Raw genomic sequence first — 57,082 nt, forward strand, 5'->3', positions numbered from 1 at the left:
AAAAACTGCAGCTGCAGCAGATTTCTCAACTTCGTTGCGGAATGACAACAAAAAAACTGCAGCAACAGCAGATTCCTCCACTTCGTTACGGAATGACAATAAAAAAACTGCAGCTGCAGCAGATTTCTCAACTTCGTTGCGGAATGACAGCAAAAAAGATAACTGCAGCTGCGGATTTCTGAGGAATGATGGCAAAAGGACGATATTTGCTGGCTAACGGCTGGTGGCGCAAAGGCACCCAAACTGGGGTAGCCTTGAGGGATGGCAAAGTCAGCGAAGAAGCGAATTGGTGTGCATGTCGGGACGGCGGGTGGGACGTGGACCGCGGTAGAGCGGGCAGTGGCGGCGGGGGCGAATACGTTTCAGATTTTTTCTTCGAGTCCGCGGCAGTGGAAGGCGGCGGCGGTGAAGCCGGAGGACGCGAAGAAGATGAGGGATCTTCGCGCGAAGCATGATGTGGGGCCTGTGTCGGTGCATGCGAGCTATTTGATTAACCTTTGCAGCCAGACGGATAGCGTGCGGGTGAATGGCGTGGCGGCGTTTCGTGGAGAGGTGGAGCGGGCGCTGGCGCTAGGAGCGGAGTATCTGGTGCTGCATCCGGGAAGCTGGAAGGGGCTGACGCGCGAAGAGGGGCTGCGGCTGGCGGCGGAGTCGATTGAGAAGGCGATCGATGGGGTGCCGTGGCAGGGAAAGGATTTCAAGATTCTGATCGAGAATACGGCGGGAGCGGAGTTTTCGCTGGGGGGAAAACTGGAGCAGGTGGCGGAGCTTGTGGAGCGACTGAAGCCTTGTGCGCCGGTGGGGGTGTGTCTGGATACGTGCCATGTGCATGTCTCGGGATACGATCTGGTTTCGCCGGATGGGTATGTGGAGACGATGCTGCTGGTGAAAGATACGGTGGGGTTCGATGCGGTGAAGGTGTGGCACTGCAATGATGCGAAGGCGGCGATGGGGTCGAAGCTGGATCGGCATGAGCATATCGGCGAAGGGACGATTGGCGCGGAGGTATTTCGGCGGTTGCTGCATGATGAGCGGTTTGCGCATGCGGCGTTCATTGCGGAGACGCCGGTGGACGCTCCGGGAGACGAGGCTCGGAATGTTGGAGTGCTGCGGACGCTGGCGGCAGGGTGATTTTCTTGCGCGCTTTGTGTATAGCTAGGTGCCGTAGATGTTGGTGTCGATGAACTGGTTGCGGAACTTGCCCTGGGGGTCGTACTGCTTGATGAGGGCTTGGTAGTCGGGCATCTTGGCGTAGAGCTGGTTGAGGCGCGACGAGGGTATGGTGAAGAGCTTGGCCCAGTGGGGGCGAGCGTCGAAGGGGGCGAGCTTTTCTTCGATGAGGGGTAGGATGGTTTGGACTTCGGGCCACTCGGGCTTCCAGGTGAAGTGGATGGCCATGGAGGGGCGCTGGTAGGCCATGCTGAGCCAGAGGTTGTCGGCAGCGATGGTGCGGAGTTCGGTGATGAAGAGGTGTGGGGTGATGCGGTCGCGGAGTTGCTCGACGGCGAGAATGGCTTCGTAGGCGCGGTCGCGGGGGACGAAGTACTCGGTTTGGAGTTCGGCGCCGCTGCTGGGGGTGAAGTTGAGCTTGAAGTGGGGAAGGCGCTCGTACCAAGGGCCGGGGACGCCGAGCTGGTCGGTGCAGGCTTCGGCGTTGTGATCGACGATGGGGTGGAGCTTGCGGGTGGCGGCTTTGGCGCCGAAGAACTCGGGGGCGAAGTTCGCGGAGGTGGCGCCGGGTCCGAGGCGGCGTTTGACCCAGACCTCGGAGATGTTGTGGTTTTGCCAGTCGGTGAAGAGGCTGACGCTGTAGCCGCTGAGGAAGATCTCGTCGAGGTGTTTTTCGAGTTGGGAGATGGAGAGGTTTTCGTAGACGACCTGCGCGACCTGGAAGGTTGGGACGAGATCGAGGGTGGTCTTGATGACTATGCCGATGTCGCCGAGGGCGACGACTGCGCCTAAAAATTTGTCTCCGTCTTTTGCGCGGGAGAGTGTGTGGAGGGAGCCGTCGGCGGTGACGAATTCGATGGCGGAGACAGCGGTGGAGAGGTTGCCGTTTTTACTGCCGGAGCCGTGGGTGGCGGTGGCGCAGGCTCCGATGACGGAGACGTGAGGGAGTGAGGCGAGGTTGTGGACGGCGAAGCCGCGCGCGTCGATGACGGGGGCGAGTTTGCCGTAGGTTACGCCTGCTCCGACGGTGACGGTGTGGGCTTTTTCGTCGATGTCGATGGCGTCGAGCTGCTTGAGGGAGATCTGGTTGGTGGTGCTGTCGGCGATGCCGTTGAAGGAGTGGCCACGGCCGAGGGCGCGGAGCTTGGGGCAGGTGGTGACGAGATGCTGAACTTCGGCGACGGTCTTAGGTTCGTAGAGGTGCTCGGCGTGGAAGGTGTAGTTGCCGGCCCAGTTGGTGCGTGGGGTAGTCGATTGCTGGGCTGCCTGTTCTGCTGAGACGAATCGGGAGAGCATGCTTCCAGTCAGGATAGAGCAGGAGCCTTTGAGGAACTGTCGTTTATCCATTTCACCTTCTTGTGTCGGCTGAATTCGTGGAGAGGGCAGCGCTCGGGCCTCTTTTCCGCGCGAACCATGTATAGAGGCTTGTGATAAGCAATGCAAGCGGCCGGCTGCTTTGCGAGTTTTCGAGGGAAGTATGCGGACGGGTACAATCGAAGGAGTATGTCTGAGATAACTGCGAGCGAAATCGGCGGGAAAACCGCGAGTATTGACGAGAATTCTTCTGTTGCGGAAGCGACCCAGCCGCAGCGATATAGCCCGGCTGAGATTGAGCCGAAGTGGCAGGCCGTGTGGGATGCAGATGCGTCGCTCTACGCTGCCGAGGGACATGATTCGGGGAAACCGAAGTACTACTGCCTCGAGATGCTGCCGTATCCGAGCGGCGCGCTGCATATAGGACACGTGCGGAACTATGCGATCGGTGACGCGCTGGCCCGGCATATGTGGATGCGTGGGTTCAATGTGCTGCACCCGATGGGGTGGGATGCGTTTGGGCTACCGGCGGAGAATGCGGCGCTGAAGAATGGAGTGCCGCCGCGGGACTGGACGTTCGCGAATATCGCGGCGATGAAGAAGCAGTTCCAACGGCTTGGGATGGGCTTCGACTGGTCGACGGAAGTTACGACGTGCATGCCGGACTACTACCGATGGAATCAGTGGTTCTTTTTGAAGATGTATGAGAAGGGGCTGGCTTACCGGAAGAAGAGCAAGGTGAACTGGTGCCCGGAGTGTTGCACGGTGTTGGCCAATGAGCAGGTGATCGGCGGACGCTGCTGGCGGCATGAGGATACTGTCGTCGAGTTGCGGGATCTGACGCAGTGGTTTTTGCGGATCACGAAGTATGCGGATGAGTTGCTCGCGGGATTGGACAAGCTGGAAGGATGGCCTGAGAAGGTTCGGACCATGCAGCGGAATTGGATTGGCCGTAGTGAGGGGGCACATGTAGATTTTGCTGTTGCGGATGGCGACGCAAAGATCACGGTGTTTACTACGCGGGTGGATACGATCTTTGGGGCTACCTCAGTCCAGCTTGCGCCGGAGCATGCGGTGTCGAAGGCGTTTGCGCTGGAAGATGATGCGCTGCGTGTGCAGATCGAGGAGTTGCTGGAGCAGCAGAAGGTGGCTCGTGAGAGCGACGCGCTGGGTGCGATTGAGAAGCACGGCGTGTTTACTGGCCGGTTTGCGGTGAATCCGTTCAATGGGGAACGGGTGCCGATCTGGGTGGCGAACTATATTCTGGCGGACTACGGGACGGGCGCGATTATGAGCGTGCCAGCGCATGATGAGCGGGACTTTGAATTTGCGCAGAAGTATGGGTTGCCGCTGCGTCGGGTAATTGCTCCGAATGTAGATACAAATGATCTGGCGCTGCCTTATACGGGAGAGGATGAGGCGGTTCTGATTGATTCAGGGGAGTGGACTGGGGAGAACTGCCTGGAGGCGCAGGAGAAGATGGCTGCGTTTGCCAAGGCAAAGGGATTTGGCACGCCTACGGTTACATATCGATTGAAGGATTGGGGCGTGAGTCGGCAGAGGTATTGGGGTACGCCGATTCCTATGGTGTATTGCGATAAATGTTCGCCGGATGAGCCGATGCCGGTGGCTGAGAGCGAGCTGCCGATCCTGTTGCCGGAGCAGATTGATATTACGCAGACGAACGGATCTCCGTTGGGCCGGGTGCCGGAGTTTGTGAATGCGAAGTGTCCGAAGTGCGGTGGTGCTGCGCGGCGAGAGACGGACACGATGGATACGTTTGTCGATTCGAGCTGGTACTTCTATCGGTATACGGATTCGAAGAACTCGAAGGCTCCGTTTGATTCGGGTAAGGCGAACTACTGGTTCCCGATCGATCAGTACATCGGTGGAGTAGAGCATGCGATTCTGCATCTGATTTACTCGCGGTTCTGGACGAAGGTGATGCGGGACCTTGGGCTGATCGATACCGATGAGCCTGCGGAGCGGCTGTTTACGCAGGGAATGGTGATTAAAGACGGCGCGAAGATGTCGAAGTCGAAGGGCAATGTGGTTTCGCCTGATGACATGATTTCGCGGTATGGTGCGGATGCTACGAGGATGTATGCACTGTTTGCGGCGCCGCCGGATCGTGACCTTGAGTGGCAGGAGGAAGGGGTTGCGGGGATCTCGCGGTTTTTGAGTAAGGTGTATCGGTTGACGACGAAGTTCTCTGCTGTTGCACGTACGAAAGGTGTGTCGTCGGCACCGAAGGATCAGGCGCTGTTGCGGAAGCTACACCAGACGATTGCGAAGATCACGCATGACTTTGATGGGCGATGGCATTTCAACACTTCGATCTCGTCGATCATGATTCTGGTGAATGAGATTACGGCGAACGAGGCAGCTATGGATGCTGGCGAGATTTCACCTGCGGCAATTGCTGAGGTGTTTCGTGGCTTGATTTTGTTGCTCGCTCCGTTTGCGCCGTTCTTTGTGGCAGAGATGTGGGAGCAAATCGGCGGCGAGGGTGTGGTGTTTCGCACGCAGTGGCCTGTGGTGAATGAGGAGCTTGCGCGGGAGGATGAGATTGAGATTCCGGTGCAGGTGAATGGCAAGCTGGTGGCTGTTGTGAAGGTGCCGTCGGGTAGCGATGAGGACGTGGTTAAGGCTGCGGCGCTGGCCGACGTGAAGGTGGCTGCTCGGATTGAAGGCAAGACCGTGGTGAAGGTGATTGTTGTGCCAGGTAAGCTTGTGAATCTTGTGGTGAAGTAGTGGATCCGATTCCGCAGGATGGCGTTGTTGTTGCTGCTGGGACGGTGCGGGGGACGCAGTCGTTTGTGCATACGCTTTCGGAGTGCTGGCGGCGGCCTTCGCTGACGGCGCTGGAGGTGCTGTGGCGTTGGGCGTATGGGATTCCTGTGCTGCTAGTGCTTCGGTACGAGGGCTTGAAGATATTGCAGGAGACTCCGCTGGACTACGCGGCGTTGAAGGGCATGACGGTGCTGGATCCGATGGGGTCGGCGCAGACGCTGGCGAAGGCGATGGCGCTGCTGTTGCCGCGGGTGTTGAGTGTGGCGCTGTGGCTGGCTCCGCTGCTGGTTGTGGTTTGGGTGGTGGTGTCGGCTGTCGGGCGGACGGTGGTGTTAAAGAGAGCCGATAGTCGCCTGCATGCTCGGGTGGGAACGCTGATTGTGTTGCAGGCATTGCGAGTTGTGGCGCTGCTGGGGAGCTTCGCATTTTGGTTCTGGTGCATGGAGCGGGTGGCGCAGTGGACGATCACGGGGCCAATCGCTGCGGATGGTGAGCCGAATCTTGTAGGTTACTTTTCGCTCGTGATTGTGGTGACGCTGGGGCTGTTTACGCTGTGGGCTGTGGTGAGTTGGGCGCTCTCGGTGGCTCCACTTTTGGCGATGTTGAAAGGGTTTGGAGTGGGTGGGAGCTTGGCGGCGGCGTTTCGGTTGGGGCCGCTCAAGTCGAAGCTGGTCGAGATCAATCTGGTGATGGGGATTGTGAAGATCGCGTTGATTGTGTTGGCGATGGTGTTCTCGGCGACACCACTTCCGTTTGAAAGTGTGACGACACCGGACTTCCTGTTCTGGTGGTGGACGGGTGTGACGATCCTTTATTTTCTTGGGTCTGACTACTTTCATGTGGCGCGACAGGTTGCATATCTACAGCTGTGGCGGGCGTATGAGTACTAAAGTTTTTTCTTACACAGGCGTAGATTTGGCATCTTAACAGGACGGGCCCCCTCATCTTCATTTAGGAGAGAGATCATGTCTGTTGCGCTTTATTCTGCTGGATATCTTCTCGTCATCGCCTGCGTATGCTATCTGGCTGATCTCAGCCATATTCCTGAGCCTTATATTGCTGCGATCGCGGTGATTATGCTTGGCATCGGCGTGGTGGGCGGCGTCGAGACTGCGCGTCAGAAACATTCCAACTCATTTAATGACTTTTAGACGATGACCGCTTCTGTCGCGTCGATTCTGCATCCTACTCGACAGCGATCTGAATCTGGTCTGGAGAACTATCATGTCATTTGGGATCTATGCGGTTGGCTATTTGATTTTGGTTGCGGGAGTGGCCTATCTGGCCCATCTGATGCACATCCCGATGCATTACATTATTGCGATTTCGGTGATCATGCTTGGAGTCGGAGTGGTGACAGGGGTGCAAAGTACGCGGCAGAGGGATCCTAACTAGCTGACGAGTCTTTTGGCGCCGCATTTACACTAGGTAAGTGGATACCTCAACGATCGTCATTCTGGATTTTGGGTCGCAGTATACGCAGCTGATTGCGCGGCGGATACGTGAGTTCAATGTGTTTTCTGTGGTGCTGCCTTGTACCGCTCCTCTAGAGCAGGTTAAGGCGTTGAATCCGAAGGGCGTGATTCTTTCGGGTGGCCCGTGTTCGGTGTATGACGCGGATGCTCCGGATGCAGATGCGAGTGTGCTGGCGATGGGTGTGCCGGTATTAGGGATCTGCTATGGGCTGCAGTTCATCGTGCATCATCTGGGCGGGAAGGTGGTGGGGGCTGCGGCGCGCGAGTATGGCCACGCCGAAGTAACGATTGTCTCGGAGACGCCGCTGTTTCGCGGGTTGCCGGGAACGCTGGATGTGTGGATGTCGCACGGCGACGAGGCGGAGGCGCTGCCGGATGGGTTTTCGCTGACGGCGAAGACGTCGAATGCGGTTGCTGGAATTGCGGATGAGGCGCGGAAGATTTGGGCTGTGCAGTTTCATCCGGAGGTCGCACACACGCGGCAGGGGATGGAGCTGCTGAAGAATTTTTGCCTCGATATCTGCGGGGCGAACCAGGATTGGACGCCGGAGCACTTTATTCAGTCGACGGTGGAGCGGGTGCGGGCGCAGGTTGGGAGCGGGCATGCCATCTGTGGGTTGAGTGGTGGCGTGGACTCGTCTGTTGCGGCAGTGTTGGTGGCGCGGGCGATTGGGGATAGGCTGACATGCATCTTTGTGAACAATGGTGTGCTGCGGAAGGATGAGTTTCTGAAGGTGCAGACGACCATGCGTGAGCAGCTAGGGTTGAATGTCGTCGCTGTGGATTCGTCGGAGAGATTTTTGAAGAAGCTTGAGGGAGTGACCGATCCGGAGCAGAAGCGGAAGGTGATTGGGAACGAGTTCATTGCTGTGTTCGATGATGAGGCGAAGAAGATCTGGGAATCCTCTGCCGCAGGCGCTGAATCGGAGAAGAGTGCCGGCGAGGAGGTCGCGTGGTTGGTGCAGGGGACGCTGTATCCGGATGTGATCGAGTCGTCGAGTGTGCATGGGCCGTCGCATACGATTAAGAGCCACCATAATGTGGGTGGGCTGCCGGCGGATATGAAGTTGAAGTTGATTGAGCCGCTGAGGGATTTGTTCAAGGACGAGGTTCGGCGGATTGGGCGGGATTTGGGGATGCCGGATGACATCATTGAGCGGCAGCCGTTTCCAGGGCCGGGGCTTGCGGTGAGGATTCTGGGAGAGGTGACGGCGGAGCGCGTGGCGATTCTGCAGGAGGCCGATCAGATTGTGGTGGATGAGATTAAAAAGGCTGGGCTGTATCGGAAGGTTTGGCAGAGTTTTGCGGTGCTGTTGCCGGTGAAGTCGGTTGGTGTGATGGGAGACCAGCGGACTTACGCGAGTACCTGTGCCGTGCGGGCGGTGGAGAGTGAAGACGGCATGACGGCGGATTGGGCTCCGCTGCCGTATGAGGTGCTGAGGACGATCTCGAGTCGCATTGTGAGCGAGGTGAGAGGGATCAATCGAGTGGTGTATGACATTACGTCGAAGCCGCCAGGGACGATTGAGTGGGAGTAGGGCTTAGCGAAACCGGGGCGTGACGGCATCGGGATGAAGGACGGTTGAGCTTCTTGGGGTGGTCTGGAGGACGACGCGGGTGTCGCGGGCGAAGGTGACATCGTGGCCGCGCTTGATCCATCGCTCGTAGATGGAGATGGCTGCGCCGTAGTAGCCGATGCCGGCGGCGATGTTGCGTTGGCCGGCAGCAGTTCCAACGAGGAAGCCGATGAGGCCAAGACTATTGGAGGCGACAGCATTTTTGCCGAGGCCGCTACCGTCGTCTGCGTCGTGGTGGAGGGGCCGCGATGCAAGAGCGATGAGCAGCAGAGGGACGACGATCTTGTCTTGCGGTTTGGGTTTGACCTGACCTTCGGAGTCGAGCGCCAGTTTTTGCCCTGCGGCTGAGTCGGCTCCAGTGAGCGAGGTCTGGACGTTTTGCGTGCCGGTGGGGAGGACGATCTGTCGGAAGTCGAAGTGAAGCGCTCCGGCGCGTCCGAAGCGGCGGGCGGGTTTGGACAGAGTGACGGTGCCGATCATACTTGCGCCTTGCGGGACGGCGATGGTGTGGTCTGGATTGTAGATGGGTTCGGCGACGGTGGCTTTAATTTCCTGTCCGGTTTTTGTGGTGGCGGAGCTTAGCGGATCGCGAAGATAGGCCTGGATGATCCAGGGCTTGGTGGTGGAGTCGTCCTTCTGCTCCGGTGCGACTACTCGCTTGGTGTTTATTGCTTCGATGACTGTTTGCAGAGGGATTGAGAGGGGTTCAGAGGTCTCGACGGTCCAGGCGGTATTTTTTTGGATGCGCTGAGGATGGTAGGGGAGCTGGGTGTAGAGGAATTGTACGAGGCGATCTTTCTTGTCTGGGCCGGTGATGATTGCGAGTTGGTCGCGGAGGATCTGCCGACCGTTGTCCCATTGCTGATGGATGAAGCCGCCTTTGCGTGGCGGCGGCGCGACGAGGTGGTAGATGGGAGCGCCATCGGTGGCTGTGCTGGCGGTCATGGACACGGTCGAACCATCGTCTAGAACGATGTCGGTGAAGTGAACGACGGGGATGCGGAAGGGTGTGAAGTCGGCGCGAAGGCGAGCATCGATACGGTGGACGTGGTCGGAGCGAAGCGCTGTTACGGTGCCGATGACGACTGTGTTGGCGGGAAGAATGAGCGTGTTGTCGGCGTAGACCGGATAGATGAGCTTGGCCCGAATGGCTTGGCCGACTTGCATCGGAAGATGATCGTCGATTTGGACCGGAATGGGCGTTCCTGAAGGGAGGGTGATGCTTTGCGCTGTGCAGATGGCGGCATTGAGCGCCAGCAGGCACAGGGCAGGATTTCGAAAGACCATGCCTGATGGTACAGATTGAAGCTTAAGTTAACCTGAAGGCCGCATAGCCAGAGGCACGGTTTCCTGGAACTCCAAAAGGGGAAGGCGCTGCACGGATGCAGCGCCTCCTTGTTTCTGGGAACGAGGGCTACTTGGATTCGACTTTTTCGTGCCAGGAGTGGGCTTGCTTGAGGGCGTTGTTGACGTTGGTGATGTTTTCTACGCCGGTGGTGTTGAGCCAGTCTTCGAAGGCCTTGGAGCCCTGCTTGGCGTAGATGGCAATGCCGTCCTTCCAGGTGGCGCGACCGCAGAGGACGCCGTTGAAGGTGGTGCCGGACTCGACGGCTAGCTCGAGGGTTTCGATGAAGACGGGGTTGGAGACGCCGGCCGAGAGGTAGATGAAGGGCTTGTGGGTCATGGTGGCAGCGTCGCGGAAGTGCTGCAGGGCCTCGGCGCGGGTGTAGGCCTTTTCGCCCTTGAAGGATTTGGTGCCTTCGACGAATGCCATCTCGACGGGTACCTCTACCTTGAGGACGTCGACGTTGTAGTGTGCCTTGCCGAACTCGGCCATGGAGCCGGAGACGATCTCGGGCTTCTTTTTGGCGTAGGCTACGGATTTTTCATCGCCGCCCTCGGCGTCGTAGCCGACGAACTCGAGGAAGAATGGTATGTCGTGGGCGACGCACTCGGAGCCGATGCGCTCGATCCAGGCGTGCTTGAGGTCGTTGACGGTGGTCTTCTCGTAGGGGGTGTAGTAGAGGAGGATCTTGATGCAGTCGGCTCCGGCAGCCTTGAGGCGCTGGACGCTCCAGACGTCGAGGAGATCGGGGAGGCGGCCGGGGGTGGCGGCGTCGTAGCCAGTCTTTTCGTAGGCGAGCAAGAGGCCCTTGCCGTTGCGATGCTTCGAGGCAGGGAGGCCGAACTCGGGATCGAGGAGGATGGCGGAGGCATGTTTGGTGAGGACGGAGGTGACGAGGATCTTGAACTCTTCGAGGTCGTGGGCGTCGGCTGCTGCTCCGCGCTCCTTGGCGAGAGACTTCTGAAGGGATCCGCGCTGATCCATGGCGGCGGCGGCGATCACGCCACGATGGTCGGAGACGGCCTTGAGGCCAGCTAGCTTTCCTGGGGTCAACTTAATCATAATTCGATCTCTCCTGAAACGGTTCGAGTGATGGAAGGACTACGAAGGGTCATTTTACACAGTGGAGGACAGGTTCGGTGTGAAGGGAGGCCATGGGCCTGAGTTGCTGCGAATTCGCATGGTTTTGAGGTGCTAAGCAAGCTAACAATGGGATGCACGAACGACTCGATTGGGGTCTTCGCGTTGTGGGGTTTGAGGAGAGACTGTCGCGACTTCTGCCTTCATTAGTTGGGAACAAGACCCGTAAAGAAAGATAGGAACCCATTTCACGGCGCTGAGAATCTTAGCTGCGAAGAGAGCTGCTGGATTTGCACAGGGACGTTTATTGAACCTAACGATTTCTTTTATAGGAGACATCCATGACCACTGCTGCTACTGATCTGACGCTTTCGCTCTCTACGGTTACGGCAATTATCAACGCGCCTATTGAGAAGGTTGATATTGCGGACTGGCTGCTGCATCTTCCTGATGCGGAGTATCAGCGCTGCTCGCATGCGCACATTGCGGCAGGAAATACTACGACTGACGATGGACGTCCGATGTCGATCAATGTTGAGACGATTGGCGATGCGCTGATGGTGCAACACTACGTCGCGGAGGTGCATGAGCCACATCTTTGCAAGATGGTTTCGATCTCGGATTCGATCACAGCGAATGGCCGGACGAAGGTGGAGTGGACGCTGAGCGTGAAGAAGATCGACGATGAAACCTGTGAGTACAGCAATCACCGTCATGGGAGTGCGATCGATGAGTCGGTGGCGTTCTTTGAGAAGCACGGGATCACGCTTGAGAAGGCGAGAGAGGCTCGGCAGATCGCGTCAGATACGCACAACAAGGAAGAGACACCTAATTTTGCGAAGAGTCTTGAACGGAGGGCGCTGGGGAAGTAGGGGCGAGAAACTCCAGATTGCTATACGCGGAAGAACAGGCAACGACAGCAGCAAAGGCGAAATACGGGGGTCTCTCCACTACGCGACTCACGGTGAAACCGTGAGTCGCTTCGGTCGAGATGACGATGTTTTTTCTCTCTACCGATGGAGTACGACCTTTTCTCTCTGCACGTGCAGGACGAGACTTCCCCCCACATGTTCATTCAGGAAATTTGCTCTATTTAGCCTGCGGTGGCGTGGGATGGGTGTCGGGGGTCTTGCTCGATGTCCTTGCGGCGGGAGGCGAAGATGCCGAAGAGGGCGATGTAGATGTAGCAGACGGCGGGGATGATGAAGGCGTGCTGGACGCCGATGCGGTCGGCCAGATGGCCTTCGGCGAGGGGAATGAGTGCTCCGCCGACGATGGCGGCGACCATGAGGCTGGAACCTTTACTGGTGAGCTCCCCGAGGCCTGCAAGACCCAGGGTGAAGATGGTGGGGAACATGATGGAGTTGAAGAATCCGACCAGGATGACGCTGCCAATGGCGAGATGGCCGGCGCTCATCATGGTGAGGGCGACCAGGCAGCAGGCGATGAAGGCTGCGCTTGCGAGGGCCTTGCCTGCGTTGATGCGTCGCAGGACCGCAGAGCCTATGAACCGACCCACCATAGCTCCGCCCCAGTAGAAGGGGACCAGGTTGGCGGCGGTTTTCTGGCTGAGGCCACCGATCTTCGGCAGGCCGAAGTAGTTGATGAGGAAGCTGCCGATGGAGACTTCGGCGCCGACGTAGACGAAGATGCCGATAGCTCCCATGATGAGGTAGGGATGGTTCCAGATACTGCCGGTGGCGGCGGTTGTGAGTTCGCCCGGGCGGAAGTCGCGAGTGAAGTCGGTGGTGGGGAGCTTGATGAGGGCGATGGCAACGGCGAGGGCGAGGAGGGTGACCGCGATGCCGAGGTAAGGCAGGCGCACGGTGGAGGCCTGCTGCTCGCGATAGGTCTGAAGCGCTGAGGCGGAGAATGCCTTGATGGCTTCAGGGGTTGCTTCGATTGCGCCGAGGATGAGTGCTCCGCCGAAGAAGGGAGCGATGAAGGTTCCGAAGGAGTTGAAGGCCTGAGCGAGGTTGAGGCGGCTGGCGGCGGTGGCCTGGGGGCCGAGGTTGGTGACGTACGGATTGGCCGAGACCTGAAGGCAGGTGATGCCGGCGGCAAGGACGACCAGAGCGGTGAGGAAGAGGCCGTAGGATGCGGTGGTGGCGGCGGGTAGGAAGAGCAGGGCTCCGGCGGCCATGACGATGAGGCCGATGACCATGGTCTGTTTGTAGCCGCGCCACTCGACCAGCTTGCCCGAGGGTAACGCGAAGATGAAGTAGGACGAAAAGAATGCGAACTGGACGAGGAGGGCCTGGCCGTAGTTCAGGCTGAAGATGGCTTTGAGGTGGGGGATGAGGATGTCGTTGAGACAGGTGAGGAAGCCCCACATAAAGAAGAGCACCGTGGCGATGCTCATGGCGCGGACGTCGGTGGATTGTGGGTCGCGAGTGTAGGCGGTCGACTGTGTGGGAGCTGTGATCAAAGGTTTTCCCTGCCTCTGCCGACAAGTTGTGCCAGCGTGAGAGATTCTACAGGTATTGGAGTCCGGTTTTTTGAATTCCGTCGCAAACAGGTGGAGAGAAAGTTACAACCCCGGTAAGGCAGTGCCTACGTGTTTATACGGGTCGTGAATCTGCTCCTTGCCGAAAGCCCTGTGGCATGCGGTTTTGATGAGGTAGCGTGCATGTGATCTGAATGCAGGTTATCTTTCGGCGTCGAGGATGGCGCGCTGTGCGGCGAGAAGCTCGTGGATCCCTTTTTCCGCATAGTCGAGCATCTGGCCAAGCTGAGCGCGTGAGTAAGAGTCGTGCTCGGCGGTGGCCTGAGTTTCGACGAGGCCGCCGTCGGCCAGCATAACGACGTTCATGTCGACTGCTGCGCGGGAGTCTTCCTCGTAGGCGAGGTCGAGCAGGACGTGGCCATCGACGATGCCGACTGAGGTGGCGGCGACCATCTGTTTGAGCGGGGAGGTTTTGAGGGTGCCGGCTTTGACTAATTTGCCAAGCGCGAGAGCTAGCGCGACGCAGGCTCCGGTGATGGCTGCGGTGCGAGTTCCACCGTCGGCCTGGAGGACGTCGCAGTCGAGGATGATGGTTCGCTCGCCGAGGGCCTTCATGTCGACTACGCTGCGGAGGGAGCGGCCGATGAGTCGCTGGATCTCGTGGGTGCGGCCGCCGACTTTGCCGCGTTCGCTCTCTCGGGCAGTGCGGGTGAGGGTGGCGCGGGGGAGCATGCCGTACTCGGCGGTGACCCAGCCGCGGCCGGAGTTGCGGAGCCATCCGGGGACGCCCTGCTCGATGGTGGCGTTGCAGAGGACGCGGGTGTTGCCCGACTCCATGAGGACGGAGCCTTCGGCCATGGCGACGTAGTGGGGGGTGATGCGGATGGTGCGGAGGGCGTCGGCGGGGCGGTGGTCGGGTCGAAAGAGCTGGGGGGAGGGTGCGGCGGTCACGGACATGAGGGAATTATAGTTGTGAGAATCCTCTTATGATTTGATAGAGGGTGAGATAGGTGGAGACTGAGCCCTTTGTGGGAGTGTTCCAAAATGGAATTGGTTCCAGAATGGGAAAGTGGGATTGGATCTGAGTATTGCTGGGGAATCTGGTGAGAAGGCTTGAGATGCGTTCCGTTTCGGGAAATACTTTGTTCGAGAATGGGAGTTGGGTTGGGAGGGCTTACTGTTCATGAGCAATCACTTAGGGAAGGAGTCCCAGTTTGGCACTTGAAGTGATTACAGAAGTGCACCTGCTGTAAGAAATGACGAAGCAGGAGAACGGTGGATTTACAAATGCAGGCAACGCAGAGCAGTACTGCCTTGGGCCCAGGAAGCGCTTCAGGACAATTTGCAGCACTACGGCATGTGACACGGGAGATGAACCAGCATGGTTCAGCGATGCCGAGTGTGCGGAGGACGGTCGATGCGTCGGTGGAGGGCGCGGAGGCGAGTCATGTGTCTGGTGTGGCCGAGGGTGCCGGCTTGGCGCACGACGCGGGCAATCTGCTTGGAGCGCTGAGTCTGTATTCGGATCTGCTTGCGATGCCAGGGGTATTGCATGACGAGCACCGGGGATATGCCTCGGAGCTGCGAATGTTGAGCGATCGCAGCTGGGCGATGATCGACAGGCTGGTGAACCATGCCCGGGCTGGGCGGCCGGCGAAGATTCAGGGTGAGTCTTCGATGTTGCCGGATGTGATTGACCAGTGCAGAGGGTTGTTGAGCCGGGTGGCGGGACGTACGGTCGATATCTCATATGGTGTAGGGGCGTTTCAGCCGGTGCGTGTACCGGTGGAGGCGGTGGAGCGGATTCTGACAAATCTGGTGAAGAATGCTGCAGAGGCGACGCCATGGGTGGGTGCGATTTCGATCCATGTGGAGGGCGTGCTGGAGCGGGCTGAGGACGAAAGCGAAGAGCCGCGGCGCAGAGTGGTGATGACGGTGCGGGATCGCGGTTGCGGGATGGACCAGGCTACGGTGCAGCGGTTGATGCGGGGTGATGGAACCAGCTCGACGAACGGGCGCGGACTGGGTTTTCGCGTGGTGCGGGAGCTGGTGGCGATTTCGAACGGCTGCCTGAGTATCGAGAGCCAGCCTGAGGTGGGGACGAGCATCTCGGCGGAGTGGTATGCGGTGAAGCAGGAGAAGGTTGAAGTGAAGCGAGAGGAGTTGAGGATGAATGATTCGGGAGTGACGAGGCTGTTGAAGGGAGAGGCGGGATGGATGGCATGCTGAGGACGGCAGATTCAGGTACAGGAGTTGGAAACGCAGGTGAGGTGAGAGTGTTGAGCGAAGGATTGGAAGTTTTGGAAGGATTGAAGTTGTCAAACGGAGTGAAGGGAAGTTTGCCGTCGGGGGTGCTGATCGGCGTTTCGCCGGTGAGTGCGTCTGCAGAGAGTGCGAGGAAGGTCGGCTCCGCAGAGCACCTGGGACTGCTGCATGTGCTGGTGGTCGATGATGATGAGGGGGTACGCAAGGCGTGCTGCCAGATTGCGGCGGGGATGGGTTTTGAGGTCACTGGGGCGGAGAGCGCGGCGGCAGCCCGGGAGATCATGAAGGAGCGGCCGATCGATATGCTGCTGTTGGACTTGAAGATGCCGGGGGGTGGTGGGCTGCCACTGCTGGAGCAGGTGAAGGCGCTGCATCCGGATATCGCTGTGATCGTGATGACGGCGTTTGCGACGGTGTCGTCCGCAGTGGAGGCGATGCGGATTGGAGCGGGAGACTACCTGACGAAGCCGTTTGCGCTGGAGGAGTTGACCGCGGTGCTGGAGAGAACGGGCCAGCAGCTGCACATGGATGTGGAGAGTCGGCAGCTGCGGGAGCGGCTGAGGACGCAGCAAGGGATGGGCGGGCTGGTGGGGCGGTCGGCGGGGATGGAGAAGCTGTATCGAATTCTGTCGAAGGTGGCCTATTCGACGCACCCGGTTTTGATCCTGGGAGAGAGTGGGACTGGCAAGGAGTTGGTGGCGCGTTCGATTCACTTCAATGGGCCGAATGCGGCGAAACCGTTTGTGCCGGTGGACTGCGGATCGCTGGTGCCAACACTGATTGAGAGCGAGCTGTTTGGCCATGTGAAGGGGGCGTTTACCGGAGCGGATCGCGCGAAGGAGGGGCTGCTGGCCTCGGCTGACGGTGGGACGGTGTTTTTGGATGAGGTGGGCGAGCTGCCGCTGGATCTTCAGGCGAAGCTGCTGCGGGCGCTTCAGGAGAAAGAGGTGCGTCCGGTCGGCGCGACGCAGGCAAAGCCGATCTCAGCGCGAGTGCTGGCGGCGACCAATCGCGATCTCGCCTTGATGGTGGAGCAGGGCAGATTTCGTAAGGACCTTTACTTCCGATTGAATGTGGTGAATCTGCGGATTCCGCCATTGCGGGATCGAAGGGAAGATATTGCCGTGCTGGCGACGCATTTTTTGCAGCAGATGGAGAAGCAAAGCGGAGTGGTGCGGAGTTTTTCCGACTCGATGCTGCGGGTGATGGCGGAGTACGACTGGCCAGGCAATGTGAGGGAGTTGGAGAATGCGATTGAACGGGCCTGCGCGCTGTCGTCGGGGCCGGTGTTGCATCTGGGTGATCTGCCGACGCAGCTGCAGGATTTTCGTCTGCAGCAGGGACCTGCGGCGCAGGTGGTTGCTGATTCGGACTCCATAGAGCGTCATGAGGTGATGGGCACGACACAGGACGGAATTGTGTCGATCGCGGAGATGGAGAAGCACGCCATTCTAGGGACGATTCGGCAGCTGAAGGGAGATAAGCTGATGGCTGCAAAGTTGCTTGGGATCGGCAAGACAACGTTGTATCGGAAGCTGAAGGAGTATGGGATTACGGAGGGTCTTGGGGATTGATCGACTGTGTTGCGATGCTGACTGTGATTGGGCGATCATCATAAGCGGCTGATTGAGAGATAGAATCGGTGGCGAAGGAAGGTGGCCTGCATGGAATGTACGCATCTGGATCAGATTCGAAAGGTTAAACCGTCGGCGAAGGGTTGCGAGGAGTGTCTGAAGATGGGCAGCACCTGGGTTCATCTCCGGATGTGCCTGGAGTGCGGGCATGTTGGATGCTGCGATTCGTCTCAGCATAAACACGCGACCAAGCACTTTCATAAGACGCAGCATCCGATTATGCGTTCGATTGAGCCGGGCGAGAGCTGGGGCTGGTGCTATGTCGATGAGATGGAAGTGGATGTGGTGTGATCGGGCTTGGGGTCGATGGTGTATTCGGAGTTGCTGGTCTTTCTCGTTCGGGATAGGGCGTGGTCTTGACGGTGGCGGAACCTGCGCGCAGCTGGAGGCGGCTCGATGGTGTGGATCTTCTGCGCGGTCTCGCAATTTTTTTTGTGTTAATGAATCATGTCAATATGCGGCTGTTCGGAGCGCACGTTCCGTATACTCGGGGGCTTCCTCCGCAGTTGGTGTCGTCACTCGTCTGGAACGGGCAGTACGGCGTGCAGATCTTTTTTGTCGTCTCCGGTTTTTTGATCACTTCGACGACGCTGCGGCGGTGGGGTTCGATTGCTGAAGTGAACGTGAGGGATTTTTATCGGCTGAGGTTTGCTCGTATTGCTCCGCTGCTTCTGCTTCTTCTTGTAACGTTGAGTGCTCTTGATCTGGCCCATGTGCCGGGGTTCGTGGTTTCTGCGAAGACTGGCGGGTTGGGGCGGGCTCTACTAGCGGCGCTTACGTTTCATATCAACCTGCTTGAGGCTCGGAGAGGCTATCTGCCGGCGGGGTGGGATATTCTCTGGTCGCTCTCTGTCGAGGAGACGTTCTACCTGTTTTTCCCGCTGGCCTGCAGAGTGTTTCGTCGCGTAAGCCTCTTGTTGATCCCCCTGTGTGTGTTCGTGGTGCTGGGACCTTTTGCCCGGTCGCATCCGTTCAACCCGAATCCTGTGTGGAGAGAGTACTCGTATCTTGGAGGGATGGATGCCATTGCGCTTGGCTGTTTGACGGCACTGCTCTGCGCCAGGACAAGTCTTTCGCGCGTCCTGCTGCGAGTGGGCGGAATGGCGGGGACGGCGCTGCTTGTGTTTATCCTTGGCTTTTCGAACCTTGCTTATCGTTGGGGCCTGGGGCGGATTGGATTGGATATGACAGTTCTGGCGCTGGGTGCATGTTCGGTTGTTGTCGCTGTCGCGCAGACTGGATGGCAGACGCCGAGAGTTGTGTGGCCACTGGTCAGGGTGGGTCGATTGAGCTATGAGATTTATCTGACTCATATCTTTGTCGTCGTGGGCATCTTCGATGTGTTTCTTGCGGCTAACAAGCCGATGAGAGCTGTCCCGGCTCTGTTTCTCGTTGTCGTGTTGCTCGCAGGGCTGCTGGGTGCAGTGATGTCGCGAGGGTATTCGGAGCCGATGAACCGATGGCTCCGTAGACGGTGGGAGGAGGGCCCGACAAGACTTGGATCTGTCATCGATGACGATGAGGTAATGGTGGAAGCAGAGAACGCCGCCTCACGTTAGCGATTGGGTGTTCGACCCGGTGTTGTGGTCGCAGGTTTGCTATGCTGAACCCATCCTTTGCAAGAGAGAGAGTAACGAACGATGTCAGAAGAAGCAGTAAGAATAACGGTTCGCCCTAACGGTCCCTTGCGTGTCGAGGGCCACATCATTTTGAAGGATGCCGATGGCAAAGAGTGGGACCTGACGGGAAAACCGGCGGTATCGCTGTGCCGCTGCGGAGCGAGCGAGAAGCGCCCGTTCTGCGACGGGTCCCATAGTCGGGTTGGCTTCCAGTGTGCGGCCAGTCCTGAAGGAATACTGACTTAACGATCATTGACTACGATCCTGTTCGTCTGCGGAAAGAACCGTCGCCGGAGTATAACGGCTGAGGAGATCTTTGCCGGGATGGACGGGATCTAGGTCAGTTGGGTAAATACCAGTCTTCGGAGTTGTTCGGGTTGCTGTGCGCTAAGGTAATCCTTGGTTGAATGGTCGTAGCGTCTGAAGATTTAATTTCACTTTGAGGACTACGTTGGATGACGATTCGCGGCGGCTGTGCGGTGGTTCTTTCTGCCTGGTTGGTGGCTTCAGTGACAGCGTATGGTGCGCAAGAGAATCAGACTGCAGAACAGTCGCATACGACGACAGTGTCTACCGGTAAGTTGGGTGACTATATAGGGCAGTATCGTGAGACCGATGAGCCGGATGTGGTGCGCTCGGTATATGTCGAAGGGAACAAACTTTTTATCGAGGGAAAGCGTTCGCCGCGGGTTGAACTGCAGGAGGAGTCAATGGATCACTTCGCCGGGCATGGATTGAAAGTTGTGTTCGTGCGCAATGCGGCGGGGAGGGTGTCGGGGCTAAGGAGCAGCTCTGGGGGCCGGGGTGGCGATGGCGAGGTGTCCGAGGAGCGGTTCAGCGGTGTAGGGGTGCGGCTCAATCACTTTCGCGATTACACGCGAAGCGAGTTGATGATTCCAGTGCGCGATGGAGTGAAGCTGCACGTCGTGATTCTGCGGCCGGCGGGATCTGAGACGAGCGGCGAGGCGCTCCCGTTTTTGATGCAGAGGACGCCGTATGGTGTTGATGGGGCGTCGTCGGCCAGCGTGAACGGGAGTAAGCCGGAGTTGGCGACGAGTGGATACATCTTTGTCTATGCGGATATTCGCGGGCGGTATGGGTCTGAGGGAAAGTTCGTGATGAACCGCGCGATCGTTGCCCATACGACAAAGGATGATGTGGATGAGACTACAGATACGCGGGACACGATCGATTGGTTGCTGAAGAATGTTCCGAATAATAGCGGCAAGGTAGGGGTGCTGGGGGTGTCGTATCCGGGGTTTCTGGCGATGTCGGCGGGTATCGATGCGCATCCGGCGGTGAAGGCGATCTCGCCGCAGGCCCCGATGACTAATGTCTGGATGGGCGATGATTTTTTTCACAACGGGGCGTTTCGCGAGACGTATGGCTTCGACTATGTACAACAGTTAGAGGCACAAAAGACCGATGCGCGCGTGCAGAGCAATAAGGAAGATATGTTTGATTTCTTCCTGAAGCATGTGAACTTTGCCGGGGCGGCGGATGCGGCCAAGATGGAAGACTTGCCGACGGCAAAGATATTTTTGACGCAGCCGGAATACTCGAAGTTCTGGCAGGATATGGCGGTGGAGAAGCACCTGACGCAGGTTGAGGTGCCGACGCTGGAAGTCGGCGGATGGTGGGACCAGGAAGATATGTGGGGGACGCAGGCTGAGTATGCTGCGCTGAAGCCGCATGACAAAGATAACGAAGTGTTCATGGTGCTGGGGCCGTGGAACCATGGTGGATGGGGGCCGACGACACGGCATCTGGGGGCGTTGGACTTTGGTGCTGCGACGGGAGATGAGTACCGGAAGACGATTGAGGCGCCCTTCTTTGAGAAATATTTGAAGGGACTTCCGGGGTTCGATCTACAGGGTGTCGCAAGCTTCAGGACTGGCACGAACCAATGGGAGCGGTATGAGGTGTGGCCGCCGAAAATCGGGTTCAAAGACGAGAAACTTTTCTTGACTGCCGGTGGCGGGTTGTCGACGGCTGCGCCAACGGCGAGCGTGGACGGGAAGGCGGCGGAAGTTTATAAGGCCGATCCTGCGAATCCAGTGCCTTATCGCAATCGTCCGATCCAGTCGACGTATGGGGACGGGTCGAAGTGGCGGACGTGGTTGGTGGAGGATCAGCGGTTCGTGAGTGGGCGGAAAGATTTGGCGAACTTTTCAACTGCGGTGTTGGAGAAGGATGTAACTGTAACGGGGGATGTCGTTGCAGATTTGTTTGCTGCTACAACGGGCACGGACGGGGACTTTGTCGTGAAGCTGATTGATGTGTATCCGGATGATGCGCCCGCGCCGATGGCGGGGTATCAGTTGATGATCGTGGATGAGATCTTTCGCGGGCGGTATGTCCAGAGCTTTGAAAAGCCGGAGGCGTTGGCGCCTGGAAAGGTGACCGAGTACAAGTGGAGCTTGCATGGTGCGGACCATACGTTTTTGAAGGGGCACAAGATTATGGTTGAGGTGCAGTCGACCTGGTTTCCGCTGTATGACAGGAATCCGCAGACGTTTGTGCCGAATATCATGACGGCGCCGGCGGGTTCGTATAAAGGACAGACGGTGTCGATCTATGGGTCGGAAAAGTATCCGTCTCATCTTGAGTTCGAAGTGCCTGAGTAGAGTTGAAGCAGCGATGGGGGTGTTGTGACGATCAAGACGATCAGCAGCCGAGAGGTCTATCGGAATCCGTGGACGAGCGTGCGGGAAGATGTGATCGAACGGGCGAACGGCAAGCGCGGGATCTACGGGGTGGTCGATAAAGATCCGGCGTGCATCGTGATTCCACTGGAGTCTGGGGCTGATGGGGAGTTTGTGTACTTGATCGAGCAGTTCCGATATACCGTTGGGGCGCGGCTCTGGGAGCTTCCTCAGGGTGGATGGGAGGTTGCAGATGTGGTGCCGGAAGATCTGGCTCGAGGGGAGCTACGGGAGGAGACTGGATTGACGGCTGAACGGATGACACATCTCTCCACCTTGCAGATTGCGTATGGGGTGATGAATCAGAAGCAACACGTGTTTCTGGCCGAGGGGTTGAGCATGGGAGAGGCCGACCCAGATGCTGAGGAGAGCGATCTGGTGGTGCGCCGGGTGAGCGTAAGCGAGTTCGAGGAGATGATTCTTGACGAGACGATCGTGGATAACTGCTCGGTGGCCGCCTGGGGGCTTTACCGGCTTTGGCGGGAGCGTCGTAGGTAGATTTTCGCCTGTGCGGGGTGAGTTTTGAGTTTGGTGCGAGCACAGGTGATGCGTTTTGCATCCAACCAAAACATTATGTCTTCGCGATCGGTTTTTATCTTCGTTGCGATTTTTTTTGGTGGTCTAGCTTTGGCGCAGCAGCAGGTTCCGGGGCGGCAGTTGCCCGTGCGTCAGGTGATTTTATTGCGGAATGCGCGGGTCATCGATGGGACTGGTGCGCCCCCTCAAGAACATGTCTCGTTGCTGCTTCGCAACGGAAAGATCGAGCAGATCGGTGGGCCGGAGTTGAAGACGCCCGCAGGCGCACAGATTCGCGACCTGACCGGGAAGACCGTGATGCCGGGAATTATCAGCGCACACTCGCATTTGGGATTGCTTGTGAATGACGCGGAGTCGTCAGCGATGGGATACACGCGGGAGAACGTGATGGAGCAGTTGAAGCAGTTTGAACGATATGGAGTAACGACGATTCTATCTCTGGGGCTGAATCGCGATCTTGTGTTTGTGCTGCGGGATGAGCAGCAGGCGGGACGACTGGCAGGAGCGACGATATTTACAGCAGGGCGAGGGATTGGAGTGCCTGATGGTGCGCCACCGCTGCTTGCGGCAGCGGACCAGGTGTATCGGCCGGTGAATGAGAAGGAGGCGCGACACGATGTGGATGAGATGGCGGCGCATCGCGTGGACATCGTGAAGATCTGGGTGGACAAGCTGCATGGCAAGGTGCCGGAGATGACGCCCCAGATCTATAAGGCTGTGATCGATGAGGCGCATAAGCGACATGTGCGGGTGGCGGCGCATGAGTATGCGCTTGAGGATGCGAAACAACTCGTCTCCGATGGCGTGGATGTTCTGGCGCATTCGGTGCGGGACCAGGTGGTGGATGATGCCTTCGTGAAGATGATGAAGCTGCACCATACGTGGTATGTGCCGACGTTCACGGTGGATGAGTCTGCGTATGTTTATGCGCAGCGTCCTGAGTTTATGCAGACGACGTTCTTTCAACAGGCTGCGGGACCGCAGTTGATGGCGAAGTTTAATGCGTCGGGGTATGCGGATAAGATCAACCAGGATCCGCAGACAGCGCAGCATCAGAAAGACTTTGCGAATGATCAACAGAATCTGAAGAAACTATTTGATGCCGGGGTCAGCGTTGGATTTGGAACGGATTCGGGTGCGCTGCCGGGGCGGATTCCTGGATTTGCGGAGCATCATGAGCTTGCATTGATGGTGCAGGCGGGGCTTACTCCAATGCAGGCTATTACGGCGGCAACCGGTGAGAATGCAAAGCTGTTGCACGCGCAGGATCGTGGGACGATTGCGGCGGGGAAGCGAGCCGATTTGTTAGTGCTGGACGCGGATCCTTTGGTCGATATCGGCAATACACAGAAGATATTTGCGGTGTATCACGATGGGCATAGCATTGTTGGCTTGCCGGGGCATTCGAAGTAAGAACACCGTCTACTTCGCCGGTGAGTTTTCTTCGAAGGCGATGGTGCAGGTTTCCTTGTCTGACGCGGCGAGGCGGTTGCAGTTTTCGAGTGCGTTCTTGCGGGCGCTGTCGGGTGTCATCTGCGCGGTGGAGGAGGCGAAGTGGTGTGCCGACACCGCGAAGGCTTTGTGTGGGCCGAGGGTGAGGTAGTTGCGAAAGGCTTGCTGGCCATGGTCGGAGAGGCTTGGGGGCGGAGGGATGTTGGGTGGAGTGATCTCGGGGAGGGGTTGAGGAAAGAGTACGAGATTGTGGGCTCTAAGGAAGTCGTCGACGATAGGGCCCCATATGGAGATGCCGCGGTTGAAGAGAGTGTGGCCGTCTTCTCCGAAGGGCGGAGCGTGAATGAGTTGGTCCTGGCCGCCGGTGGAGCGGAAGGCGGCGTCGAACTGCTGTGCGAGCTCAGGCCAGAAGTATTTGTCGTTGTCGGCGTAGATCCAGAGCATGGGGGTGCGAGAGTGCTTGCCGAGATCGCGGTACGCAGCGATGAGGGATGGAGCGTTGCAGACGTCGTGGTCGGCGATTGAGCCTCGGCCTCCGGCGAAGTTGATGGCTACGATAAGGTTTTTGGGGGCGTCGGCTGTGAGGGCGACGGTGGCCATGCCGCCGGTTGAGATGCCGACGGCCAGGACACGGGTCGGATCGACCTGGGGAAGTTTGCTGCCGTAATCGATGGCTGTACGGAGGTCTTCGGCAGATTTGCGAGCGGCGCCTTCGTAATTGGTGTCGGGACAATGGCCATTGTCGAGATAGTCGGGTTTACCACCCGAAGAGCCGTAGCCACGGCGCACGACGACGAGTACGACGAAGCCTCGACGGGCAAACCAGCGGGCCTGCGGGAGGAACGCCCATGGGGTGACGTTATTTCGCGGCTCAACCTCGCGCGCTGTGCCGTGGGTGATGACGACCAGGGGATGTTTACCGGGGAGATCGGCGTAGACCAGAAGCGCACTGAGTCCATCGGGGGACGCTTGAGTCCAGGGGATGCGCGTCTCAGTCTCGTGCATCTCCAGGGCGTCCGCAATCGGCCCCAAAAGAGGGAGCGAGATAGCCAGCGCGAGAAGGCGTAGCTTTTGCCGCACGGGATAAAGCTAACTCAATAAGCCAAAAACATGTGGATTTTGCAGCGAAATAGTCGGATGCCTTCGTTTTGCGCCTTTGTCGCTCAGTGAGTGGAAAGAATCAGCTCGGTTGCCTCGGGCTGCATTTTTTTGCGTCGAACGCGAATGCGGTTCTTCGCATCAAAAACTTAGTGAGCGAATTGTGATCGAAGAAAAGTACGAACGAGTGAACGGTTCAAGTTCCGGTATTTCCGGCAAGTGGCGTGCGATCTGGAGGTGGGGTTTTGTATCTTTGTTGATCGCGGTCATCGTGTTGGCGACGATCGGTGAAGTGGTGTTACATCGCGCGATGCCAATTTTGAAGGGGCGCGTGATCGAAACACTGAGCACACGGTTCAATAGCCGGGTGGAGATGGATGGATTTTCCGTTTCAGTGTTGAAGGGGCTTGAAGTCTTCGGGGACGGTCTGCGGATCTATCCCGTTGATGACGTTGTGGCCGCTGGGGCGATCGATCCGCTGATTGCGCTGGGGCATTTTTCGTTTCATGCAAATCTGAAGGGTCTATTTGTGAAGCCTATGCATGTGGGGACGGTGCATGTGTCAGGCATGGTGATTCATATTCCGCCGCGTGAGATGCGACGGCAAGCTCCGCCGCATGCGCGGCATTTGGGCAAGATCAAGATCACGGTGGATGAGATTGTGTTCGATGATTCGAAGCTGATACTTGGAACTACTAAGCCGAATAAGGATCCGAAGGAGTTTGATATGAGCCGCATTGTGATGCGGAATATTGGCCCGGATGTTCCGTGGAAGTATGATGCGACGCTGGTGAACGCGATTCCGAAGGGTGACATCCATGCGACAGGAACGTTTGGACCCTGGGACAACGAGAGTCCAGGGGATTCGACGGTGACGGGCAACTATACGTTCGATCATGTGGATTTGAATACGATCAAGGGAATCGGCGGGATGTTGTCTTCGGTTGGGGAGTTCAATGGGCAGCTCGACAAGATCGTAGTAGACGGGACTACGGAGACGCCGAATTTTTCACTCGATACGGCAAATCATCCGGTTCCGTTGCATACGAAGTTTCACGCGATTGTGGATGGGACCAGTGGTGATACCTATCTGCAGCCGGTGGAGGCGCGGCTGGGAAGTTCTGACTTCAGCTGTAGTGGAGCTGTGGTGAATGTAAAGGGAAAGGGGCACATCATCGATCTGGATGTGAACGTGCCGAATGGGCAGATACAGGATTTTCTGAAGCTTGCCGTGAAGACGTCGCCTGTAGTGATGACGGGAAAGCTGCAGATGAAGACGAAGCTCCATATTCGTCCAGGAAAGGAGAGCGTGTCGCAAAAAATAGGATTGAAGGGTGGGTTCACATTGGGGGAGATCCACTTCACGAATCCCGAGGTCGAGGACAAGGTGGATATGTTGAGTCTGCGGGCGCAGGGAGATCCGAAGGCCGCTAAGCCGGGGGCCGAGGATGTGCAGTCACAGATGGTGGGGCAGTTTGTACTGGGTGACGGCAAGTTGAGCTTTAGTAAGCTCGGCTACACGCTGCCAGGCGCGGATGTAATGCTTGCGGGGGAGTACACGCTGGATGGTGAGAAGTTCGAGTTTGCTGGAAATGTTCGGACGAAGGCGAAGCTGTCGCAGATGGTGGCATCGAAGTGGAAGTCCGTTTTGCTGAAGCCGGTGGATCCGTTCTTCAAGAAGAATGGCGCTGGGGCAGAGATTCCTGTGAAGGTGAGCGGGACGCGGTCGGCGCCAAAGTTTGGGCTAGACCTTCGACATAAGGTGGCTAAAGACGTGGGGGATCAAGACGGGAAGTAGGTCTAGCTGGTGCCTGCTTGCTCTTCGAGGACTGGTTCGGAGGGATCTTTGAGGATACCCATCTCGATATAGATGGGGCGCATGACGGCACGGATGGATCTGAGCTGAGTGGTATACCAAGCGGCGCCGACAAGACAAAATGCACCGGTGATCATCACGGCGTGGGGTGCGCCGAATCTGTGGGCGAGGGCGCCGGCGAGAAGGCTGCCAAAGGGTGTCATGCCGACAAAGGCCATCGTGTAGTAGCTCATGACGCGGCCGCGCTTGTCTTCTGGTGCCAGCGTTTGGATAACGGTATTGCTGGCGGCGAGACCCTGCATCATACCGAAGCCTACGACGAGCATGAGGAACAGCGATAGGGCAAGGTGGCGAGAGAGTCCGAAGAGGATGAGTCCTGAGCCGAACATGATGGCGGCGATCTGGATCATGGTGGTGAGGCCGCGAACAGATTTGCGCAGCGCGAGCGAGAGAGCGGAGATGAGTGCGCCTACACCTGATGCTCCGGTGAGGTAGCCGAGTGTGTGAGGGTCACCGTGGAGGACCTGCGAGGCAAAGATTGGCATGAGTACGATGAAGGGCATTCCCATGAGACTGAGGAGCGCGAAGAGGGTGAGGATGGTGCGTATGGGGCGGAAGTTGACGACGTACGACCACCCCTCGCGAAGCTGTTCGAGCATGGAGGATGTGGCGCGTTTGAGCGTGGATGGGGGGACGCGCATCATGAGCAATGAAACGACAACGGCAATGTAGCTGACTCCATCGATGGCGAAGCAGTAGCCTTCTCCGACGGCTGCGATCACGAGTCCGGCGAGAGCGGGACCGACGAGACGAGCCATGTTGACGATCGAGGAGTTGAGGGCGATTGCATTGCTTAGGTCCTGCTTTTCCGGCTTGCCGGTGTCGTCAGAGACCATCTGGATGAGAAAAGACTGGCGGCCGGGCATGTCAAAGGCGTTGATGAGACCCTGGAATGCGCTAAGGGCGATGATTTCGTGAATGGTGATGACTTTAGCGAGAGTGAGGCCGGCGATGGCGAGGGACTGGAGGCCGGCGAGAACCTGAGTCCAGACGAGTAGGTTGCGGCGGTTGAGGCGGTCGACGAGGACTCCGGCGAACGGAGCCAGAAGGAAGGTGGGGATTTGACCTGCGAAGCCTACGACTCCAAGCAGGAGGGCCGAGCCGGTGAGTCGGTAGACGAGCCAGCTGGTGGCAACGCGGGTCATCCATGTTCCGATGAGCGAGATGCTTTGGCCGGTGAAGTAGAGACGGAAGTTGCGGTGACGGAGAGCTCGCCATGCGTGAGAGTAGCGGCTGCTCAAGGGAGATGAGTTTTGTTCTTTTTGCTTCACCATGGGCGGAAGGATTTATTCAGCTTGAATTCCATTGATGCTCGAGCATCGCAATGTTGCGTTTGTTCCTTAGCGTAGCGTGGTACTGACTGCGTCGTGCACATTTAAAGGACAGTTTTCATTGACGCTAAGCGAGAGTCGAAACGATCCGCTCAGTATTAATGGACAGTTTTCATGCGGCGGGACATGAAGTCCATGAGCAGGTAGTTGCCTAGGTTTTCAGGGGTGGTGAAGTAAGCCTTGCCGCGGCACATGGCGCTGACTTTTTGCACGAACTGCATGAGTGAGAAGTCGCTGGCGAGCATGAAGGTGTTGATCATGATGTTGGAGCGCTTGCAGCGAGCTACTTCTTCAAGGGTTTCGGAGATAACGAGAGGGTCGAGGCCGAAGGCGTTTTTGTAGATGCGGCCGTCGGGGAGGGTGAGTGCAGAAGGCTTGCCGTCGGTGATCATGACGATCTGTTTCATGTCTTTGTTTTGGCGGGCGAGGATGCGTTGGGCCATGCGGAGGCCTTCGCGGGTGTTCGTGTAGTGGGGACCAACTTTGACGCGAGAGAGTTGAGAGACGGGAATCTCTTCGGCGGTGTCGTGGAAGAGCACGAGATTGAGGGTGTCGCCGGGGAACTGGGTGCGGATGAGATGCGAGAGCGCCATGGCGACGCGTTTCGCGGGTGTGAAGCGGTCTTCGCCATAGAGGATCATGGAATGGGAGCAGTCGAGGAGGACCACCGTGGCGCAGGACGATTGATAGTCGGACTGGTGGACGTGGATATCGGAGTGGTAGATGTTGAGCGGGGCGTGTTCTTCACCTTGAATAGCGGTGGCAAGGCCTTCGCGGGCAAAGACACTGGAGAGCGTTGCGGTGATGTCGAGGTTGAGGGTGTCGCCGAACTCATAGAGCTTGGAGCTGCCGTTGGTCTCGACGCCAGCTGCCTCGTGGCGGGTGTCGTGGCGGCCGAGATTGGATTTGCCCAAGGGGCCGAGGAGTTCGCGGAGAGCTTTGTAGCCGAGGAAGTCCATGCCCTTGTCGGTGACTTCGAAGCGGGCTTCGCCGTTGCCGTCGCCTTGCTGGCCTTCGCCTTGTTCGGGCATCTCGGCGTTGATGAAGTTCTGCTCCTGCATCTTCTGGATGATCTGATCGATGAGTTCTTCGACCTGGTCTTCGGAGAGGGCTTCGTACTTTTCCTGTGCTTCGTCGTCGAAGAGTTCGCCGGAGTCGAGCGCCTGACGGATGGCTTCGCGCAGGTTGTCCATCGTTTGGTCGCCGTTGAACTCCTGGAAGCGGGACATGGGATCGTTGAATCCTGAATCGAGCAGGAAGTCGGAGAGGGCCTGCATGAGGTCTTCGAGGCCGAAGGAGGAGGCGAGGTCGCCGGTGAACTTTGTGTATCGGACGCGCTTCATAGTTTTCGCCTAGTGGACCCAGCGGGTGTTGACGACGGTGAGTTTTGGACAGCCTACTTTGGCTGCCAGTTGCTTGTCGGTGAGAGAAGGAGCGTGTGACGATTCTTTGATCTTCGATTGGAAGTGCTTGATGTCGTCGAAGCGAAAGATTTGGCAGCCGCGTAGAAAGTCGACCACGTCGCCTGTGCTGCGGTCGATGGAATACATACGGACGAGATGAGCTTGTTTGTAGATGCCGATCGAGTCGAAGCCGTCATCAGTGTCAGGCTTCATGGGGTCGAGCGTGTAGTCGGGGTCACCGAGGGGCCAGCCTTCGTCGTGAGCAAGGATGGTGGCGATGTCGGTGAGCTGGCTAGCAGGGATGTGAGGGCGCGGCTTCTCTGGTTGTACGGCGAGGGCGAGGAGTGCGAGGGTGGAAGTCAGTAGCATGACGTTGGGCTGTAACAGCAGATTCCTCCGCTTCGCTGCGGAATGACAACCAAATAGAACTCAGTAGCGGTTGCTGGTTAGTTGAAGCCGCGGCGGGTACGGTTTTTGGCGTAGTCGTCGCGTTCGATCTCGCGTTCGCGCATCTTTTCGGCGTATTGCGATGCCTGATCGTTGCGGGACTTCTTTTCGGCAGCGCTGAAACTGCGCTCTTCGGTGCGGCTGAGGCGTTTGTGAGCGTACATGCCTTCGAGGAGGAACTCTGCGGCGCTGACCGTGACCTCAGGTTTTGACTTTGAGTTGATTTCGAGCGGCGACAGCTTCTCGATGAGGCCCTGGATTTGTTTCAACTCTTCGAGCGAACCGCTGGACGCCTGTGCATCGTTGAGCTGGACTGTTCCGCCTAGATTGAACCACTGTTCGATCTGCTGCGTGTTAGTCGCGGCGAAGTACTTGTCAAAGACGGTGGCGACAGACTGACGGATGATCTCGCGAATGACAGTGTCGGCTCCGCGCATCTCGCCTTCATATTCGAGTTCGATCTTGCCGCTGATACCGGGCAGAGCTGTGTAGATGTCTCCGACACGAGGTACGGCAACTGATTCATCGTGAAGAAGGGCGCGGCGTTCGGCGTTCGAAATGACGAGCTCCATAGTGCTGATGGGTAGTCGCTGCGAGACACCGCTGCGCTTGTCGACCTTCTTATCTTCGCGGGCAGAGAAGGCGATCTGTTCGACGATTTGGCGGATGTAGTGGGGAATCTCGATCTGCGATGCTGGACGCGTTGACCAGGCCTCTTGAGCGGTGATGGTGATGCCTTCCTCGACGTCTTCGGGGTAGTGAGTGCGGATCTCGCTGCCGATGCGATCTTTGAGCGGAGTGACGATCTTGCCGCGAGCGGTGTAGTCCTCCGGGTTTGCGGAGAAGACGATGGCGACGTCGAGGGGCAGGCGGACTGGGTAGCCCTTAATCTGGACGTCTCCCTCCTGCATGATGTTGAAGAGGGCCACTTGAATTTTGCCAGCGAGGTCGGGGATCTCGTTGATGGCGAAGATGCCGCGGTTGGCTCGGGGGAGCAGGCCGTAGTGCATGGTGAGTTCGCTGCCGAGGTCCTGGTTGCTGCGCGCGGCTTTGATGGGGTCGATGTCGCCGACGAGGTCCGCTACGGTTACGTCGGGTGTGGCGAGCTTTTCTACGAAGCGGTCGTCGGGACTCATCCACGCGATGGGGGTTTCGTCGCCCATCTTTGCGATGAGGTCGCGGCTGAACTTTGAGATGGGCGCGTAGGGGTTGTCGCGGACCTCTGAGCCTGCGACGTAGGGAGAGTGTGGATCGAGCAGCGTCGTGAGCGAGCGGAGGATGCGGGACTTTGCCTGGCCGCGGAGCCCGAGGAGGATGAAGTTGTGCTTTGAAAGGACAGCGTTGATGATCTGGGGAACGACCGTGTCGTCGTAGCCGACGATTCCGGGGAAGAGCGGAGCTTTGGTCTTCGCAGATTCGCGGAGTTTGGCGATGAGATTTTCGCGGAGCTCGTCTTTGACGCTACGGGCAAGGCGGGCTGGGGTGAATTCGCTGGCGCGGAGGGCGCCTAGGGTTGCCGGTAGGGAAGTCGCCATGGTTCAAGTATAGATGTTTGGCTGGACCGAAGGGTTCGGGAGAGCGCGGGACGGATTTTATGTTTCCATCCGCCTTCCAAAGGCATAGTATTCCGTCCGTAATATAGGTGGCTCGCATGTTGAAGCCTTTGTTCGCTCTTCCCACGCTACTGCTCTTGGTATCTTCGTTCCAGCAACCGACAACCACGCCACCCGCTTCGGTGATTCCTGCGGAAGCCGCTCGAATGGTTAATCCGGTGAAGCCCACGCCCGAATCCCAGGCCCACATCAAGAAAGTATATGGATATGACTGCGCCATGTGCCACGGAGAGAGTGGGAATGGCAAGGGGGATCTCGTTGCCGATATGAAGCTAAGCCTTAAGGACTACACCGATCCGGCAGCGCTGAAAGACCTGACTGACGGACAGATCTTCTACATCATCAAGAATGGCAAGGGTCAGATGCCGGGTGAAGGGGACCGCGCGAAGCCGGACGATATGTGGAATATGGTGATTTACGTTCGTTCACTTGCCAAAAAGTAAAGGAAGACTGCTCCGAGATCACTCCGCCAAAGTTCAGGTGCAGCGGATTCAGGATTCGAGATCGCTGCGTAGTGCTTCCATCTCGGCGAGGGCATGCTGGTTGTTCGTGCGATTGGCGGCGGCGATGCCAAGGTGGAGACGGTCGAGGGCTTCCTGCGTGCGGTCCAGCTTGGCGAAGGTCTGGGCGGACATCTGGTAGGCGGGAACATAGTCGGGATTGTGGTGAATAAGGGTGGCGAACTCGGCTAGCGCCGTGTCGGTTTGTCCCTGGCTGATGTGCTCCATGGCGAGGCCGTAGCGGGCGAAGGCGTTGGTGGGGTCGGCGTGGAGGATTTCGGTGAGGGCTGCGATCTTGTCCATTTACTGATGGTGCTGTGTTGTGGGTGAAGTTGGCAAGTTGGCTGGTTACGAGCGTAGAGCAGAGACCGAGGAAGATGATTTTAGAGTTGCGACATGAAACCTCGCAATCATTCTCGCGGCATCATCTCTGCAAAGGATTCCGTGGCGATTTAGACTTGTAGGAATGAGCGATTCGGTTTTAGAACGTACGGTGGCTGAATCGCAGTCTGAGCGGAGCGAGATTGTCCTGCCTGCGGACTCGAATGCGTTGGGAAGCTTGTTTGGCGGTCGGTTGATGCAGTACATCGACCTGGTGGGAGCTATGGCTGCTTCGCGACATGCGCGAGCGTTTACAGTGACGGCGAGTATGGATCATCTGGATTTTGTGGCTCCGGTGCGAGTCGGGGAGTTGCTGATTTTGAAGGCGAGTGTGAACCGTGCGTTTCGGACTTCAATGGAGATTGGTGTACGGGTGATGGTTGAGGACGTAAGGGAGCAGCGGTTGCGCCATGTTTCTTCGGCATATCTGACGTTTGTCGCAGTGGATCGCGAGGGGAACCGACTGGTTGTGCCGCAGGTCGTTCCGGAGACAGAGCACCAGAAGCGTCGATTTGAGGACGCAGGACGACGACGGGAGATGCGCGCTGGTGAGACGCAGAGGAAGAAAGAGATGCGGGCAGCGCTTGGAGCCGGCTGGCACGTGTAGCCGTCGCGGCGGTGAAGCAGATTCCTCCGCTGCACTACGGAATGACAACAAAAAAACCGGCAACCGCAAAAACACTAGTTAGCAGCAAATAAAGACGGTTGAAGTTTAGGAGAAGGTTATGGGACATACAGGAGCAGGAGTACCGCAGGGGCCGCAGCCTCTGCCGGGTGTGGCGCATGTTGTGGCGATTGGTAGTGGAAAAGGCGGAGTGGGGAAGACTACCGTTGCAGTGAACCTGGCCGTTTCGCTGGGCAAACTGGGGTACAAGGTTGGGTTGATCGATGCCGATATTTATGGCCCGAATGTGCCTATGATGCTGGGGGTTACGCGGCAGCCGAATATTGTCGGTGAGAATCGGATTGAGCCGATTTTGTCGCATGGGGTGAAGTTTATTTCGGTGGGGTTGATCTCGCCTGGAGATAAGCCCATGGTGATGCGCGGCCCGATGCTGCACCAGATTATTCGGCAGTTTTTGCAGCAGGTGGAGTGGGGAGAGTTGGATTTTTTGATCATCGATCTGCCTCCGGGGACAGGCGATGTGGTGATTTCGCTGGTGCAGACGGTGCCGCTGACTGGTGCTGTTGTGGTTTCGACGGGCTCGGGTGTGGCGTTGCAGGATGCGCGCAAGGCGTTGGAGATGTTTCACCAGGTGAAGGTGGAGGTGATTGGCCTGGTGGAGAATATGTCCCAGATGACGCTGCCGGATGGGCAGGTGATTGATGTGTTTGGCGCTGGTGGGACGGAGCGGACGGCGGCGCAGTTTGGGCTGGAGTTTCTTGGGGCGGTGGAGCTGGATCCGCAGATTCGCGAGGGCGGGGATAAGGGGCTGCCTGTGTCACTTGCAGGGCCGGAGTCGAAGCTGGCGAAGGATTTCTACCTGATTGCGGCTAAGGTTGCGGAGAAGGCTAAGGAGATTGCGGCGAAGAGTGAGGATGTGTTGGAGATTTCGTAAGGACTTGTCCTCGCCGGACGAACCCGCTGCGCGCGGGGCGGTCACTTCGTGACTCGTATACCCTTCGAGACTGTTCGCTTTGGTCGGTTTTGCGGGCTTGACGGCGGGCGTAGAGTTAAAGAGTGGAGGGATGGATGGCGGATGCGGAGCGGGTTTCGGCGCGGCAGAGAGCTATTCTGACGGCCATTATCGAGAGCTATATCGAGACGGGCGAGCCGGTCGGGTCAGGGACGATCGCGCGGCTGCAACTCGGTGAAAGCTCGGGGCTTAGTCCCGCTACGGTGCGGAACGAGATGGCGGAGCTGGCCGACGCGGGGCTGCTGGAGCAGCCGCATACGTCGGCGGGGCGGGTGCCTACGGCGCGGGCGTTTCGAATGTTTGTGGAGCAGTTGAGCCGTGGCGCGAACCCCAGGATTGATGCTGGGCGGTTGTCGGCGCGGTCACGCTCGGAGATTGACTCGAATTTTGTGGGGCTTGCGGGGACGCAGGCTGTGCTGGAGCGGACGTCGCATGTGCTGGCTACGCTGTCGAGTGGGGTGGGCGTGGCGATTGCGGCGGCAGCGGATGGGGATATGTTGGAGCATGTGCACTTCTCGCGGTTGGCTCCTGCGCGGGTGCTGGCTGTTGTGGTGACCCGGAGCGGGCTGGTGCGGGATCGGGTGCTTGCGCTCGATAAAGATTTGACTGTGGGGGAGTTAGAGGTCGCCGCGAATTTTCTGAATGAGAACTTTCGCGGTTGGAGCGTGGAGCGGGTGAGGGCTGAGATAGCGCGGTTGGTGGAGCGGGAGAAGAGCGAATATCAGAGGCTTTTGAACTCGGTGCAGCAGCTTTGGATGAAGGCGGTGCCGGAGGCGGAGATTCCGGTGCAGACGGTGTATGTGGACGGAGTAGCGAATCTCGTTGGTTCTCAAGAGGATAGGGAACGTTTGCGGGAGGTTTTGACGGCGCTGGAGGCGAAGGAGCGGTTGGTGGAGCTGTTGAATGCTTACATCGATGCGCGGCAGGAGAGCGTGAGGGTAGTGTTCGATCTGGAGGAGCAAGCTCCTGAAATGGCGGGACTTGTGCTGATTGCGGCGCCGGCGCGGATGGGTGGGGAGAGCCGCGGAACGGTCGGGGTGATTGGGCCGAAGCGGATGCACTACGAGAACACAATGAATGCGGTGAGCTATATTGCGCAGGTTTTTGACCGGATGATGCATCCGGAAGAGTGATTTTTTTGGGCGTGGTGGGACGTGGTTTTTGCAGGGTTTTTTGAGAAAATAGAGTGTTTGTTGTGGTGATTTTGTGGTCAGTTTGTGGTGGTTCGTGTGGTGAACGTGGTGTTTTGGCGGCCACTTCTCTGGAGCTGGAAAATACGCCAGGGTTTTGGGATTTATTTTTCGTAGTGGCAGAGGAAGGTATACCCCAGGGGCTAAAGCCCCTCTCCCTCTGTGTTCGTCGAGAGCCCAAGGCTAAAGCCTTGGGTTACCTAGAAGCAACGGCAGAGGCGAAAAGCAGGCGGTAAAGCAAAGATAGAGGCAGATCCCTGTGGATGACACGCAAGTAGGCCGCGCAATGGAAAGGCAACAAATAGGCCGCGCAATGGGAAAGGCAACAGGGATTCCCCTTCGGGGATGACAATAAGAAAAGCCAAGGCAACGGTAAAGGCAGCGGCGAGGTTTACGAGTTTGTGCGGACGCGATGTAGAGGGGTTTTGCAATGAATGCGAGAGACGAGTTCGCGCGATGGGCCCGGATGGGCAACAATAGAAGAGGTACTACGATGAGGAGCTCTAAAGAGATGCAGGATGAGATGAACGGGCAGGGAGTTACCGACCCGGAGGTGGTTTTGGGTTCTGATGTTGAGCCGGTCAACGAGGTTAGCTCTGCGCAGGCGGAGCTGGAGCAGTTGAAGGGGGAGCGGGACCAGTTACTGGATCGGCTGGTGCGGCTGCAGGCCGAGTTCGACAATGCGCGGAAGCGTGAGATCAAGGAGCGGGCCGACTCCAGGGACTACACGGTATCGAATACGGTTGAACCGTTTCTTGGCGTGATGGATAACTTTCAACTGGCGTTGAAGGCGGATGGAACGGCAGAGCAGCTGAGAGCCGGCGTGGAGCTGATTCTGAAGCAGATGGAAGATGCGCTGAAGGGTCTGAATGTTCAGCCGGTAGAGACGGTCGGGACACAGTTTGACCCTCGAATCCACGAGGCTCTGGGAAGCATCGAAACGAAGGAGTTCCCGGACCACCAGGTGCTGGAGGAGATTCGCCGGGGATACAAGATTCGTGAGAAGCTGCTGCGTCCTGCGCTGGTGAGAATCGCGGCGAATGCGGATCAGGTTGCGGATTAATGATTGGTCGGGAGAAGAAGGCATACCCCAGGGGCTGAAGCCCCTTTCTTCTTCGTTCGCAGGGAGGCCCAAGGCTGAAGCCTTGGGTTACCTAGAGGCAAAGGCAATTACCGTGTGGAATGGGATGGCTGATGAGGGAAAAAACGGCTGCGAAGGCAAGGACATACGCAGATCCGCTTTGGGGATGACAATAAAAGAACAGGCGATAGCAACTGCAAAAGCAGATCCCTGCGGGATGACAACCAAAAAAGCAACTGCAAAGACAAGTACAGGAGCGAAGGCAAGGACATACGCAGATCCGCTTTGGGGATGACAATAAAAGAACAGGTGACAGCAACTGCAAAAGCAGATGCCTGCGGGATGACAACTAAAAAAAGCAACTGCAAAGACAAGTACAGCAGCGAAGGCAAGAACGTAGGCAGATCCGATTCGGGGATGACAATAAAAGAACAGGCGACAGCCACTGCAAAAGCAGATCCCTGCGGGATGACAACCAAAAAAGCAACTGCAAAGACAAGTACAACCAAAAAAGCAACTGCAAAGACAAGTAGAACCAAAAAAGCAACTGCAAAGACGAGTACACAAAAAAGCAACTGCAAAGACGAGTACAGCAGCGAAGGCAAGGACGATGTTTTGAATTGGGCCGGTGTGAGTCTGAGTGGAGTTTGTTGGTGCTTTTTTTAGTTTGGTTCGAGAGAATTAGAGAGAGATTCTAGAGACATATGGCGACGGCAAACGTGACGAAGGTTGACTACTACGAAGTGTTGAGTGTTTCGCGGGACGCGAGCGATCAGGAGTTGAAGACCTCCTATCGGAAGTTGGCCATGCAGTATCACCCGGATCGCAATCCAGACGACCCAAAGGCCGAGGAGAAGTTCAAGGAGTGCAGCGAGGCGTACCAGGTGCTGAGCGATCCCGACAAGCGGGCCGCGTATGACCGGTATGGGCATGCTGCGTTCCAGGGTGGTGGGGGCGGTGCAGGTGGCCCGTTTGGCGGCGGTTTCAGCGGCAATGCACAGGATCTTGGGGACATCTTTGGCGATCTGTTTGGCGAGATGTTCAACATGGGCGGGAGCGGGCGGCAGGCTTCGCGTGTGCAGCGTGGCCGCGATCTGCGGTACGACCTGACGCTCGAGTTTGAGGAGGCGGTCTTCGGCAAGGAGAAGGAGATCACCATCCGACGCCAAGAGACCTGCACGGATTGCAAGGGAACGGGCGCGGCGAAGGGCAAGGCTCCGGTGACCTGCACGCAGTGTGGTGGACGTGGGCAGCAGAGATTTCAGCAGGGCTTCTTCTCTGTGGCGCGGACGTGTTCGGTTTGCTCAGGGACGGGAACGTTGATCGTTGATCCTTGCCAGACGTGCAAGGGCCAGACCGTGGTTCAGCGAGAGCACAGCATTCTGGTAAAGGTGCCTGCGGGTGTGGAGCAGGATACGCGGATTCGCTACTCGGGCGAAGGGGAGTCGGGTAAGTTTGCGGGACCTGCCGGCGATTTGTATGTTGTGCTGAGCGTGAAGGCTCACAAGTTCTTCGAGCGCGATGGAGACGATCTGCATTGTGTGATGCCGATCTCGTTTCCGCAGGCGGCGTTGGGGACGGAGCTTGAGATACAGACGCTCGAAGGTGCAGCGACGATCAAGGTTCCCGAGGGAACGCAGAGTGGGAAGGCGTTCAAGCTGCGGGGCAAAGGTGTGCCGCATCTGAACTCGCATGGAAAGGGCGACCTGATCGTTGAGATTCGTGTGCAGACGCCTGGGAAGTTGAATAAGCAACAGAGAGAGTTACTAAAACAGTTGAGCGAGACGATGGTGGTGGAGAATACGCCGACGTCGCGTGGGCTGTTTGAGAAGGTGAAGGATATCTTCAGCTAGTCAGCTTCGTCAATGAAAGTGCCCGGGCTTTGGCTCGGGCACTTCTGTTTGTGATGAAATTGATGGTTAGCTGCCGGCGATGCCTTTGTTTTGCAGGATTCTGACTACTACGCGACGGTTTTCGGCCTGGCCTTCTGCGGTTTTGTCGGAGTCAACCTGGGACGATGTGCCCATGGCGCCGGGAGCGAGCATGTTGGTGAGGGGGATCTGGCCCTGTTGCTCGAGGATCGCGGTGACGGCGCTGGCTCGTTCGCTGCTGAGTCGTTGGTTCAGTGCAGCGCTGCCGACGGCAGAGGCGTAGCCCTGAACCTGGATGATGTAGGCAGTGACGCCTTTGGCCTGCTGGGCCAACTGCAGGATCTGGGCTTGGTACTGCGGCTCGACGGTGGTTTTGCCGTTGCCGAAGAGGACGGTAGTTTCGCCGAGGATGTTGTATTGGCCGAGTTCGCCGAAGCGCTTGTTGTCGGCGGCGATTGCGGCTTTGTTGGCGGCGATCTTCTGCTGCTCGGCGGTGAGCTGGGATTGTTGTGCCTGAAGGGCGGCTTGTTGGGCGGCTAGCTCCTCCTGGCTTTGCTGTATCGCCGCGCTGTTGGCGGCTACTTTCTGCTCGGTGGGCTGGAGGCCGGCCTGGGCGTCCATGGCTGCTTTGAGGTCGGAGCCTTTGAACTTGACGCTGTCGGCGACGAGCTGGTTCTGGCCGTTGTAGGTGCCTTTGACCTGGACGGGAAGGCCTGGGATGAGGGCGGTCATGGGCATCTGCTTGGTGCGGCCGTGGAAGACGCCTTCGACCTCGCCGACGTTGGTGCTGTCGGTGAGGAGAACGGTGACATCGGGAGAGTCGACCTGCTTGACGGACATGGTTGGGCCGCTGCGGCCGTCGATGACTCCCTGGAGCTGGGTCTGCGCGATGGCGCGCTGGCTGGGGAGAGCAAAGGGTAAAGTGACCAGAGCGATGAGCGTGGTGAGTGGGAGTGCGCGGAGCTTGTTCATGATCGTTACCTCGACTGGATCAGTCTAGGCAGCGGACGTGCGAAGGGGCACTAGCAAATGTCCTAGGAAGGGCAGGAAAGGTTTAGTAGGGAAAGCGCGCGATGTCTAGCTCAGGTGGGTTGAGGCGATGGCGATGGCGGCGATGGCGGCGGTTTCGGCGCGGAGGATGCGGGGGCCGAGGGTGACGTGTTGCCAGTTGTGCTGGGTGAAGAGGGACATCTCTTCAGGGGTCCAGCCGCCTTCCGGGCCGATGGCGAAGGCAGTGTCGGCTTCGTTTTGTGTGGATTTCGTGGCGACGAGGGCGGCGGTTAAGGTAAGGACTTGCTCGGTTTCGCTGAGGAGGATGCGGTTGGGGGATTTTTCATGTTCGAGGGCTTGCTTGATGGGGGTGGGATCGGCGATCTCGGGGATGGTGGTGCGGCGGGATTGCTTGGAGGCTTCGAGGACGATGCGGCGCCAGCGTTCGGTTCGCTTGAGGGCTGCTTGCGCGAGGTGCTTTTCGGTGCGGCGGGCGAGGATAGGGGTGATGCGGGCGATGCCGAGCTCGGTGGCCTTTTCGATGGCCCACTCCATGTGGTCGAACTTGAAGACGGCGAGGAGGAGATGGAGGGGCAGGGCGGCGTCGGATTCAAGCTCTTCGTGGAGGGTGAAGTGGACTTCTGCTTCGGAGACGCTGGTAATCTCGGCGCGGTGGAGGAAGCCGCCGGAGACGACGTCGTAGATCTGGCCGGGTTCGGCGCGGAGGACGCGGGAGAGGTGGACGGCCTGGTCGCCGGTGAGGGTAGCGGTGGTGGCGGTCCAGGTGTCAGCGATCCATCGGCGGCGGGTCATGATTCTAAATCCATGGTTCTACTTTAAATCCATGGCTCTAGTTTAAGTCTCTGTGCCGAAGTTAGTTATCGTCTTTATGCTTGTTCTGATTCTTGTCTTTGGAGGATGAGCTGAGGGATGGTTCGCTGGAGCGGCTGATGAGGATGCTTTGCTGGCCCTGATGGTAGAGGTCGACGTTGAGATAGGCGGTGCGGCGGTGATCCCAGACGTCCTGCGTGACTGGAAAGTGGAGGAGGACCATACCTTCGGCGGATTGGCCGGGATTGATCATGGTCTCGCGGAGGAGCGGCTCGGAGGCGAGGGGTTTGAGGGCGGGGAAGGAGGTGTAGATGTTGGCAAAGTCGTCTTTTTCGGTGGCGTTGGTGGTGAACTCCTGGCCATCGGCGGTGGTGAGTGTGGCGGTGAAGTCTTTGAGGAAGAGTGGGAGATGGAGGCGGTCGTCGATGCGGAGGGTGGTGAGGACGTAGAGGTCGTCCTGGGCCTGGTCGTGTCCGACGACGATGGTGTCGCCTTTGAAGACGGTGTGGATGGGACAGACGACGGTGCGAGTGATCGAGAGGTCTGCTGTCCTGTGCGGGGTGTAGCGGATTGCTAAGGCAAGAGTGATGCCAAGGATCAGGAAGGCTAAGAGAACAGGTGCCAACAGGTTGCTTCGAGCGGGTTGAGCGAACTTGAGATCGGACACTGGGAGAAGCATAGCAAGGGTGTTTGATTTTCAGAAGATTAAAAAAAAATAAATTGCGATGAATTTCATTGCGGACGAGATGCTAAACGCTGATCTGGGGTGCGATACAACGTTTGCCTTTGAGATTTTGACGGGAGTTAATGCGGTGGATTCAGTCGCGCTGGACGGCGTATTCGTCGAGGAAGACGGCGATGAGGGCAGCGGTGGGGACGGAGACCAGGGCGCCGACGACCCCGGCGAGAGCTGTACCGAGAAGGAGTGCGACCAGGACCGTCAGACCCATGAGATTGACGCTGGAGCGCATGATGCGCGGGGTGAGGAGGGCGCTCTCGATGTTGACGTAGATGAGGTAGAAGATGAGGACGCCGGCGGCTTTGGTCCAGGAGTCGAGTGCAGCGACGCCGGCCGCGAGCACGATGGTGATGACGCCGCCGGCGATGGGGATGATGTTCAGCAAGCCCATGAGAAAGCCGAGGAGAAGGAAGTAGCGGACGTGGAGGAGGCCGAAGACGATGGTGCTGGAGATGCCCAGAATGAGCATGAGCAGGCCCTGGCCGAGGAGCCATTTGCTGACTTTGCGCTCTGCTTTTTTGAAGGTGTTGTTGAGACGTCCACGTTCGTCTTTGGGGAAGAGCGAGAGGAAGAAGTCGTAGGCGTGTTCGCCTTCGAGCATGAAGTAGATGCAGAGGAAGGCTGCGGTGAGGATGTCGAAGAGGTGGGAGAGCCAGTTGGGGAGTGCGGTGAAGAGATAGCCTGCGGTGGCGTCGACGGCTCCGGCTGTGCGCTGCGCGAAGGAGTCGATGCCGAACTTATTGGCTAATGGGAGCTTCTTGATCTGGTCGACGATCCTTGGGATGCGTTGTGGGAGTTCACTGGAAAAGTTGCTGAGATCGCGGAGGACGGGGGGCAGGCCGGTGGTGAAAAAGAGTGCCAGGACGGCGGTGACGGCGACGATCAGGAAGACGATGGCAACGGGCCGGGAGGGTTGGTAGCTACGCAGTTTGAGCTTGGTGATGCGGATTACGACGGGCATGAGGACGACCGCGAAGAGCGCACTGACGTAGAGGATCAGCAACTCTTTCTTGAGGGTCCAGGCGAGAGCAAGGAGAAGAATGACGGCGAAGACGAAGAGAATGTTGCCTCTGGAGACGGCTCGAGTTCTCGTTTCGTAGGGCGTTAGGTCTTCGGTGGTGGGAGTGGTCAGCTGGATCTCCTGGGGTGCTGACTGTTGGATGCATCCAGTGTGCGCCGTGGGGGTTCGGGGCGGAAGTGCGAAGTTTGAGTCCGGCTGGGGTTTATTTGAGGCGGAGAGCTGATTCAGGCGCAGTCTGCTGGTGCAGACTGCGCTTCTTGTCGCGCTGGTCTGCGGGGGTTATGTTGCCAGTGCGTTGTCGATTACCTTGACCCACCTTGGATCGGGCGAGGCGGCAGCGGTGGCGTATTCGTCGTGCCAGTTCCACCATTTGTAGGGCGGGGTCTGGGGGTAGCCCTCCGGCGAGTCTTCCCACTCTTCTTGCCTGCCGAGTGGGGTTGCATCGAGGTAGCTCCACGTGGTTGACATTGCCTCGTCGCCGCGGTTGTTGATGAAGTAGGTGCGGAATACGCGGTCTCCGTCGCGGAAGAAGACGTTGGTGCCGTGCCACTCGTTGACGCCGAAGTCGCTATCGAAGCTGTCGGTGATGGTGAACCATGGCATATCCCAGCCCATCCGCTTCTTGAGACGCACGATGTCTGGTTGCGGTGCGCGCGAGGCGTAGACGAGGGTTGTGTCGCGAGCGTTCAGGTGGGAGAGGTGACCGAGCTGGTCTGCTCCGAAGGAGCAGCCGCGGCAGGCATGATCGGGCCATCCGAATACGCCGGGTTCGAAGAAGGCGCGGTAGACGACGAGTTGACGGCGCCCATCGAACAGGTCGAGCAGGCTCGCTTTGCCGTTCGGTCCGTCGAACTCGTACTTCTTGTCGACGGCCAGCCACGGCATACGCCGACGCTCGGCGGCCATCGCGTCACGGGCGCGGGTTAGTTCCTTCTCCTTGACGAGCAGTTGCAGGCGCGCTGCCTCCCACTCCTCTGGCGAGACGATGGGGGGCGTTTTCATGTTCAACGTGTTCCCGTTCGGCGTGGTTGTGTTCATTTTTGATCTCCTTGCTATCGGTTTTTATTGGCGGTGCGTGGCCCTTGCCGCGGAACCTGCTGACGACCAGCGCGGAGATGCCGCCTGTCGAGGTTGCTCCTGCGGCGATCCACGCTACCGTTGCGAGACACAGGGGGCACATAGCTACACTCCGTCCGGCTCGTCCGGCTTGTGGCAATCTGCATGTTGCTTCGGAAGGCGATTGATTCCGGTTGTCAGAGATCTTCTGTCTGCCGTTTTCACACGCTCCTCCTTTTCGTTCAATGTTTGTTGCCACGCTTCTCTGCCGCGGTGCGAATGCGGCTCATCAGGTCGGTCCATCCTGCGTCCACTCCGCGATCCCCTTCGCCGATCCAGCCCATTGCTCGATGGACGAACCGGATGCGAGTCAAACCGTTCTCTTCTGTCAGCCGGTACTGGATATTTGAGGTTGCCGGCGTCGACATAAAGAGGGGGCCGCAGATCTCAAGCAGCGACGGTGGTTTGATGGCCTGGACTACGCCCCAGAAGTGTCCTGTGTTGGCTTCCAGATCGCGATACCAGCGGCCGCCTGGCCACGCTTCGAGCTTCATCGGCATCGGTTTTTCGGGAGTCGAGTTCAACGGTCCCATCTGCTCCAGAATCGTCTCGAAGACGATGTCGATCGGTGCTGCAATCTCTTCCTCTTTCACAATCTCGAAGGTCTGAACGACCTGCTCCTGAATAGTTGCTGCCATTTACTCCTCCTTTGTTCTCTTGTCGCTTGAGATGATGCGCTCCAGAGCCTTTCGCTCCGCACGCTCCTTGATATGACCTAGCTGATGTGTCCAATACCGCTCGAACGTCTTCACCCAGTCGTGTACAGGCTTTAACTCGGCGGCGTTCAGCTTGTACATGCGATGCTGTCCGCGTTTGATCACCGAGACTACACCAACTTTGCGCAGGACACCGAGGTGTTTCGAGACAGCAGGCTGAGGCATTCGCAGTCGTACGACTACCTCACCCACGGCGTACTCCTTGCCATCTGCGAGTACAGCAATTACCTCGCGGCGCCGGGGCTCTGCGATTGCGTTGAAGACGTCGGTCGTTGTTGCTGCTCGTGCCATGTGATTAACATATTCCTATATAAGAATATGTCAAGTGAAATCTCTACCTCGCGGACAGATCCTTTGGTGGAATCGTTTTATGCGATGTTCTGCCTTGCGTGTAGGCTGGCTTGGAAGATTCCTGAACAGAGGTGTACCCTCATGCAGCCGATAGGTAACTCTGCCGTCGTTGTCAGGACCGCCACGGCCGCCGATGTCGCAGTCTGCGGGCAGATTTGTTACGACGCCTTCACCGCCATTAACACCGCTCATGGCTTCCCACGAGACTTTCCCAATCCCGAAGTGGCGTCAGGTCTCCTCGCCTCTATGTTTTCAGACCCTGGCTTTTATTGCGTTGTGGCGGAAGTCGACGGCCAGATTGTCGGGAGCAACTGCCTTGACGAGCGTGCCATAATTCGCGGCATTGGACCCATCACGATTCGCATTGGAGCCCAAAACAAGGGGATTGGCCGTTTGCTTATGCAGGCCGTCATGAATCGCGTCCGCGATCGTGGTGCCGCTGGAGTACGGCTCGTCCAGGCGACGTTTCACAATCGTTCTTTGTCCCTCTATACCTCTTTCGGCTTCGACGTCCGTGAGCCGCTGTCCTGCCTCCAGGGAAGAACTCGCGAACGCGGTGTTCCCGGATGCCAGGTGCGGCTCGCTACAGTGGCCGACGAAGATGCCTGCAATGCCCTCTCCCGTCGCGTTCATGGATTTGATCGCGGCATCGAGTTGGCGCAGGCCATCTCGGATGGCACCGCCCAGGTGGTCGAACGAGCGGGCCGCGTTACTGGATACACCACCCATCTCGCCTTCTTTGGTCACTCCACGTCGGAGACGACTCTGGACATGCAAGCGCTGATAGGTTCGGTTGAGTTTTTTGCCGGGTCGGGGATCCTTGTTCCGTCTCGCAACAGCGCTTTGCTGCGGTGGTGCCTGGAGCATGGTCTCCGCGTTGTACAGCCCATGACGTTGATGAGCGTCGGGATGTACAACGACCCCGGAGGCGCGTGGTTGCCATCCGTAGCGTTCTAGTTTTTGCGGCGAACGCTACTGATTCGCGCTAAGCTCGTATTCACTCTGCACCAAGCCGCCTTTGAAGGTTCGCGTTGCGAGATGGCGAAGAGTGATGTCGTGCGGTATCGGACCGAAGAGCGGGATGCCTGTTCCGATCAATATCGGCACGCGTGTGACTATCATTCGGTCGATCATGCCTGAAGACAGGAATCGCTGAATCGTGATGCCGCCATCTGTGTAAGCGTGTTTGAAGTTGCGAGCTTTGAGCTGGGTTACTACTTCGGAGGGTTCGCCCGACATCTGTTCGACGACTCCATTTTTTATGGATGAGAAGTTCAGTGGATTGCTGCTCAGCACGACTACCTGCTTCTTGCCGTAAGGCCATTCGCCAAATGTCAGCACTACGTCGAAGGTCTTGCGTCCAATGACGACGACGTCGACGCTGTTGTAAAACTCTTCGAAGCCGTGCGGCTCCTGCTCGCCTGTTTCGAGAAAATCGAGTGAGTGGTCGGGCCGAGCCAGAAAGCCGTCTACGCTTACTCCGCAGAATACTGAGAGCTTCACGGTGCACCCTCCTGATTCAGATTCGTCGAGTCTAGCGATACGAATTTGGCTCCGTCAACAGAGTGCACTGTGGTGATCCACCGAATCGTCACTCCAAGGGAATGCCTGTCTGAATATCTATCTGATACGTATCAGGGCTCGCTTACTACCGGTAGATTGGCGGCTTCCCAGGCGGCCAGGCCGCCGGCCATTTCGATAAGGTTTGTGATGCCGTGGCGGTGAAGGATGCTGGCGGCGATTGAGGAGCGGTAGCCGCCTGCGCAGTGGACGGCGATGCGGCGGTCGCGGGGGATCTCGGCGATGCGTTCCTGTAGATGATTGAGGGGAAGGTTCATGCTTTCGGCGATGTGCTTCGTTGTCCACTCGCGTGGATTTCTGATGTCTAGGACGAGAGGTGGGTTTGCGACGGCTAACTCTTCGGCTACCGTTTGCGCGTTGACGCGCTCGGTTGGCCAGACGAGGTCTGGTCTTTCGGCGAGCGCTTCCATGCCGCCGCGCAGATGACCTTTTACGTGATCGAAGCCGATGCGGCCGAGGCGCAGGATGGCTTCCTCTTCGCGGCCGGGTTCGGCGATGGTGACGATTGGTTTGGCGCGGTCGAGGACTGTGCCGGCCCAGGTTGCGTATTGGCCACCGAGGCCGATGTTGATGCTGCCGGCGAGGTGTCCCTTGGCGTATTCTGCTGCGTCGCGCACGTCGAGGATCTGTGCGCCTGCGTCTCCAAGGCGGATGACTTCGTCGAGGTCGATGGGTTTGAGGACTGCTTCGAGGTTCTTGTTTAGAGTGACGTGCTCGCGCGTGTTGAGGATGGCGTCGTAGGTGAAGTAGGGCGGCGCGTCGGGTTGGTCAGCTGTGACGAGGCGAATGAAGACGTCCTTCGACATTGGCTGGAGAGCGTAGTTGAACTGTCGCTGGGCTCCGAGTGTAGAGACGGTGTCGGAGGAGAGTTGCTTGCCACAGAGGGAGCCTGCGCCGTGGGCTGGGTAGACGAGGGTCTCGTCGGGAAGCGGGAGCAACTTTTTGTGCAGCGAGTCGTATAGATGCGCGCCTAGATCGTTGGCCGTCCATCCGAGGGAGGCGCGGAGGTCGGGGCGGCCTACGTCTCCGATGAAGAGGGTGTCGCCGGTGAGAACTGCGTGGGGTTTTGTTGTGTCCCTGGTGAGGTCAAAGACGAGGATCGAGATCGACTCGATGGTGTGGCCCGGGGTTTCGAGGATTTGGAGGCGCAGGCCGGGGAAGTCGAGTGTGTCTCCGTCGTTCATCGGCACGAAGGCGTAGTCGGCCTTGGCGCGGGCGCCCAGGTGAATGGTTGCACTACAGTGGTCGCGTAGTTCGAGATGGCCGGCGACGAAGTCAGCGTGGAAGTGAGTGAGGACGACGTGGCGAATCTGGAGGCCTAACGCTTCGGCGTCTGCGAGGTATTGGTGGATGTCGCGTTGAGGGTCGACGATGATGGCGGTCGCACGCGCCTGGTCACCGACGAGGTAGGAGGCGTGGGCCAGACAGCCCAAGTAGTACTGTTTCAGAACCATTGGAATCTCTCTCGCTTGCTCAGAGAAGTCAGCGATTCATTTGAACACAGGGTTTGTCCTGACGGTTGTGGCTTGTCCATCTTGTCTATCTCGTCCTCGATGGGCTTGATGGGCTTGTCACTGAGTCCCTTGTCACTGAGACCGGAATGCGTTGGTGAGGAGGGTGTCGACGGTCTGGCCGGGCGTCTGGTTGGAGGTGGCGACGGTGAGGTTGGCGAGGCGGCGGTAGAGCGGGTGACGGCGTTCGAAGCGGAGTTGGGCGGCGGCGGGGTCTTCGAGTACGGGACGGGCGATGTTCTGCAGCATGCAGCGGTCGAAGAGGGTGGGGAAGGGTGCGTCGAGGAAGATGGTGAAGGTGCCGGGAGTCTGTTCGAGGAGGAGACGATTGGTGAGGTCTTCTGGCGTGCCGCCGCCGAGGGCGAGGACGGTGTTGGAGAGGCCGAGAGCAGAGGCGAGGGCGGTGGATTCGAGGCGGCGGAAACGGGCTTCGCCCTGTTCGGCGAAGAGCTGGGGGATGGTGGCTCCGGTGCGGGCTTCGAGGTGAGCGTCGAGGTCGAGGAAGTTCCAGTTGAGGCGGTCGGCGAGGAGTCGGCCGATGGTGGATTTGCCTGCTCCCATGAAGCCGGTGAGGACGAGACGTTTGAGGTGGGCAGGGATGACCGGGCTTTCGGCTGAGCTGGTCTTGTTTTCGGTGTGGATGGTGGATTCGGTGGACGTCATTGCCTCTCCTCGGTTCTCTTCAGGTGCTCTATTCGGATCAATTCGCTAGCGGGGCATGGAAAAGCCGCAACCTGTTTGAGGTTGCGGCTCGGGAAGGTCGAAGACTCTGAACTTTTTTAGGTGTTTTCAGAGATGCATGCGAGGACTCCGCTGGCCGCTGGGCTGCGCCAATAGCAGAGGGTAAAAAAAGCGGACTGGAAACGGCTCGACATGCTGAATTGAAGATACAACGGGTGTGTCGGGCTTTGCAAGGGCGGGATGCGGTTTGGGCTCAGCAGTTTTTAATGGATGTGGACCGCTGCTGCGCTTGGGCGTGGCGCGAAAAACTTTATAAATCGGCGGGATGTGGTGCTATCTAACGGAATACGAATACGGAATGAGGTAGCGAGATGAAGATCTTTCTGGCGGGAGCAAGTGGTGCGATTGGTCAGCCGTTGATTGCGGAGTTGATTCGGCAGGGCCATCGTGTGACGGGTATGACTCAATCTGCGGATGGAGCGAAGAGACTGGTTGCGCTGGGAGCGGCTGCCGCAGTTGCGGATGCGTTTGATGCGGCCGCTGTGGAGGAGGCGCTTCGGGAGTCGGGCGCGGAGGTGGTGATCGATGAGCTGACATCGCTGCCGAAGAGTCCGGCTGATCTGGGCACGGCGTTGCCGCGGGATGGGAGGGTGCGGCTCGAGGGCGGAGGAAATCTGACTCGCGCTGCGGAACGTTGCGGCGTGCGTCGTTATATTCAGCAGTCGAGCGGATTTTATCTGAAGGCTGTGTCGGGATTGGCGGATGAGTTGGCTCCGCTGGCTGTTGATTCAAGCCCTGGTGTGGCGATGAGCGCAAAGATGTATACGCAGCTTGAGGCTCGAGTGCTTCATTCGACGATGGAGGGGGTGGCGCTTCGGTATGGATTCTTTTATGGGCCGAATACCTGGTATTACCCCGATGGCGGGGTTGCGGAGATGGTGCGTCGGGAAGAGTACCCCATTGTTGGAGAAGGAAAGGGTGTGTGGTCTTTTGTGCACATTGAAGATGCAGCGCGTGCGACGGTTGCGGCTCTGACGGCTGAACCAGGTGTTTACAACGTGGTTGATGATGATCCATCTGCGATCAGCGTGTGGCTGCCTGCGTTTGCGAAGGCAATGGGTGCTCCGCCACCGCGACGAGTGACGGAAGAGGCTGCTCGCCAGTCCGCGGGGGAAGATGCCGTGTACTGCGGTATGAGACTGTCCGGGGCCTCGAATGCGAAGGCGAAGCGCCAACTGAACTTTCAGCCGCGTCGATTGGAGTGGCTTGTTGGGTGAAGATCGGGGCTGGCGGCGAGCTGTTCTCTTCTGTTACCGGGTGCTGCTGATCTCTTCTGGACTCGGTTTCCCGTCGGGAGGGTTAAATGCAAACAGCTCGTTCTCAGCCAGAGAATGAGCTGCTTGCGTGATGTTGCGACTAGACGGTTTGAGGGATGGCGTAGTCGTCGTCTTCGGGACTGGCGTGCTTGAGTTTGTCCTGGATCCCGTTCCAGACGGCGTCGCTTGGGTTGATCGGGTCGTCGAAGAGGCTGCGAGCCTGGTCGGCGATTGCTTCCAAGTCGCGGACGAGAGCCGCGCAGTCGGGATTATTTTTAAGGAAGGTTTGGAGGCGAGGGTCGGTGCTGACGTGGCCGTCGCCATTGGCGAAGATCTCGGGCAGGTATTGCTCGAAGTCGGCCGGGGTCATGGTGTCGAAGTTGGGAAGCTTGGTTTCGGTCATACCGCAACCTCCTTCAAGCTGTCTGGCTGAGCGACTGGATCGGGCTGACGAAGGAGTTCTCGGAGCTTGAGGCGGGCCTTATGGAGTTGGGACTTGCTGTTGCCGGTGGAGCAGTCGAGCATGGTGGCGATCTCGTTGTGTTCAAAGCCTTCGACGTCGTGGAGAACAAAGACCATGCGGTAGCCAGGAGGGAGGGAAGCGACTGCACGCTCCAGAGCGACACGGTCGACCGAGCCGGTGAGCTGGAGATCGCGGCTGCCGAAGTCGCGTTTTGGCGCGTCGTCTTCGGAGGGGTTGATGGTCTCTTCGAGGGAGACCAGGTTGAGGCCCTTTTTGCGCAGGTGCATGAGCACCAAGTTTACGGTAAGTCTATGAAGCCACGTTGAAAAGGCTGACTCTCCGCGGAAGCTGCCGATCTTGCGGAAGAGGTGGAGGAAGGCCTCCTGGGTCATGTCTTCGGCCTCGGAGACGTTGCCGAGCATGCGGAGGCAGAGGGTGTAGACGCGGCGTTTATGGAGAGCGTAGAGCTTGGAAAATGCCTCGGCGTCGCCGTTTTTTGCTGCTTCGATCGCTTCCGCTTCCCCGGCGATGGGCGGGTTGCGCTTAAAGATGCCAGGAACTACTGTTGTTTGGGTCATTTGTAGGCCTTGGACGTCCATAGCTAGACTCCGGATTTGTTCGTCGTTCACCGTCAAGTTGTCGCCTGCTTTTAGCCTAATGCAAACGTATGGAGATATCGGTCGTAGTGGGTTGGATGGACGGTAGGCAAGAAGGGTTGTTTGCGTGGGATCGTGTTGGCGGTACTGGGTTTTTCGTGACACGAAAACAAGATCAGGAGCCGATAAAGCGGGCGTAGAGGGAGCGGGCTAGGGTGATGTCGGTGGTGCCCTGAATGAGAGCCCGGCCGTCGGGGAAGAGGGTGAAGGTGTGAGGGCCACGTTTGAAGCGGAGGAGGAGTTCGTTGAAGCGGAGGTCGTGGATGTCGGTGTGAGGCAGGAGGCGGTCGCGCATGACGGCGAAGTCGACGGGGCGATGGTGCTCGTGGATCTGGACGGAGTTGCGGCCGCAGAGGGTGATGTGGGGGCGGCCTTCTCCTGCGAGATGAGTGAAGATGCGGTGGCCGCAGACGGTGCAGTCGGGGTTGGGTCTGGCGGTGCTGATCTCGCTGCGATCGTTGGACCATAGATCGAACGACAGGAGGGTGCGGCGGATAAGGTGGGGTTGGTTGGTGAGGAGCTTGAGGGCTTCGGTGGTCTGGATGGAGGCGGCCAGGTTGACGGCGGTTGAGAGGATGCCGGCGGTGTCGCAGGTTTCTACCGGGCCGGTTGGCGGCTTGGGGAAGATGCAGGCGAGGCAGGCGGTGGGGGTGTAGGGGGTTGGTACGTCGCTTCGCTCCGTCCGTAAAGACGAAATGCGGGGGTTTTTCGACTCGACGGCTTCGCCGCCATCGCTCAGAATGGCAGCTTCTGAATCGCTCGGACTGACAGTTTCTAAACATTGGGCTGGCTTGGGGAGGATGTTCATCGTTGCGGCGTAGGCGCCGATGGCTGCGGCGTAGATCCAGGGTTTGGATTGCTGGACGCAGAAGTCGTTGAGGAGGTAACGGGTCTCGAAGTTGTCGGTGGCGTCGAGGATGAGGTGCGCCGGGGCGAGGAGTTCGTGGATGTTGGCGGGGACGAGGTCGGCGATATGAGAGTGGACGGTAACGGAGGAGTTGAAGAGAGCGATCTTGCGGCGGGCAGCTTCGGCTTTGGGGAGGGATTCGCGGGCGTCGGCCTCGTCGAAGAGGATCTGGCGCTGGAGGTTGGAGGGTTCGACGAAGTCGCGGTCGATGAGGGTCAGGGTTCCGACGCCAGCGCGGGCGAGGAGGGAGGCGGTGGCGGCTCCGGTGGCTCCGACGCCGATGATGGCGACGTGGGCGGAGGCGAGGAGCTGCTGGCCAGTGGCTCCGATGCCGGGGAAGAGGATCTGACGGGAGTAGCGGTCGCGGTCGGTGATGTCGTCTGGGATGCTGTCGGGGACGGTGTTTGGGGGGTGACCGTTGGCGGCGGAGAGGCTGGTCTGCGGATCGGGCGTGCGCGGGATGGTCGGCTGAGACATGATGGATGCAGTAACGTCAAAAAGGCTGCTGTTTCGTAGTATAGGGAAGGACGGATGTGGGTGAAACTGGCAGACATGCCAGCTGATTTCCGCATCCTACGAAGAAAGGGTCTGCGGGCGTTGCGCGGACTTTCGATGCGGTGATTTCGCTGCATCGTGCAGGACTGCGGGACTCCTTAATCAGAACAAGAATGACGGGTGGTTTTTTGGGTCAGGTGCTACGAGGTCGGGCGCGAATACCACGGGGGATGAGTTGCGGACGCGCGGCGGTAACTGCGTGGATCGTGATTTTGTTGTGGTCGGTGGCGAGCGTAGCCCAAAGTGTACCCGCGACTTCGGCTCCCGCCCCAACGCCGATTGTGGGGCAGAGCGGGGTGAGTGCAACAACTCCGGCGACGGCTCAACGGACTCCGCCAGTATCTCAACGGACACCTCCAGTGACCAATCAGGCTGAAGTCTCGGCTGCCGTGAACAACGGAGATCCGGCGGCGACGGTCTGGCAGTGGAAGGGGCTGATCGTCGAAAAGATTGTGTTTGAGGGCGTGACGTTTAGTGCGACGGATATGCTGCCGAAGGAGTTGACTCAGAAGGTGGGAGTGCCTCTCGATCCGATGGAGGTGCGGGCGAGTCTGCGGCGCCTGTTTGCCAGTGGACGATATCGTGACATTGAAGTTCGCGGGGTGCGGGAGGGGGATCATGTGACGCTGATCTTTGACGGTGTCTCGCGCTATTTCGTAGGAAGGGTGACGATTGCCGGGGTGAGGAGCGAACGGTTGTCGTCGCTGCTGGAGTTTGCGACGAAGCTCTCACCCGGGACTGCGTTCAGCGAGCCACAGATTCCAGCAGGTACGGAGGGTATTCAGCAGATTCTGCAGCAGCAGGGGTATTACGAATCCAAGGTGTCGGTGAAGACTAAGCTTGATGTTGCGGGGATTCAGGTAAATGTAACGTATACGGTTGCAATTGGACCGCAGGCCCGGGTGGGGCAGGTGCAACTGGTGGGGACCGATACGGGATTGACCGCGGAGGAGTTCCGCAAGAAGGCGAAGCTGAAGGAAAACAGCAGGGTGACGCGGGATACGACGAGCAATGCGCTGGACAGATTGCGGAAGCAGTACCAGAAGAGCAATCACCTTGAAGCGACGATAACGATGCAGAAGCAGACGTACGTCGAGGCACGGAAGCAGGTGGACTATGAGTTCCACGCGAATCAGGGGCCGGAGGTAAAGGTGCTGGTGGAGGGTGTGAAGATCTCCACGGGGCGGCTGCATCTGCTCGTACCGATCTTCGAAGAGGGGACGATCGACAACGATCTGCTGAACGAAGGGGTGTTTAATATTCGGGACTTCGAACAACAGCAGGGGTACTTCGACTCGAAGGTGGATGTGAAGGTGGTGGGCGAGGGGACACCGGATGAACGTGTTGTGTTTACGGTGGAGCGCGGGGTGAAGCATCGGGTGCAGTCGGTGGATTTGAAGGGGAACAAATACTTCTCGGATGATCTGTTGCGGGAGCGGATGAAGGTGGTGAAGTCGAATGCGTATCAGCGGAGCGGGCGGTATAGTCCGGCGCTGGTGTCTTCGGATGTGAGCGCGATATTGGCGTTGTATCGTGCGAATGGCTTTGATGAAGCCACGGTGACTACGGATGTAAAGGATTATTTAAATGCACCGGATGGAAAGCCCGCCAAGGTTGGACAGATCGCCGTGACCTACACGATTGTAGAAGGGCCGCAACAGAAGTTTGGCAGTGTAGACCTGGCGGGCGTCGATCCAAGCAGGCTGAAGGACGTGAAGGCGTTGATGAATACGCAGGCGGGACAGCCGTTTTCGCTGGTGACGCTGTCGGGAGATCGAGATACGGTGCTGCAGTATTATCTGGCGCATGGGTTCGACCAGGTGAAGGTGGAGATCAGGCAGAGCATTGAGTCCAAGGATGCAGACAAGACGGATGTCTCGCTGACGGTGACGGAGGGACAGCAGGTATTCGTCGACCGGGTGCTTCTGTCGGGCGCGGAGAAGACGAGGCCGAAGGAGGTGGAGGCGCAGGTCCTGGTGCATGCCGGTGATCCGCTGGACCAGACGGCGCTGTTGCAGACGCAACGGAATCTGTACAACATTGCGCTGTTCAACGAGGTGGTGGCGGCGGTACAGAATCCGGCGGGCGATGCTCCTCAGAAGAATGTGCTGCTGCAGTTGACGGAGGCGAAGCGGTGGAACGTGACGTATGGGTTTGGATTCGAGGCGCAGACTGGGACACCGTCGAATGGAATGATCTCGGAGGCATCGTGTATTCAGTTGATGCTGAACCCTTGCAATCAGCTGACGCAGGAAGGGAAGGTGGGAGTCAGCCCACGAGTGTCGCTGGACGTGTCGCGGATTAATCTGCGGGGAACGGAAGATTCGCTCACGCTGCACTCGTCGTATGGATTGCTGGAGCAGGTAGCAATCTTGACGTTGTTGAATCCGCACATTCGTCAAAGCAAAAATTTTAGTGCGTCGATCTCCGGCGGGTATTCGAATGTGCGGGACATCACCACCTTTGCGGCTTCGACGCTGCAAGGGGACTTTCGAATAACGCAAAAGTTCAGGGGCAGAGATACCTTTATCTACGACTTTCTCTACAGGCGAGTGGCAGTGGATCCGAACTCGTTGCAGGTTTCGGCGGATCTGATTCCGCTGCTGTCGCAGCCGGTGCGGGTGGGCGGACCGGGAGTGACGTGGTTTCACGATTCGCGGTCGCCGGGGCCGTTGGATGCGGTGAAGGGGAACTACACGACACTGCAGACGTTTATCGCTTCGTCGACGTTTGGGTCGCAGACTGATTTCTGGAAGTTGGACGGATCGAATTCGACGTACTACCAGTTTGGCAAACAGAAGTATGTGTTCGCTCGGAATCTGCGGATTGGATATGAGCAAGCCTGGGGTCCTAATCCGAATGAGGGGAATGAGGCCTGCCTGGGCGTGCTGCTAACAACCAATCCAAGTTGCAATGCGATTCCGTTGCCGGAGCGGCTCTACGCTGGTGGCGCGAATTCACTTCGTGGATTTCCGATCAACGGAGCGGGGCCGAGGGATTTGCAGACAGGATTTCCGGTGGGCGGATCAGCGGCGTTTGTGAATACGTTTGAGCTTCGGCTGCCGGCGCAGACGCTGCCATTGGTCGGCAATAGTGTGAACTTTGTGATCTTCAACGATATGGGAAATGTCTTTCAAAATGCGAGTGACATGTTCCCGAGTATTACGCGGTTTCATCAGCCGAATAAACAGACGTGCGCGAATGTGTCGGGAAGCATTGGGACGTGTAACTTCAACTATTTTTCCCAAACGGTGGGACTTGGCGCACGATACAGGACGCCGGTGGGGCCGATTCGTGTGGATTTCAGCTATAACTTGAATCCGCCGGTGTATCCGGTTATTTACGACTTTAATAACAACCCTCCGCATGAGGGACAGGCTTCGCATTTCAATTTTTTCTTCAGCATTGGAGAGAGCTTCTAGATGCGTTGGATAACGCACAATACGATGGCGCGATTGCTGCCTGGCCTGGTTGTGCCTGTTGTTATGGCTGGCCTGATGACGGAGCGCGGGTGGGCTTTTTCGGCGCAGGCGGCCGCTAGTACGCAGACGGTGGCGCCGCAGCCTGCTGCTGTACCTGCTGCTCCTTCTGCTTCTTCTGTTCCTAAACAGACTTCGAATCTGACCAGCAGCGTCGGGCAGGGCGTCATGCTTGACCGAGTCGTTGCTGTGGTGAATGGCGACGTGATTCTAGAGAGCGATGTGGATGAGGAGCGGCGGTTTGAGGAGATTCAACCGTACCGGAGAAGCGAAGCGGAGTTAGCACGAGAGAAGATGTTGGAGCGACTGATCGATCGGGCGCTCATCTTGCAGCAGGCAGTGTCGGAGCCTGAGGATGTCGTTACGGATCAGGAACTCGATGCTCAGCTTGCGGGTCTGCGAAGAGATATTCCTGATTGTAAGGAGTACCACTGCGAGACAGATGACGGGTGGCAGAAGTATCTCGCCATTCATGGGTTTACTGTCGAAGAGTTTCGGGAGCGGTGGCTGCTGCGCATGAAGTTGTTGAAGTTTATTGAGGTGCGCTTTCGAAGCGGGATCAAGATTACAAATGCAGAGATCAAGCAGTTCTACGATTCGAAGATGTTGCCGGAGTACGAGGAACGGAAGGTCACTCCGCCAAACATCGACACGATCTCAAAACGGATTGAAGAGGTGTTGTTGCAGCAGGAGGTGGGTGCGCTGCTGGTGGATTGGTTGAAGTCGTTGCGGGCGCAGGGCAGTGTGACGATTATGACTCCGGGGGAGGTTGCGCCATGAGCGACCTGGAGAAAAAACTGTCGGAAGAAAAAAAACTGCTCGAAGGAAAAGTTGAAGGCGAGATTGTTAAAGTAAAGCGCTCGTTCGCGAGGCGAATGGGCCTCTGGATGGCCTGGTTTTTCGTTTGTCTCGTGGTGCTGGCTGTGGTGGTATTTGGAGTGTTTGTCTGGTATTCGAAGACGGACGACTTCAACCGCCGGGTCGGCAAAGAAGTGGTTAAGGTGCTCGAGGATGCGACCGGCGGGAGGGTAGAGCTGGGCAAAATCAGCTTCGATTTACTGCACCTTGCGGTCGAGGCTGACGGCCTGATTATTCACGGACTGGAGGGGCTGGGTGAGGCGCCTTATATCGCAGTGGATAAGGTCCAGCTTCGCGTAGAGATCTTCGATTTCTTCACACGCATTGCGGGCAGCGAACTTGCGTCTCATGTTCGGTTGAACTATCTAAGCGTGGAGCATCCGCAGATTCATTTGATCGTAGATAAGGATGGGAAGACGAACCAGCCGGTGCCGAAGCATCCGAGTACCAGTAAGACGCCCGTCACGGATACGCTGCTGGATCTGAAGGCGCAAGAGGTTGTGGTGTCGAATGGAGTGGCTCTGCTGAATAACCGAGCGATTCCGTTCGATCTGGCTGCGCGGGATCTCAATGCGGAGGTGCACTACATCGCGTCGGATGATCGTTACGGTGCGACGATCGATCTGAAAGACCTGCGTACGAAGATGGCCAAGCGGGCGGAGGCGAGTTCCACGCTACACCTGACGGCGGAGCTTGGAAGAGATATGGTTGGGCTGCAAGGGCTAGAGTTCACTAGCGGTGCCAGCTCCAAATTAAATGTGACAGGGAGCCTGAAACATTTTGCCAATCCTGAGTGGCAGACGACAGTGAAGGGTACGCTCGATCTGAAACAGCTCTCTGTGCTGGCGAATGTAGATGGTCTGAATGCCGGATCTGTGGACCTGGATATAAATGGACATAACTGCACGACACCGCCGTCGGTGGCACAGAAGCACCCTCCTTTCTGGCGACGGAGTCATCCCAATGAGACTACGGTTCCTCCGCGACCGCTACCGCCGGATCCAGACTGCGCGGCAGGATATCTGGTGGTGGGAACGGCGAAGGTTCATAAAGCTTCATATAGGGACGAGAATGTGCGTCTGCATGACATAGATGGTGGGGGGACGCTGCATGTGACCCCGACCGAATTGTTGCTGACTGCGCTAACCGGGTATCTGCCGGGCGGTGGGAGCGCGGCGGGTGAGTTGAGAATTGCGAACTGGCTGGGCGAGGTGCCATCGCAGGATGTAGCGAAGAACTCGCCTACGACGAAGGCCGCGGTGGCGACGGCGAATACGACTGCGAAGGCTGTGGGGGCGAAGGCTCCGGTAGAAGGAAAGATTGCGGTGCCGCAGGTGCATACGGCACATGCTTATTTGACTGCGGTCGTGACGAAGATTCCGCTGCGCACCATTATGGATGTGACGGCACCTGAGGACTATGGCGATCTTGGGTTCGATACTGCGGTGAGCGGGCCAGTCAAGGTGGAGTG

54 protein-coding genes (2 of these 54 only partly in view) are annotated in these 57,082 nt (G+C 58.0%); 30 read left to right on the forward strand and 24 right to left on the reverse strand.

Translation table 11 applies throughout. From position 1 onward, the window contains the following. Positions 1–182 carry the 3' portion of a hypothetical protein gene (locus RBB82_RS15480; RefSeq protein ID WP_433971630.1) on the forward strand. It extends 85 nt beyond the left edge of the window, so only the last 182 of its 267 coding nucleotides appear in the window; its start codon lies off the left edge, out of view; its stop codon occupies positions 180–182. A 79-nt stretch (positions 183–261) separates the two neighbouring features. Then, positions 262–1,131 (forward strand): deoxyribonuclease IV, encoded by an 870-nt coding sequence (locus tag RBB82_RS15485; protein WP_433971631.1) that lies wholly within the window; start codon positions 262–264, stop codon positions 1,129–1,131. Positions 1,132–1,155: 24 nt separating this feature from the next. Here RBB82_RS15485 and RBB82_RS15490 read toward each other — a convergent pair whose 3' ends face one another. Then, complete coding sequence (locus RBB82_RS15490) at positions 1,156–2,517, reverse strand: FAD-binding protein (protein WP_433971632.1); 1,362 nt, start codon at positions 2,515–2,517, stop codon at positions 1,156–1,158. Positions 2,518–2,673: 156 nt separating this feature from the next. On the opposite strand from RBB82_RS15490, the gene leuS reads away from it, so the two are divergent. The 5 genes from leuS (at position 2,674) to guaA (ending at position 8,290) form a co-directional block, all read left to right on the forward strand. After that, positions 2,674–5,238 (forward strand): leucine--tRNA ligase, encoded by a 2,565-nt coding sequence (gene leuS, locus RBB82_RS15495; protein ID WP_433971634.1) that lies wholly within the window; start codon positions 2,674–2,676, stop codon positions 5,236–5,238. Next, positions 5,238–6,167, forward strand: coding sequence for a hypothetical protein (locus RBB82_RS15500; RefSeq protein ID WP_433971635.1), 930 nt, complete (start codon positions 5,238–5,240; stop codon positions 6,165–6,167). Before leuS ends, RBB82_RS15500 begins: the two co-directional genes overlap by 1 nt. A gap of 75 nt (positions 6,168–6,242) precedes the next feature. Beyond that, complete coding sequence (locus RBB82_RS15505) at positions 6,243–6,428, forward strand: hypothetical protein (protein ID WP_433971637.1); 186 nt, start codon at positions 6,243–6,245, stop codon at positions 6,426–6,428. A 73-nt stretch (positions 6,429–6,501) separates the two neighbouring features. Continuing rightward, a complete protein-coding gene (locus RBB82_RS15510) occupies positions 6,502–6,672 on the forward strand; it encodes a hypothetical protein (protein WP_433971639.1) in 171 nt (56 codons plus the stop codon). 37 nt (positions 6,673–6,709) lie between these two features. Then, positions 6,710–8,290: a glutamine-hydrolyzing GMP synthase gene (gene guaA, locus RBB82_RS15515; RefSeq protein ID WP_433971641.1), complete on the forward strand. Its 1,581-nt coding sequence runs from the start codon at positions 6,710–6,712 to the stop codon at positions 8,288–8,290. 3 nt (positions 8,291–8,293) lie between these two features. Here guaA and RBB82_RS15520 read toward each other — a convergent pair whose 3' ends face one another. Then, entirely contained in the window at positions 8,294–9,616 is a 1,323-nt protein-coding gene (locus tag RBB82_RS15520) for a hypothetical protein (protein ID WP_433971642.1), read from the reverse strand. 127 nt (positions 9,617–9,743) lie between these two features. Next, complete coding sequence (locus tag RBB82_RS15525; RefSeq protein ID WP_433975392.1) at positions 9,744–10,733, reverse strand: tagatose 1,6-diphosphate aldolase; 990 nt, start codon at positions 10,731–10,733, stop codon at positions 9,744–9,746. A gap of 362 nt (positions 10,734–11,095) precedes the next feature. Between RBB82_RS15525 and RBB82_RS15530 the strand changes: the two genes are divergently transcribed. Then, a complete protein-coding gene (locus RBB82_RS15530; RefSeq protein ID WP_433971643.1) occupies positions 11,096–11,626 on the forward strand; it encodes a hypothetical protein in 531 nt (176 codons plus the stop codon). A 221-nt stretch (positions 11,627–11,847) separates the two neighbouring features. Here RBB82_RS15530 and RBB82_RS15535 read toward each other — a convergent pair whose 3' ends face one another. Beyond that, entirely contained in the window at positions 11,848–13,182 is a 1,335-nt protein-coding gene (locus RBB82_RS15535) for a sugar MFS transporter (RefSeq protein WP_433971644.1), read from the reverse strand. A 219-nt stretch (positions 13,183–13,401) separates the two neighbouring features. After that, entirely contained in the window at positions 13,402–14,157 is a 756-nt protein-coding gene (gene rph, locus RBB82_RS15540; RefSeq protein ID WP_433971645.1) for a ribonuclease PH, read from the reverse strand. A gap of 330 nt (positions 14,158–14,487) precedes the next feature. Here rph and RBB82_RS15545 point away from each other — a divergent pair, with 330 nt between their 5' ends. The 8 genes from RBB82_RS15545 to RBB82_RS15580 all read left to right on the forward strand — a co-directional run bounded on the left by RBB82_RS15545 (position 14,488) and on the right by RBB82_RS15580 (position 23,373). Then, positions 14,488–15,429, forward strand: a complete 942-nt coding sequence (locus tag RBB82_RS15545; protein WP_433971646.1) for a sensor histidine kinase — start codon at positions 14,488–14,490, stop codon at positions 15,427–15,429. Next, positions 15,414–17,039 (forward strand): sigma-54-dependent transcriptional regulator, encoded by a 1,626-nt coding sequence (locus RBB82_RS15550; protein ID WP_433971648.1) that lies wholly within the window; start codon positions 15,414–15,416, stop codon positions 17,037–17,039. The genes RBB82_RS15545 and RBB82_RS15550 overlap by 16 nt, the downstream gene beginning before the upstream one ends. A 90-nt stretch (positions 17,040–17,129) precedes the next feature. Then, positions 17,130–17,390 (forward strand): ubiquitin carboxyl-terminal hydrolase 14, encoded by a 261-nt coding sequence (locus RBB82_RS15555; protein ID WP_433971649.1) that lies wholly within the window; start codon positions 17,130–17,132, stop codon positions 17,388–17,390. Between the two features lie 59 nt (positions 17,391–17,449). Beyond that, positions 17,450–18,658, forward strand: a complete 1,209-nt coding sequence (locus RBB82_RS15560) for an acyltransferase family protein (RefSeq protein WP_433971650.1) — start codon at positions 17,450–17,452, stop codon at positions 18,656–18,658. An 81-nt stretch (positions 18,659–18,739) separates the two neighbouring features. Further along, positions 18,740–18,964 carry a CDGSH iron-sulfur domain-containing protein gene (locus RBB82_RS15565; protein WP_433971651.1) on the forward strand — a complete coding sequence of 75 codons (225 nt, stop codon included), beginning with the start codon at positions 18,740–18,742 and terminating at the stop codon, positions 18,962–18,964. A 209-nt stretch (positions 18,965–19,173) separates the two neighbouring features. Further along, positions 19,174–21,345, forward strand: a complete 2,172-nt coding sequence (locus RBB82_RS15570; RefSeq protein WP_433971653.1) for a CocE/NonD family hydrolase — start codon at positions 19,174–19,176, stop codon at positions 21,343–21,345. Positions 21,346–21,369: 24 nt separating this feature from the next. Further along, a complete protein-coding gene (locus RBB82_RS15575) occupies positions 21,370–21,921 on the forward strand; it encodes an NUDIX domain-containing protein (RefSeq protein WP_433971655.1) in 552 nt (183 codons plus the stop codon). Positions 21,922–21,969: 48 nt separating this feature from the next. After that, positions 21,970–23,373, forward strand: coding sequence for an amidohydrolase family protein (locus RBB82_RS15580; protein WP_433971656.1), 1,404 nt, complete (start codon positions 21,970–21,972; stop codon positions 23,371–23,373). A 9-nt stretch (positions 23,374–23,382) separates the two neighbouring features. On the opposite strand, the gene RBB82_RS15585 is transcribed toward RBB82_RS15580, so the two are convergent. Further along, positions 23,383–24,492 carry an alpha/beta hydrolase family protein gene (locus RBB82_RS15585; protein WP_433971658.1) on the reverse strand — a complete coding sequence of 370 codons (1,110 nt, stop codon included), beginning with the start codon at positions 24,490–24,492 and terminating at the stop codon, positions 23,383–23,385. A gap of 181 nt (positions 24,493–24,673) precedes the next feature. Between RBB82_RS15585 and RBB82_RS15590 the strand changes: the two genes are divergently transcribed. Continuing rightward, complete coding sequence (locus RBB82_RS15590; protein WP_433971659.1) at positions 24,674–26,308, forward strand: hypothetical protein; 1,635 nt, start codon at positions 24,674–24,676, stop codon at positions 26,306–26,308. A gap of 2 nt (positions 26,309–26,310) precedes the next feature. Here RBB82_RS15590 and RBB82_RS15595 read toward each other — a convergent pair whose 3' ends face one another. The 4 genes from RBB82_RS15595 to RBB82_RS15610 all read right to left on the reverse strand — a co-directional run bounded on the left by RBB82_RS15595 (position 26,311) and on the right by RBB82_RS15610 (position 31,102). After that, a complete protein-coding gene (locus tag RBB82_RS15595) occupies positions 26,311–27,660 on the reverse strand; it encodes an MFS transporter (RefSeq protein WP_433971660.1) in 1,350 nt (449 codons plus the stop codon). A gap of 155 nt (positions 27,661–27,815) precedes the next feature. Further along, on the reverse strand, positions 27,816–29,060 hold the full coding sequence (locus tag RBB82_RS15600; RefSeq protein WP_433971662.1) for a vWA domain-containing protein: 1,245 nt from the start codon (positions 29,058–29,060) through the stop codon (positions 27,816–27,818). Between the two features lie 9 nt (positions 29,061–29,069). Then, positions 29,070–29,489, reverse strand: coding sequence for a hypothetical protein (locus tag RBB82_RS15605; protein WP_433971664.1), 420 nt, complete (start codon positions 29,487–29,489; stop codon positions 29,070–29,072). A gap of 77 nt (positions 29,490–29,566) precedes the next feature. Then, on the reverse strand, positions 29,567–31,102 hold the full coding sequence (locus tag RBB82_RS15610; RefSeq protein ID WP_433971665.1) for a sigma 54-interacting transcriptional regulator: 1,536 nt from the start codon (positions 31,100–31,102) through the stop codon (positions 29,567–29,569). A gap of 116 nt (positions 31,103–31,218) precedes the next feature. Here RBB82_RS15610 and RBB82_RS15615 point away from each other — a divergent pair, with 116 nt between their 5' ends. Then, on the forward strand, positions 31,219–31,623 hold the full coding sequence (locus RBB82_RS15615; protein ID WP_433971667.1) for a c-type cytochrome: 405 nt from the start codon (positions 31,219–31,221) through the stop codon (positions 31,621–31,623). Positions 31,624–31,671: 48 nt separating this feature from the next. Here RBB82_RS15615 and RBB82_RS15620 read toward each other — a convergent pair whose 3' ends face one another. Further along, positions 31,672–31,983 carry a tetratricopeptide repeat protein gene (locus tag RBB82_RS15620; protein WP_433971669.1) on the reverse strand — a complete coding sequence of 104 codons (312 nt, stop codon included), beginning with the start codon at positions 31,981–31,983 and terminating at the stop codon, positions 31,672–31,674. 163 nt (positions 31,984–32,146) lie between these two features. Between RBB82_RS15620 and RBB82_RS15625 the strand changes: the two genes are divergently transcribed. From RBB82_RS15625 to dnaJ, 7 genes are all read left to right on the forward strand, one after another. Then, a complete protein-coding gene (locus RBB82_RS15625; protein WP_433971671.1) occupies positions 32,147–32,668 on the forward strand; it encodes an acyl-CoA thioesterase in 522 nt (173 codons plus the stop codon). A gap of 118 nt (positions 32,669–32,786) precedes the next feature. Then, positions 32,787–33,620 carry an Mrp/NBP35 family ATP-binding protein gene (locus tag RBB82_RS15630; protein ID WP_433971673.1) on the forward strand — a complete coding sequence of 278 codons (834 nt, stop codon included), beginning with the start codon at positions 32,787–32,789 and terminating at the stop codon, positions 33,618–33,620. 134 nt (positions 33,621–33,754) lie between these two features. Next, complete coding sequence (gene hrcA, locus RBB82_RS15635; protein ID WP_433971676.1) at positions 33,755–34,831, forward strand: heat-inducible transcriptional repressor HrcA; 1,077 nt, start codon at positions 33,755–33,757, stop codon at positions 34,829–34,831. Between the two features lie 550 nt (positions 34,832–35,381). Next, positions 35,382–35,951 (forward strand): nucleotide exchange factor GrpE, encoded by a 570-nt coding sequence (locus RBB82_RS15640; protein WP_433971677.1) that lies wholly within the window; start codon positions 35,382–35,384, stop codon positions 35,949–35,951. Beyond that, positions 35,929–36,264: a hypothetical protein gene (locus RBB82_RS15645; protein WP_433971679.1), complete on the forward strand. Its 336-nt coding sequence runs from the start codon at positions 35,929–35,931 to the stop codon at positions 36,262–36,264. Before RBB82_RS15640 ends, RBB82_RS15645 begins: the two co-directional genes overlap by 23 nt. Then, positions 36,261–36,635, forward strand: coding sequence for a hypothetical protein (locus RBB82_RS15650; protein ID WP_433971680.1), 375 nt, complete (start codon positions 36,261–36,263; stop codon positions 36,633–36,635). Before RBB82_RS15645 ends, RBB82_RS15650 begins: the two co-directional genes overlap by 4 nt. Before the next feature lie 38 nt (positions 36,636–36,673). Then, positions 36,674–37,822, forward strand: coding sequence for a molecular chaperone DnaJ (gene dnaJ, locus RBB82_RS15655; protein ID WP_433971681.1), 1,149 nt, complete (start codon positions 36,674–36,676; stop codon positions 37,820–37,822). A gap of 66 nt (positions 37,823–37,888) precedes the next feature. On the opposite strand, the gene RBB82_RS15660 is transcribed toward dnaJ, so the two are convergent. The 7 genes from RBB82_RS15660 to RBB82_RS15690 form a co-directional block, all read right to left on the reverse strand. Continuing rightward, complete coding sequence (locus tag RBB82_RS15660) at positions 37,889–38,812, reverse strand: OmpA family protein (RefSeq protein WP_433971682.1); 924 nt, start codon at positions 38,810–38,812, stop codon at positions 37,889–37,891. Positions 38,813–38,917: 105 nt separating this feature from the next. Then, on the reverse strand, positions 38,918–39,643 hold the full coding sequence (locus tag RBB82_RS15665) for an RsmE family RNA methyltransferase (RefSeq protein ID WP_433971683.1): 726 nt from the start codon (positions 39,641–39,643) through the stop codon (positions 38,918–38,920). A gap of 61 nt (positions 39,644–39,704) precedes the next feature. Next, on the reverse strand, positions 39,705–40,286 hold the full coding sequence (locus tag RBB82_RS15670; RefSeq protein ID WP_433971684.1) for a hypothetical protein: 582 nt from the start codon (positions 40,284–40,286) through the stop codon (positions 39,705–39,707). Positions 40,287–40,479: 193 nt separating this feature from the next. After that, positions 40,480–41,538, reverse strand: a complete 1,059-nt coding sequence (locus RBB82_RS15675; protein ID WP_433975393.1) for an AI-2E family transporter — start codon at positions 41,536–41,538, stop codon at positions 40,480–40,482. A gap of 162 nt (positions 41,539–41,700) precedes the next feature. Further along, complete coding sequence (locus RBB82_RS15680; RefSeq protein ID WP_433971685.1) at positions 41,701–42,459, reverse strand: DUF899 domain-containing protein; 759 nt, start codon at positions 42,457–42,459, stop codon at positions 41,701–41,703. A gap of 260 nt (positions 42,460–42,719) precedes the next feature. After that, positions 42,720–43,175 (reverse strand): SRPBCC family protein, encoded by a 456-nt coding sequence (locus RBB82_RS15685; RefSeq protein WP_433971686.1) that lies wholly within the window; start codon positions 43,173–43,175, stop codon positions 42,720–42,722. After that, positions 43,176–43,544, reverse strand: coding sequence for an ArsR/SmtB family transcription factor (locus RBB82_RS15690; RefSeq protein WP_433971687.1), 369 nt, complete (start codon positions 43,542–43,544; stop codon positions 43,176–43,178). Between the two features lie 141 nt (positions 43,545–43,685). On the opposite strand from RBB82_RS15690, the gene RBB82_RS15695 reads away from it, so the two are divergent. After that, entirely contained in the window at positions 43,686–44,561 is an 876-nt protein-coding gene (locus RBB82_RS15695; RefSeq protein ID WP_433971689.1) for a GNAT family N-acetyltransferase, read from the forward strand. Positions 44,562–44,576: 15 nt separating this feature from the next. Here the strand turns inward: RBB82_RS15695 and RBB82_RS15700 are convergent, their stop codons facing one another. The 3 genes from RBB82_RS15700 to RBB82_RS15710 form a co-directional block, all read right to left on the reverse strand. Beyond that, positions 44,577–45,107 (reverse strand): dihydrofolate reductase family protein, encoded by a 531-nt coding sequence (locus RBB82_RS15700; protein ID WP_433971690.1) that lies wholly within the window; start codon positions 45,105–45,107, stop codon positions 44,577–44,579. Positions 45,108–45,238: 131 nt separating this feature from the next. Further along, complete coding sequence (locus tag RBB82_RS15705; RefSeq protein ID WP_433971692.1) at positions 45,239–46,639, reverse strand: MBL fold metallo-hydrolase; 1,401 nt, start codon at positions 46,637–46,639, stop codon at positions 45,239–45,241. A 132-nt stretch (positions 46,640–46,771) separates the two neighbouring features. Continuing rightward, positions 46,772–47,359 (reverse strand): shikimate kinase, encoded by a 588-nt coding sequence (locus tag RBB82_RS15710; RefSeq protein ID WP_433971694.1) that lies wholly within the window; start codon positions 47,357–47,359, stop codon positions 46,772–46,774. A gap of 389 nt (positions 47,360–47,748) precedes the next feature. Between RBB82_RS15710 and RBB82_RS15715 the strand changes: the two genes are divergently transcribed. Continuing rightward, positions 47,749–48,654 (forward strand): NAD-dependent epimerase/dehydratase family protein, encoded by a 906-nt coding sequence (locus RBB82_RS15715; protein WP_433971695.1) that lies wholly within the window; start codon positions 47,749–47,751, stop codon positions 48,652–48,654. A gap of 139 nt (positions 48,655–48,793) precedes the next feature. On the opposite strand, the gene RBB82_RS15720 is transcribed toward RBB82_RS15715, so the two are convergent. The 3 genes from RBB82_RS15720 to RBB82_RS15730 form a co-directional block, all read right to left on the reverse strand. Further along, on the reverse strand, positions 48,794–49,096 hold the full coding sequence (locus RBB82_RS15720) for a hypothetical protein (RefSeq protein ID WP_433971696.1): 303 nt from the start codon (positions 49,094–49,096) through the stop codon (positions 48,794–48,796). Further along, complete coding sequence (locus tag RBB82_RS15725; RefSeq protein ID WP_433971697.1) at positions 49,093–49,755, reverse strand: RNA polymerase sigma factor; 663 nt, start codon at positions 49,753–49,755, stop codon at positions 49,093–49,095. The genes RBB82_RS15720 and RBB82_RS15725 overlap by 4 nt, the downstream gene beginning before the upstream one ends. A 172-nt stretch (positions 49,756–49,927) precedes the next feature. Beyond that, positions 49,928–51,196, reverse strand: a complete 1,269-nt coding sequence (locus RBB82_RS15730) for a ThiF family adenylyltransferase (protein ID WP_433971698.1) — start codon at positions 51,194–51,196, stop codon at positions 49,928–49,930. 248 nt (positions 51,197–51,444) lie between these two features. Here RBB82_RS15730 and RBB82_RS15735 point away from each other — a divergent pair, with 248 nt between their 5' ends. The 3 genes in view from RBB82_RS15735 to RBB82_RS15745 are tightly spaced (each overlapping or abutting the next) and all read left to right on the forward strand, a layout consistent with a single transcriptional unit that may run on beyond the window. Further along, complete coding sequence (locus RBB82_RS15735; RefSeq protein WP_433971699.1) at positions 51,445–54,696, forward strand: POTRA domain-containing protein; 3,252 nt, start codon at positions 51,445–51,447, stop codon at positions 54,694–54,696. Further along, positions 54,697–55,533, forward strand: a complete 837-nt coding sequence (locus tag RBB82_RS15740) for a peptidylprolyl isomerase (RefSeq protein ID WP_433971700.1) — start codon at positions 54,697–54,699, stop codon at positions 55,531–55,533. Next, on the forward strand, positions 55,530–57,082 hold the 5' end (the start) of the coding sequence (locus RBB82_RS15745) for a translocation/assembly module TamB domain-containing protein (RefSeq protein WP_433971701.1). Its footprint extends 2,845 nt past the window's final position; only the first 1,553 of its 4,398 coding nucleotides appear in the window; the start codon lies at positions 55,530–55,532; its stop codon lies beyond the right edge, outside the window. The genes RBB82_RS15740 and RBB82_RS15745 overlap by 4 nt, the downstream gene beginning before the upstream one ends.

Source organism: Tunturiibacter lichenicola (assembly GCF_051013355.1).
GTDB classification, from domain to species: Bacteria; Acidobacteriota; Terriglobia; order Terriglobales; family Acidobacteriaceae; genus Edaphobacter; species Edaphobacter lichenicola_F.

Coding starts and splice junctions, on each gene's coding strand:
- RBB82_RS15485 (WP_433971631.1), top strand. CDS start 262: ATGGCAAAGTCAGCGAAGAAGCGAATTGGTGTGCATGTCGGGACGGCG.
- RBB82_RS15490 (WP_433971632.1), bottom strand. CDS start 2,517: ATGGATAAACGACAGTTCCTCAAAGGCTCCTGCTCTATCCTGACTGGA.
- leuS (WP_433971634.1), top strand. CDS start 2,674: ATGTCTGAGATAACTGCGAGCGAAATCGGCGGGAAAACCGCGAGTATT.
- RBB82_RS15505 (WP_433971637.1), top strand. CDS start 6,243: ATGTCTGTTGCGCTTTATTCTGCTGGATATCTTCTCGTCATCGCCTGC.
- RBB82_RS15510 (WP_433971639.1), top strand. CDS start 6,502: ATGTCATTTGGGATCTATGCGGTTGGCTATTTGATTTTGGTTGCGGGA.
- RBB82_RS15520 (WP_433971642.1), bottom strand. CDS start 9,616: ATGGTCTTTCGAAATCCTGCCCTGTGCCTGCTGGCGCTCAATGCCGCC.
- RBB82_RS15530 (WP_433971643.1), top strand. CDS start 11,096: ATGACCACTGCTGCTACTGATCTGACGCTTTCGCTCTCTACGGTTACG.
- rph (WP_433971645.1), bottom strand. CDS start 14,157: ATGTCCGTGACCGCCGCACCCTCCCCCCAGCTCTTTCGACCCGACCAC.
- RBB82_RS15545 (WP_433971646.1), top strand. CDS start 14,488: ATGCAGGCAACGCAGAGCAGTACTGCCTTGGGCCCAGGAAGCGCTTCA.
- RBB82_RS15550 (WP_433971648.1), top strand. CDS start 15,414: ATGGATGGCATGCTGAGGACGGCAGATTCAGGTACAGGAGTTGGAAAC.
- RBB82_RS15555 (WP_433971649.1), top strand. CDS start 17,130: ATGGAATGTACGCATCTGGATCAGATTCGAAAGGTTAAACCGTCGGCG.
- RBB82_RS15565 (WP_433971651.1), top strand. CDS start 18,740: ATGTCAGAAGAAGCAGTAAGAATAACGGTTCGCCCTAACGGTCCCTTG.
- RBB82_RS15570 (WP_433971653.1), top strand. CDS start 19,174: ATGACGATTCGCGGCGGCTGTGCGGTGGTTCTTTCTGCCTGGTTGGTG.
- RBB82_RS15580 (WP_433971656.1), top strand. CDS start 21,970: ATGCGTTTTGCATCCAACCAAAACATTATGTCTTCGCGATCGGTTTTT.
- RBB82_RS15595 (WP_433971660.1), bottom strand. CDS start 27,660: ATGGTGAAGCAAAAAGAACAAAACTCATCTCCCTTGAGCAGCCGCTAC.
- RBB82_RS15600 (WP_433971662.1), bottom strand. CDS start 29,060: ATGAAGCGCGTCCGATACACAAAGTTCACCGGCGACCTCGCCTCCTCC.
- RBB82_RS15605 (WP_433971664.1), bottom strand. CDS start 29,489: ATGCTACTGACTTCCACCCTCGCACTCCTCGCCCTCGCCGTACAACCA.
- RBB82_RS15610 (WP_433971665.1), bottom strand. CDS start 31,102: ATGGCGACTTCCCTACCGGCAACCCTAGGCGCCCTCCGCGCCAGCGAA.
- RBB82_RS15615 (WP_433971667.1), top strand. CDS start 31,219: ATGTTGAAGCCTTTGTTCGCTCTTCCCACGCTACTGCTCTTGGTATCT.
- RBB82_RS15620 (WP_433971669.1), bottom strand. CDS start 31,983: ATGGACAAGATCGCAGCCCTCACCGAAATCCTCCACGCCGACCCCACC.
- RBB82_RS15625 (WP_433971671.1), top strand. CDS start 32,147: ATGAGCGATTCGGTTTTAGAACGTACGGTGGCTGAATCGCAGTCTGAG.
- RBB82_RS15630 (WP_433971673.1), top strand. CDS start 32,787: ATGGGACATACAGGAGCAGGAGTACCGCAGGGGCCGCAGCCTCTGCCG.
- hrcA (WP_433971676.1), top strand. CDS start 33,755: ATGGCGGATGCGGAGCGGGTTTCGGCGCGGCAGAGAGCTATTCTGACG.
- RBB82_RS15640 (WP_433971677.1), top strand. CDS start 35,382: ATGAGGAGCTCTAAAGAGATGCAGGATGAGATGAACGGGCAGGGAGTT.
- RBB82_RS15645 (WP_433971679.1), top strand. CDS start 35,929: ATGCGGATCAGGTTGCGGATTAATGATTGGTCGGGAGAAGAAGGCATA.
- RBB82_RS15650 (WP_433971680.1), top strand. CDS start 36,261: ATGACAATAAAAGAACAGGTGACAGCAACTGCAAAAGCAGATGCCTGC.
- dnaJ (WP_433971681.1), top strand. CDS start 36,674: ATGGCGACGGCAAACGTGACGAAGGTTGACTACTACGAAGTGTTGAGT.
- RBB82_RS15660 (WP_433971682.1), bottom strand. CDS start 38,812: ATGAACAAGCTCCGCGCACTCCCACTCACCACGCTCATCGCTCTGGTC.
- RBB82_RS15665 (WP_433971683.1), bottom strand. CDS start 39,643: ATGACCCGCCGCCGATGGATCGCTGACACCTGGACCGCCACCACCGCT.
- RBB82_RS15680 (WP_433971685.1), bottom strand. CDS start 42,459: ATGAACACAACCACGCCGAACGGGAACACGTTGAACATGAAAACGCCC.
- RBB82_RS15685 (WP_433971686.1), bottom strand. CDS start 43,175: ATGGCAGCAACTATTCAGGAGCAGGTCGTTCAGACCTTCGAGATTGTG.
- RBB82_RS15690 (WP_433971687.1), bottom strand. CDS start 43,544: ATGGCACGAGCAGCAACAACGACCGACGTCTTCAACGCAATCGCAGAG.
- RBB82_RS15695 (WP_433971689.1), top strand. CDS start 43,686: ATGCAGCCGATAGGTAACTCTGCCGTCGTTGTCAGGACCGCCACGGCC.
- RBB82_RS15705 (WP_433971692.1), bottom strand. CDS start 46,639: ATGGTTCTGAAACAGTACTACTTGGGCTGTCTGGCCCACGCCTCCTAC.
- RBB82_RS15710 (WP_433971694.1), bottom strand. CDS start 47,359: ATGACGTCCACCGAATCCACCATCCACACCGAAAACAAGACCAGCTCA.
- RBB82_RS15715 (WP_433971695.1), top strand. CDS start 47,749: ATGAAGATCTTTCTGGCGGGAGCAAGTGGTGCGATTGGTCAGCCGTTG.
- RBB82_RS15720 (WP_433971696.1), bottom strand. CDS start 49,096: ATGACCGAAACCAAGCTTCCCAACTTCGACACCATGACCCCGGCCGAC.
- RBB82_RS15725 (WP_433971697.1), bottom strand. CDS start 49,755: ATGGACGTCCAAGGCCTACAAATGACCCAAACAACAGTAGTTCCTGGC.
- RBB82_RS15730 (WP_433971698.1), bottom strand. CDS start 51,196: ATGTCTCAGCCGACCATCCCGCGCACGCCCGATCCGCAGACCAGCCTC.
- RBB82_RS15735 (WP_433971699.1), top strand. CDS start 51,445: ATGAGTTGCGGACGCGCGGCGGTAACTGCGTGGATCGTGATTTTGTTG.
- RBB82_RS15740 (WP_433971700.1), top strand. CDS start 54,697: ATGCGTTGGATAACGCACAATACGATGGCGCGATTGCTGCCTGGCCTG.